Genomic DNA, 44535 nt, shown 5'->3' with positions numbered 1-44535 from the left:
TCTAGAGTGCTGAGGCAGTGAAAGTGTGTTGAGCAGGGACCCTAGATTCCGCGAACAGTGTTCGACGCTACGCTCGGAATGACAAGGCCTTGTAGCGCTTTCTACGGGAAAGCGAATTCTGTCAACGAATTACTCAACACTTATAGGAATGACAAGGGACTTTTCACAGTCGAAAGGGCGCATGCGAGCCTGTTGATGTGTGCGGGGACGGGCGGTATTTCTCGCGCGAGACTTGCTGTTTCATACGTTTGGCGGCAACTCATTTCCCATGGAAAGCATGAATTGATAGGAGCCGTCACGAGGAGTCTGTGCTATAATTATGGCGATGGATGGCTTAGAGAAAGCAAAGCTCGCAGTCGATATAATGGCCGAACACGGCGGTGCCGACATGGCTCTGCTCGACATTCGGCGTCAGACTGTTGTGGCCGATTTCTTTGTACTGTGTTCGGCGGATTCCACACCGCAATTGCGGGCAATTGTGGAGCATATTGAACAAGACTTGGACGCGCGGGGCGAATCCCCGCTGCGCAGCGAAGGCAAAGGTGAAGGTGGCTGGGTGGTACTGGACTACGGCGACGTGATGGTACACGTCTTCTCAAGCGATATGCGCGAGTACTACCATCTCGAGCGGCTGTGGTCGCAGGCCACGACGATACTGCGTGTGCAGTGACCCTGGGTGCGGCAGCGAATTAGGTAAGCCGCATGCGCGCGATGCCTGCCCTCACCGGAACGAAGGGGGTTGGAACTGTGATACGTATGAAACTTGCGGAAGAAGGCCAATTCGTTTGGGGTGTAGCGCTCGGAGCGTTTTGCGGCTTGCTGCTCGGTTCCGTCATCGGTACGTTGCTCGGTCACGATAGCGTCACCTATCTGCGCCGCATGACACAGCGCGTGCTAAACCGTGATGAGGACGTAAATTTCGAGATCTTCGTGCAGTAATCCACCACGGAAACCTGGCTTCTTATCCCACATTCGCCGCCTGCTCCACGACAGTTTGGCGCGGCGGCATCGCCACGGCCCGATACTGCCACAAATTTCTCTTGAGAAAACTAAAGACTGTTCGTTGAGAACTCCAAAGACCATTCGTGTAGAATACTAAAGACCGTTCGTCCTGAGCTTGTCGAAGGATGAACGGTCTGTCGCATTCACGCACATTGGCAGAACACAGCGAACGTCGTTCTCACCAAGGCAACCTCTACTGCGCTAACTCCACTACCGTCGCCCCGTCCCCGCCTTCCCGCGCCGGGGCGGTGCGGAAGCGGTGCACGAGCGGATGGCCGCGCAGCATGTCGTGAATGGCGGCGCGGAGCGCGCCGGTGCCCTTGCCGTGGATGATGCGCACGCTCTTCAGGCCGCTGTGGAGCGCCTGATCGAGATAACGGTCAACCGTCCCGATGCTCTCCTCGGCCCGATTGCCCCGGATGTCTATTTCGATCGGCACCAGCGGCGCGGCCGGCGCGATATCACGCTGTCTCGCTTCCTTTTCAGGCGCGGGCTGTTGAGCTTCTACCTGGGTAATCTCTTCCAGGGGCACGCGGGTCTTGATCTGGCCGACCTGCACCGCCACCAGGTCGCGCGTGTCCGGGGAAGCGAGCACCTGCCCCGGCATCTCCCACCCGCGCACGCGCACCGTGTCGCCCACGGCCAGGGACTGCGGCGTGGGCGCTTCACGCATTGCCCGCGCCCGAGACCGCATTTCCCGCTGCCGTTCGCGGGCTTGCCTGGCGGAGTGCTCCAGGAGCTTGCGGTTGGTATCCAGCGGCGTGGCGAAGACTTTCGCCTGGCGCGCCAGCGCCTGAATCTGCTCCAATAGTTCCCCGGCTTCCTGTGTTGCCTCGTCCCATGCCGCTGTCTTTTGCTCCGTTACTGTCTCCTCCATCTCCCGCACGCGTGCCGCCAACGCATCACGCTGTGTTTCCAGCGCGGTACGGTCTTGCGCGAGGTGCTCGCGCTCGGCCTTGAGTTGCTCCGTCTCGTCGCGCAGGGAGACCAACAACGCATCTACCGCCTGCTCCGTCGGACTAAACCGCACTTGTGCTTCCGCAGCGATCGCCGGATTCAGGCCGAGACGTCCGGCAATCTGCAGCGCATGGCTCGTGCCGGGCATGCCGATGGACAGCACGTACGTGGGCGCGAGCCGTTCCACGTCGAACTCCACGCTGGCGTTCTGCATAAACTCCTCCACGTGCGCCAGCGCTTTTACCGCCGAGTAGTGGCTGGTAGCCACCGTCGGCACGCGCTTATTGCGCAGAAAGAGGAGGATTGCTTGCGCCAATGCCGACCCTTCCTGGGGATCGGTGCCTGCGCCAAGCTCGTCGAAGAGCACGAGCGAACGCTCGTCGGCCTCGTCGAGTATGGGGATGATCTTAGAGAGATGTGACGAAAAGGTGGAGAGGCTCTGCTCGATGCTCTGCTCGTCGCCAATGTCGGCGTGCACCTGTCGAAACACCGCCAGGCGTGAGCCAAGCGCCACGGGCAAGTGCAGACCGCACTGCCCCATGAGCGTCAGCAACCCGACAGTCTTGAGCGCTACGGTCTTGCCGCCGGTGTTCGGGCCGGTAATGACGAGCACATAGAATGGCTGGGCACGCGCCCGGTGGGGGTCTTGTCCCAAGTAGACATCTATGGGCACCACCTCGCCCGTGAGCAGCGGGTGCTTGGCCTGACGAAAGGAGAAACGGTAGCCGGATACGACGGTCGGCTGCTCGGCCTTGATCGTCTCGGCGTAGCGCGCTTTCGCCAGAATGATATCTATGGCGGCCAAAGTCCCCACGTTGTCGGTGATTTCCTGCTGATAGACGCCGACCTCAGTCGAGAGCGAGCGCAGAATGCGGTCAACTTCCCGCTGTTCCTCGCGCTGGGCGCTGCGCCAGCGGTTGTTGATCTCCACCACGTCCAGCGGTTCTACGAAGACCGTCGCGCCGCTGGCGGACTCGTCGTGGACGATGCCTTTCACACGCCCGCGAAACTCGGCTTTTACCGGCAGGACGTAGCGGTCCGACCGCAGCGTGACGATGGGGTCCTGCAAATGTACGAGATATTCCGGCGTCCGCACGAGCGCCTGCATGCGGTCGAGCAGTTGGTTGTGGATCGCGCGCACGTCCAGGCGCAGCGAGCGCAGCAGCGGGCTGGCGCTATCCAGCACGTCGGCGTCCGGCCCAATCGCCTGCTCGATGGCGCCCTGCAAGGGGTCGCACTTCATGATCTCCCGCGCCAGTTGGCTGAGCAGCGGAAAGGCCTCGGTGCGCCGCACGAGCATCTCGCGCGTCATGCGCCCGCTGCGCACGGTGTCCGATACCGCCAGCAACGCGGACGCGTCCAGCACGCCGCCGCGGGCTGCGTAGTCCACCAGGCTGCGCACGTCATGGGCCGGCCCGATGGTGAAATTCGGATGCAAACGCAGGAGTTCCCGCGCTTCGGCGGTCTCCGTCAGCAGGCGCTCCACGGCCTCCGGCTCCGTGGCCGGTGTGAGCTCCTCCGCCAACGCCTTGCTGGCGGAAAAGTGCGCCTGCTCTTCAAGCAAAGCGCGGATTTTGGGAAATTCTAGGAGTTCAAGGGTTTTGAGGTTCATAGTGTAGCTAGGGTTACACCCCAACGAATATGTGACCGACAGCTTGCTTTACTCGGAGTCCATCTAGACGAGGCTCGCTTCAGTGAGGGTTGGCTACCAAACTGCTGTCAAGGAACTGCCTGATTTTCCCTTTTAGCTCGCTCTGATCCCTGACCCACTTGACTTCGCACTCCCATATCACCAACACGCCCCAGCCCATCCGTTGAAGCTCAGTCTGACTGTGTAAATCTCGCACTCGATTCCCTTCGAGTTTTGGCAGCCAATAATCTTGCCGCGACTTGGGTAACCGGGCAAGACGACACCTTGCGTGTCGGTGCCAAAAGCATCCGTGAACAAAGATAGCCTTACGCCGGGATATGAACGCCATGTCCGGGCGGCCAGGCAGATCCCGGCGGTGAAGCCGATAGCGATACCCCATAGCGTGCGTCAGTCTACGAATCACCAGTTCGGGCTTCATGTCCCTACTGCGAATGAGGGACATCCGCTCGCTACGCTGTTCTGGCGACAGGATGTCACCCATCAGAAATCGGTAAACAGGTGTTGAGATGGCGTCCAATCGCGAGCATAGCTGTCCGCCCTTTTGAGCCATTCACGGATCCGTTCACTCGGCGGATAGGACTTGCCCCAGTATTCGACAAAGAGTTCTTCTTCGAGACGCTGAATGGTGTCCTTCATAAGATCTTCTATGTCTTGCAATGCCCGTAGCACATAATTCCCGCCTCTTTGATCGTCCTTTCGCAGTGCCACGCTCCCTGCCGAAAATAGATCGCGAGCTTGTGGACAAAACACACCATGTCGTGTCAGCAAGTAAAGGGCCGCGCCATCATATTTGCCTCCCGGCCTAGATGGCCCGCATATTTGTGGACATAGAATAGCAGCCTCAGCCCGCAACTCTCTTTTCTCGTCTTGGGACAAGTGTCTATAGAGCCTCACTTCAATAGGTAATGCATGCTCCTGTTCCTCGCGGTTCTCCAGCCACCAGAGACGTTCTCCCGGCTTGAGTCGTCCTCTGGAATAAGCCCGCACATGACCCATTTTATCTTCTGGAGACAAGCCGCTAAACTCCTCGTAGGATAACCTCATTACTTCGAATAGAGGCTGGCCCTCATGGGTCATGTCAACAACAAATCGCGGTGCATGAGAGATACGGACATGCGTGACACAATCCTCATATCTAGCCCACTTGACCGCCGGCCATCCACCCATCTTGCCGAAGACCACATACACCTTCTCTACGGATTCATCCCGCATACCTTCAAATATGCTATTTCCAACTGCGAGCCAGGAATCTTTGTTGGTGTGTTTAACCTCAACGCCGAACCCGTTTACTGAAATGTCAGGGAAAGCGTGTGGGTGAAAGGATTCCTTTGCTTTCGCCCTAGTGTTTTCAACAGCATTCTCTAGAGCCGCGAGGACTTGCTTCTCAAAGCGTTTGGAATCTCGGTAATCTTCGGTGCCGCGTTGGACTGCCTCATTCAAAGCAGATACGGCTTCGGTCAGAACGCCTTCAAAGCATTCGGGCGTCATTAAGATAATTCCGCACAGCACAAGCCAGATGCCAAGCGAGAACTGGCGGAACCGCGTTTCCGATCTGGCGCTCGGTCTCGCGCAAGCCAAAAGGAAAAACAAACTCATCGGGGAAAGACTGTAGACGGGCTGCTTCTCTCATCGAGATTCGCCGATCAAGTTTGTAATGGAATTGGATGTTTCCATGACACTCTGCCCTGATCGTCGAGGATGGCTTGTGTTCAGTTAGTTTCCTACTACCTTGATCAGGACTAGCGTTCGCTAGACTCCATACATGACTAAAGTCTGTGTCTTTGGGCAAGTCCTCTAGGTCTCGTAGCACATCCCCAGCTGTGAGTCGCTGTGTTTCATCAAATACCCGGACGGGATGCATGAATGATTTCTCGCCCCTCACACCTATGATAAATATACGTTCTCGCATTTGGGGCACACCGTAATCCGCAGCAAGATAGAGACGATCTGACACTTGATATCCTTCAAGGGCAGAGAAGTCAGCCATCATCTCGCGATAAAAGTCTCGCCCATGAGACATGAGCAAACCCTTGACGTTTTCAGCCACGAAAACTTTTGGACGTGTCCGACGAATCACTTCCAACATCGCTTTGTAGAGAATTGTCCGCTTGCCACTTCCTGCGAGCCTCGAACCGTTAATGGAAACGTCCTGGCATGGAAAACCGCCGATCACAATATCAGCGGTTTCTGGCAAACTGTCGAGCACTTCCATAACATCTCCACAATTGATGTCATGGTTAAAGTTAAGAGAGTAGGTTTCGCAGGCCGCCGTACTTATGTCGTTCGCCCAATCAATTCTGAAGGGTAGCTCCTCGTAGTAGTGACCAGCAAAACGAAATCCACCAAGGAATCCGAGATCCATTCCGCCACATCCAGAGAAGAGACTCACAACACTCTGCGTGTGCAACGATGGAGTGTGGTCTATACTTGCGTTCACTTGGTCAAGAAGACCCGGCATATGTCTAACCGTGTATTCCATTTGCAACTCCAAAGTGAATGCAACTGCCCCCACTATTCGCCGAATGTTAGCGTATTCTTGCGATTTGGTCAAGAGAAGGTCAATGCCCGTATGTTCACACTATCATCTCGGCAAGTTTGCCACATAGGCGCTAAAGAGCGAGGTATCAGCTCGCTACCACTCTTCCTCCGAATTCCTCAGCAAGCCGTCGCGCAATTCGCGTTTCAGCACCTTGCCCATGGTGTTGCGGGGGAGTTCTTCCGCGAAGTGGACGTCGGACGGCACCTGGTAGTCCACGCTGCGTTCGCGGCAGAAATCTCGGATGTTGCGAGGCGTGGCCTCCGTGTCGGCGGCCGGGTCTTTCACCACCACGGCCACCACTTTTTCCCCGCGCAGGTCGTCGGGCAGGCCGAACACGGCGGATTCCTTCACGCCGGGGCAATCGTTGAGCACGCGCTCGACCATGGGCGGGTATACATTGAAGCCCTTGGTGATGATGAGGTCGACCTTTCTCCCGATGAGCGTCAAGTACCCTTGGTGATTCAAAAAACCTAGGTCGCCGGTGGCAAAGAAGCCCTCGTGGGCAAAGGCCTCAGTGGTGGCTTCCGGCCGGTTGAGATAGTGGTCGAAGATCACCGGGCCTTTCACGTGCACCTCGCCTACGGCGTGGCCGTCCTTGGTGGTGGAGCCGTCCTCGACCATGGTCATCTCGATGCCGTCCAGCGGCAGTCCCACCGAGCCCTGCACGCTGGGCTTGTCGATGGGCAGGCTGGCGATCACGTGGCTCTCGGTCATCCCATACCGGTTGATGAGTGGACTCTTTAGAATATCTTCCAGTTCCGGTAGCACTTCGGGACGAATTGGCGCGGAACCGCACGTAAACAGCCGCACGTGCGACCAGTTTTCCGCGTGAGTGCGAAACTCCGGCCGGTTCAAGAACTGGTAATACATGGGCGGAATGGCCATGAAGACCGTGGCGCGGTCGATGAAGTCCAACGTGCGCACCGGGTGAAACTGGTCGGCCATCAGCATGTGGGCGCCGGTGAGGAAGTTCACGTGGCTGGCGAACGAGAGGCCATGGATATGAAAGAACGGCAGCACATTCACGAGCACGTCGTCCGGCGTAAACGCCCAGCAGTCAGCCAGCGAACGCACCGCCGCGCCAAGATTGGCGTGGGTGTGCACCACGCCCTTGGGCTGGCCGGTGGTGCCAGACGAGTAGAGCAGCAGCGCCCAGTCCGCTGCGGTGGAATCCGGCAAAGAGACCGTGGCTTGCGGCTCTAACGCCAGGAATTCATCGGCATGCAGCACGCCTTTGAGCGCGGTCTCCGCATCGTCCACCAGCGCCTGCAGCACCGGCAATTCGGCGTCACCGCCCACCGCGAGCACCGCACCGCTATCCCGGGCGTAGTACGCCATTTCGCGCGGCGTAAACTTTGAATTCAGCGGCAGCGAGACACCGCCCGCCCGGATCGCGCCCAGGTGCGCCAGCAGCAGCGCGCGCTTGTCCGCCGTGTAGAGGATCACCCGCTGGCCCGACCGCAGGCCCTGCTTTTGCAGGTACAGCGCCGCCGCGCGGGTGCGCGCGTCCAGCTCGGCATACGTCCACGTCGCGTCCTGATACGTCAGCGCCGGCCGCTGCGCAAACTGATCGAACGCCGTTTCAAGCTGGTCGCGAAACGGTTGAAAGGTCGTGGTTGTTTCTGACTTCACTGCCAAGAGTGCACTTCTCCAGCGGGAGTAGCATTGAGATTCGTAGTCCCTGCGGAGACTTTCGCACAATCCGTCATTCCGGCGCAAGCCGGATTTCAGAGTGGCCGGGCTCAATTGATCTATTTCTGACCCTCTAAATGTCTTCCACTCCTCATTTCGATTTTCCCATACAGAGTGGAAGAGGTTGCGTAAAGGAACCTCGAAGCATTAAATGCGGCTTTTCGGTCCTTACTTCAGATAAGCCGGGGACAGACGCCGGTGAGCGGACAATTGACGCAGTCGGGATTCGTCCTATGGCACCACCGCTGGCCAATATCCCAAGACGGCCAATCAAGCTCCGCTGGGTAATGCGGGGCGAGGCGCCGCGTGGCGCATATCGCGAGGCCCTCATCTTCGCTCTCGATCAGTCCGCTGCGATTCAACACGCGCAGGACGTGAACATCGGGTTTGATGTCAATCTCGTGTTCCTGCCCTCGAAAGAAACCATACTGGTCGCGGAGCAGTAGCACTACCATAGCGGCAAGGCCTGGTCCCACACCATAGATTCCTTGGAGTCGTTGTCGGACAACGCACGGAGTAGTGTCCGTCCAGATGGCGGAGGCAATCCCGCCAAACTCCTCAACCAGGGCGGCGGTCTCTCTCAACGTGCGCACGCTTTTGTTGGGATATCTGGGCCCCACGGGGAGGCTTTTGAAGAGGGACTCTATTTCACCGTTTGTGGCCGAGGAAAGTCTAGCTGATTCAAGCATACCCTGTTGATTGATGTGGTATGGGATTTCCCACGCTCTACGCCAAGGTATTCCGCGTTGGAATACGCACCCAACGAGGAAAGCGAAAGGGTCAGAGTCGATTAGGTCGGCCACATCTTGCGGCAACTCTTCGGTATCAGGCTTGCGGTGAGCGCTACGGTGCTCTTTGAGCGCTTTGACAATGGCGTCTTCCATAGGACTCCTCACCCGTATCCTGCAGTCAGCGGAACTTCGGCCACGCAACTTGCTCGTCTTGTCGTCGGCGAGCGAGCGGAGTTGCCATCCTCATTGCTTCTCAAGCTACGCAATCACCTATTCGCTGGCGCAACTCCGCTATCAAATACCCCGAGAAGTCCTATGAACTTCACCGCAGGTCCCAGCCGGGAATCACTGCCGCCTGTCGCACCCACTCCGCAAACTGTTCCTCGTCGAAAGCATCCTCGTAGATGTCGATCCAGCGCGCGTCCGGGTCTTTGCCCGAGCCCGGCGGCAGGGGCCGCAACGCCGCGCCTTGAAAGAAGGTCACCTTTACGTAGCGGGTAAAGACGTGGACATTCAGAAACCAGCCCATGCCCTCCACGCCATAGAAGGGCGAGTTCCAGCGCACGCACTTTTGCACGTTCGGCACCTCGCGTTCGATGACCGAGTCGAGGCGACGACCCAGGTCGCTCTTCCAGCCCGGCATATACGCAATGTACTTCTGCACGGGGGCGTCACCGTCGGCCTTGGCGATTTGCGGATTGCCGCCGGAAAGCAGGACTACCTTGCCGTCAGCGGACCTGGGTAACGACTTCTTGGCGGCTTTCTTGGGCTCACTGGACGACTTGCCGGCCATTGCATTAACTCCAATTCGCGCTTGGCCAGTTCGTTTTAGGTGGGAGGGAACCCCAATTCTGTCACTTGCATTTCGCCTGGGTGTGGACTCGCCTAGGTAGCTACGCATTCATTAGCAACCCTGGCCTTGAGCGGCTGCTCACTCTCCGCTCTCCATAATCCTTTGCCCGGAGCGGGGATTCAACCCCCGCCGTGACAGCCTATGCCGACTGCTCGAATGCGATAGCGAAGGATGTGTCAAAGAGAGCTGTATTCGCAATCGGACGTTCGTCCACTTCAATGCGCAAGCTGTGCAATCACCTTATTCGGATCGGTCGGCGGTCGCTGCTGCGGCGGGGCGTCGTAGCGGTCGACTTGATACCAGCCGGAGGCGAAGATCAAGCCGTCATGTTTGACTACCCACGCGTGCTTCGTCTCGAGCAGGTTGTCTCTGGCCGGATTTTCATAGACATAGCTCACCCAGCTTCCCTGTTCGGTGGCGGCGAGCATGTCTGTGCCGAAGTCGTAGCCATTGGCGTCGACGCCTAAGGGTTTCTTGACAAACAAGCCGACGTTATCCGGAATAGCGGAATGCGCCAGCACTTCACCGTCTTCCCCGATGATGAACATGTACCACTCGCCGTCCACGCTTTCCGGATTGTTGAAGTGCGCGAGCGTGGCTTCGCGCCCGTCGGCGTCGTAGCGCCGTATCGCCTCCGCCACGAAAGCCTGGGTGTAAAGGCCGGGCTCTGCCTCCCGGGAGATCTCATCCAAGCTTGGCAGAGAGGCGAGCGGCGACTGCGATGCTGCCGGTTGCGTAGCCGTCGATGCCGTATCGCACGCGACCAGCGCTATCGCCGCCAAGATGACTACGATACCCGTGACTATTCGTCCGACCATCCGGCGACTCCTTTGTCCCCCGTTGACTGAAACACTTGCTGCTGGCTCACTTCATTACAGTATAGCACCGCATACCGGGTGACCCTTGCCGCCGTGGGAGCCGAGCCCAAGCCCGTACGCAGACGCAGGCATTGTGCTTTTGCGCGCCCGCTAGGTTGCTCAAAGGGGAGCGTCTACGTGGGCAATGCGGTGTCGGCAGCCGGACCACCGACGTAGGGCCGCGGTGGGGGACACGCCAGCTCGCTTGCGGATCGACCACACAATAGTCAGTGCGCTCGCGCGTTTACGGCGCGTCCAGCACGAAGGTGAACTGGGCCTCTTTGCCGTTCGCCGCATCCGCCAGCTTCACGAGCAGGGCGGGATCGAAGATGCCGTCGCCCTGGTTGCCGGATTCCCCCGGAAAGTAGATCTGGGTGGTAAGGATAGGCTGGTTCGGGGCTTGCACGCGCACGTGAATGTGGCGCGTGCGACCGGGATAGACGCCGGGGACGATGGTTTCCAGCGTAAAGCGTCCCGCGTCATCGGCAAATTGGTGGCCGCGAAAGGTATAGCCCTCGTTATCGTATTCACCTGCGTCGTTGGTGTGCCAGAAGTCGAGCAGCGCGCCCGCAAGCGGCGTGCACTGCGTGGAGAGCACCTGGCCTGAGAGCAGCAGCCGGGTACCGGCAAAGCCGGATTCCAACAGCGAGGTCCGTAGGGGCGTGTTGGGTGTGTAGAACGGGCCTGCAGTCTGGGGTGGCGTGGGATCGTCGTCATCTTCACATGCCGGTGTGGCAGGCAATTCTGTTGCAGCGGCGGACTGTGTGACAGCCGTCGACTGCTCAGCAGGCGGCCGCGCTTGTGCCGGTGCGGCAGGCGTCGGGGCGTCATCGGCCCCTTGCGATAGGGTCGGTCGCTCTTCCGTATTATTCCGTCCCTGGCCGCTACATGCTGCCAGCACCGCCGCCAACGGTATGAGGAGCGCTCTCCGTCGGAGAAAGTGGCGAGATAATTTCATCATCGTTTGTGAATCCAAGCGCATTCCTCCACTACGATTGTAGAGTATCTATGTGTTCACTCTAAAACTATCTTGGGATTGTTGCCAGATTGTGAATTTGTGTGAGTGTCCACTCTATTTTGTTACCTATTGTCTACGTCGATGCTTCGACGGGTACGCACTCACCAACCGGCCCGCATGAAGCGTCTGCATCTGCATGGTTGGCTGCGCTTGCGCGGATCTCTTGCTATACTGCACTCGGCGCTTGACCTGCATTATCTGGCTCGATAGCTTGCCCGCATTCCCGAAGGCCAATAGGGCTTCGGGAGAGGCGAGTAGCGCGATAACACTTACGGGAGCACGCAGACTATGACTCGTGAAGAAGGCATGGAACTCGTCCACGAATTACTCAAGAACAGGAATCTCGTGAAGCACTGCTTGGCGGTGGAGGCCTGCATGCGCGAGTTGGCGCGGCACTTCGGCGAAGACGAAGACCTGTGGGGTCTGGCGGGCTTGATGCACGACGCCGACTACGAAGCTACGGAAAAGGACCCGGCCCAGCATACGCTGCTGATGGCAAAATTGCTGGAGGAGCGCAACTGCGATCCCCGCGTGATCCATGCCGTTCAAGCTCACAGCGACGAACACGGCGTGCCCCGCGAAAGCCTGATGGATAAGGCCCTCTACGCCTGCGACAACCTCTCCGGCCTCATCATCGCCTGCGCGCTGGTGCGTCCCGACAAGAAACTCGCCTCGGTCACGCCCAAATTCGTGATGCGCAAGTACAAGGAGAAGGCGTTCGCCGCCTCCGCCAAGCGCGAGGAGATCGAGACCTGCAGCGGCATCGGCTTTACGCTGCCGGACTTTGCTGCCATCAACCTGACGGCACTGCAGGGAATTTCCGACGAATTGGGGCTTTGAAAGCGTCTGTGGCGGAGGCGGCGAACATTGCCTCCGTTGAATGGCAACGGTGTGGCCAGCACCTCTCCCAAGATGATCTGCAGCAGGCGCAGTGAAGAGCGGGGGACAAGCCCCCGCGCTACAAAGAGCCGGCTTCAACTTGTCGCCAAGATGTGCGACGAACTGCCCTGGTAGCGCAGGTTTGTAACCTGCGTCCCCAGGCCATGAATTGTATGGTGAAGAAGGCCCACAGATGAGCAAGGGTGAGAGGCCAGCGCAAGAGGCGCATCGTCCGTCATTCCCGCGCACGCTCGCCCCCGTGCGGGGGCGCGGATTCCAACTGCTCCGTATATCCCCTGTAACCCGCGCCTCTTGGCAAACGCCAATGAGCGGGGGACAAGCCCCCGCGCTACAGCCTGACAGTAAGGTTCACGGCCGAGACTGCATCACCCAGGCCCACGCGCTTAGCATGAAGACCACACGAGGCCGCGTGTGCCCGGCGGCTAGAACGGCAGTTCTGTCCCGATCCCCTGTGCCTCCGCTTTGCGCAGCACATGTACGGCGGCATAGAGATCTTCCGCGGCGATGCCCTGGGACTCGTAGACCGTAATCGCGTCGGCAGGGCGATCAACCGGGTGCCGTCCCGCCACCACCTGGCCGATCTCGATCACGTCCTCCCACTGCACGATGCCCGGGTCTACTGCCGCCAGCAGGTCGCCGCACTCGATCTTGGCGCCCTCGAGCGAATCGGTGGTGACGAGCCATGCGCGCCGGAAGACATCAGCATCCACTTCCTGCTCCGTGAGCATATTGTTGCCGGCAGCGTTCACGTGGACGCCGGGTTTGAGCCACGCGCCTGCCAGCACCGGTTGTTTGCTGGCGGTAATGGCCGCCACCACGTCGGCGGGCTCGACGGCCTCTTGTGCGCTGCTCGCCGCCGTCACCGGAATGCCCAGTGTGTCCGCCATTTCCGCCGCAAAGGCCTCACGCCGCTCCGCTTTCCGGCTGTACACGCGCACTTGCGTGATTGGCCGCACCGCGCAGATCGCCTGGATTTGTGTTGGCGATTGCTTGCCCGTGCCGAGCACGCCCAGCACCGTCGCATTGGGATTTGCCAGGTACTTGGTCGCAATGCCGCTGGCAGCCCCCGTGCGGATCGCGCCCAGCAGTCCGGCTTCCAGCACGGCAAGCGTCCGGCCGTCTTCCGTGCTGTAGAGCGTGACCAGGAATTTTGCGCCCTGCCGCGTGGTGGTATAGACCTTGTGCCCAAAGACGCCGAGCCCCCTGTCGCCGGCGGACATCACGTGCATCATGCCGCCGGGCATGCGGATGCGGCGGCGCGGCTGGTTGCGCGCTTGCCCTGTGCCGAGCGCGTGAAAACAGGCCTCCACCTGTTCCAGCGCTTCATCCATTGGCAGGAGTTGCCGCACGTCTTCTTCCGTAAGAAACCGAGCCATCGATAGGTCTCCCCTTGTTCTCTGACATTTGATGCGCCTGTATTGGCGAGAGTCACGCACATACCGTGCCGGCGCCGGTACCGACGCATTGCCAGCATGGTACCACGCTTGAAATCCGATAGGCGTTCCGGCTAAGCCGACCCCACATTTCAATTCTGCGCAACGTCTGTGTAGGGCGCGCCTCAATTGACGCTGCTGTGAGCGGCTTCGTATAATGCAAGGGAGTCACGCGTGCCGCAAAGCAGCGTGGCTGGGGCCCATAGCTCAGTGGTTAGAGCTGCTCCCTCATAAGGAGAAGGTCCCTGGTTCGAATCCAGGTGGGCCCACTTGTTTGCGTCTGCCGCCGTGGTACCGCTAGATGGCATCCGTCTTTGCCGGTATTCGCAGCGGTGATTTGGCACCTTTCTAACGTAGTCCACTCGCAAGTCCAAGCTCCGGGTTTGCGCCCTCTTCATTAGGATGAGGGCTGTGTCCAGGGCAACTCTCTCTGAGGGAGAGAGCTATGTTCAGGGAAAACCCTTCTCCTTGAGGGAGAGGGCTAAGGCCAGGGATTACCCCCTCTCCTTGAGGGAGAGGGCCGGGGTGAGGGTGAATCGACAGGACGTCATTATGATGCAGAGGTACAAAGCAGGCGCAGGCACGATTTGGCGGGGTAGCTCAAAGGCAGAGCGGGGGACTCATAAGCCCTAGGTTGTGAGTTCGAGTCTCACCCCCGCCACCACACAACGCAAAAGCATCTGGTCAGCACGCTGCACTCCAGCGTGCTTTTGCGTTTTGAGTGAAAGGTGCAGCAAAGAGAACGTGTTAATGTGTCCGGAGGTAAACCTATGGTCAAAGAACCGAACCCTTCGCCAAAGAGGCGCAGAGCGTTGCAAGCTCAGTCCGCGCGCAAGCGCGCCGCATTTGGCCGCTCCCAGGACCCGGCAGACTCGTTCAAGCTCCTGAATGCGGTCAAGCCGCCCCCGCCTCCACCCCCGCCGCCGAAGAAAAAGTAACCCCACCTGGGCGCAGACAGGGGGGCGCATGAGCAGGAGTCCGGTCATAACGCCGGCGCTGTTCGTCCCACAAGGCGTATGACGCTATAATGGCTTCATGTGAAGAATATGATGGAGGCCAAAATGGATGTTAGAGAAGCGGTAAAGACAGCGAAGCAACACCTCTTGGAACTCTTCAATGGTGAGCCAATCAGCTACGTCGGTCTTGAGGAGGCCGATTTTCTTGATGAGGATCAGGAGTGGGTGATCACCCTCAGCTTCGCGCGAATCTGGGAAACAACTCCCCTACCGACAGGAGACAGTGGGAAGCTTCCAAAAGATCGACATTACAAGGTATTTCGGATTGACGATAATTATGGGCGCGTAAAGTCAGTCATGGATCGTGATTAGAGAGTTACTGAGTGACCGAATGGCCATAGAGGGATATTTCATCGATTCAAACCTACTCTTGCTTTTTGTCGCGGGCAGAGCTAGTAGAAACATTATCGCCAAGCATAGGCGGTTGCAAGCGTACACAGTAGATGACTACGAAATCCTGCTGGACCTACTTGACCGAGTGGAGCAAGTTTTCGTAACGCCGCATACGCTCACCGAGACCTCTAACCTTCTCGCGCAACATGGGAAACCTGAAAGATCCCGTTTATTCCTTCAACTTAGGCGCCTGATCCGTGATAGCAAGGAAGTGGTCGTTGCCGGCACCGATGCTTCCAATAATCGTGCGTTCAGGCAACTCGGCATCACCGATGCCGCACTACTGGAAGTCATTTCGGAAAAGACTCCACTTCTTACCGTGGACCTAGACTTGTACATGGAAGCGGCAAGGAAAGAACCGAATTCGGCGATCAATTTCAACTATCTACGGGAATTCTGATGAAAATAAACGGCCTTTGCGCTCTCCCGCCATTTCGCCGAGACGCGGTGTCAAATATGGCATAAGCGCCTATGCCTCGTCGTCGAGCGGCTTGCCACGCCACACTAGCAGCTTGCCAGAAATGTAGTCAACGGCGTCTATCAGTTGTGGTGGGTTGCCGGGATCTGCACACGCTTCATCCAATTGCTTCTGTGTCAGCATCTCAGCATTCTGGATGTTCGCGCCAGACAGGTCCGCCTCTTGAAGGTTAGTAACTAAGAAGCCTGCGCCAAATAAGTTTGCACCCCGAAGCTTGGCACCAGACAGATCGGCAAAAGACAGTTTTGCCACCACAAGCTTCGCCCTCGACAGTTTCGCCTTGGACAATTTCACACCACTTAGGTTAGCACCGACTAAGGTTGCGCCTTGGAGCTTTGAGTCACGCAGGTCTATGCCTCGTAGGTCCGTGCCGTATAGATCTACGCCGCGAAGGTCTGCGCCAGAAAGACTTGCAAATCGGAGTTGGAGATCTTGAAAGCTCTCCTCGGGAGTATCCATTTCTAGGAGGGGACCACGGTATGAGGTCAGTTTAAACTCCGATTTCTGTTCAAGTGCAATGTTCTTCTTACTGCGCACACGGATCGCCTCCATGATCGCTTTGACGTCTTCTGGCAACTGTGGTCTTTTGTCTCCCCGAGTTTCCTCAGTGTCTGACTTGGTCCTCATCAGTTCCTCTTTGGTTTCGGAGCCATTATACATAGTGGGACTACGCACGAAAGCGCAGAATAGCCGCATGATCTGGATGTGGTATTGCTCCGGATGTTCCTCCGCCAGGCGTTGCAGCGCGTAGATACCGCCCAAGCGTACCGAGAGGACCTCGTTGCCGAGCATCTCCGCGCCTTTCTGATAGCGGTCATTCAACAGGTCTTGTTGCGCCGTTTTGGCCTGTCGCTGGGCCACGATGCTGCGCCACACGGCAAGTGGAACCGCGATTGCCCCCGCAATCAACAACCCGACATTGCGGAGAGTTGTAGAGTTGGATTCTAGTCTTTCCTGCCCGCCTAGTGTGGTGCCCAGCCAAGTCCAGAGATCGTTGCTAATCCAGCCCCAGAACACAACGGTAGCGACTACGGCAACGGCTACCAAGACAAGCAGAATAACCCAGCCAAGCCAAACCTTGATGTGTATGCGGTCACGGCGGAGTCGTCGACGCAAATTAGCCGTGGTCTGGCGAGGATGAAGTAACCAGTCAAAGGGGTTCATCGGGGCTTTCAGTGGCTATGAACATTTACTTGAGGACAGTGTATGCCACGAAACCTACATTGACTACAGTGGCTACTACCACAACGATTGTCAGCCAGAGGATATATCGTGTGAACTGCTCTATATTTGCAGCGATGCGTGACTGTTCTCTATATCGCAATTCATCTAGGTAGTACTGAATCCCAACGACCGTATTCCTCGCTTGCTCATCGTGCTGAGCAATGAGTTCGTCTTCGGATAGCGCCCTCAAATCAGCTAGACTTCGTGCCATACCCATGCGTGTCAGCCTCCCTATCCTTGACTATAGGTATGATTCTCTTTGTAAGCAGCAGTATAGCCCCGATGCGTCTGGCGGTGTCGGTGAAGTGTTGCACCTCTTCCGGCTTGAGGGGGCGGCCTAGGACCGTTTGTTCGCGGTAGGAGAGCCATTTCTTGAGGACTTGGTAGCCGCCGAGTTTGTAGTGCCAGACGTTGGCGGGGACGTTGCGCCAGTAGGCGCGGTCGTTGAGGTAGATGTCGTAGGTGGTCTCGCCGAGGACGGACGCGGCTGAGACGGATTCCGGGGCGCGGTTAGTGGTCTCTCCCTGTCGCAGTGGTTTGGGCTGGCTGGGGAGCTCTGGATTCCGGCTTGCGCCGGAATGACGGGAAGGCAGGGCGTCGCATTCGGCAGGGGTGTAGGCGCGCTCGATTGCTTTGCCCTGGCCGGGCATGACGGCTTCGCCGCTGCCATAGTGCCCCCAGCCGGCGGTGAGGCCGAAGTCGTCGCCGGTCATGTTGCGGTCGTCGGTGGTGGCGGGCTGGGCGATGGCGACTATCTCAGGCCGCAGGTCGCTTGTGGTGACGCCGGGCACGGGGGTGTCGGAGTCGAGGAGGTGGGCCAGTTGCCGGCCCCGGGCGGCGGAGGCGGCCAAGATGTCCGCCGCATCGGAGGCCGGATGGATTCCGCGCCCCGGCACGGGGCGAGTTTTCACGGGAACGACGGAGTGGTCCGCGGCAGGCGCATCCGTATGTAGCGCGACCGTAGGGGCGGTTCGCGAACCGCCCCTACCAGCGGGGGACGAGGCGGATAACTCAGGCCAGCCGGGCAACGGGATACGCGGCCACTCCATGCGCAGAGCGCCGGCGTTGGCTTCTCGGTAACTGGGATCGTGGAGCACGGCGAGCGTGTGGTAGAAGAGGTCTTCCACGCCCAGGCCGAGACGGTCGAGGTAGCGTTGCGCGGCGGGCGAGAGATTGGGAATACGCTGTACGCCGGTTTCATCAGCACCCAAGCCGGTGTCGCGGAGCCAAGCGGGAAACATGCTGGTGCCCCGCTCGATCATGTGCATGGAGCAAATGGGCCGAGTAAACCAAGCTTGGGGCTGCGTCTCGCCTTTTCGTAGATGCTGTGCCGATGAGAGCCACACATTCCCCTCGAACACATGCGGCATATATTCAGCACGAGGACGATTGAGCAGACCACTGTCCGATTCCCAGTAGAGCCAGCGAACATCAAACGGACGATAGGCAAATTTCACGAAGCCTGCCTCGCTGGGGCCACCACGATTGAGCAGTATGTCACGCTTTGACCTGCCATCAAAGTGTTGCACAGTTTGCATGATAGAAGGAAAACGCCCTGCGATCTCCTCATGGCCGAGTTTCGCATTGAAGTAATCTGCGATACGCGCTTTCAGCCGACCAAGATCAACCTCAACCAGAAACGGATCATGGCCAGTCTGCACTCCCGGAAACGAGGCCGGGAAGAGATCGGGCAGCGCGGGCCAGTCGAACCAGTCTTGGCTTACCGCCGTAGGCGCGAAAGGCAGGCCCAGCGGCAGGAGCGGCGAGGCGGATTCATATAGCGCCTCCGGTTCCGTTTCCGCTGTTTCTAATAGTGCCGTGCGCTTGGCCTGGCCCCAGAGGTGGCGGAAGGCTACGTGCTCGGTCGGAGTGTGGTCGGCCTTGCGCACCAGAGTCGTGATGGCGGTGCCGACCTGGATGCCGACCGGGTCCTCCGGCGTGGAGAAGATGCTGGGATCGGGCGCGCCATCCGGCGTCGTCTTGCCGGTCTTGTACTTATCGCCGTTCAGGCAGTCGATGCGAATGGTGTCGAACGCCTCCAGGTAGCGTTCTCTCATGCCGGTGAAGGAGAGGCCTTCGAGCCAAGAGTAATTGGAGATGAAGCAGACGATGCCTTGGCCGGTCTTCTCGGCGATGCGGCGTTCGGCCATGCGGAAGAAACGGACGTAGAGGTCGTTCAGCCCCTGGCCTTCGGGACGGCGCACGCGCTTCGTGGTGCGATAGGCCTCCGAGAGTTCGCGTTCCTCGTCCACCGCCATGCCCGCATAGCCGTTGTAGGGCGGATTGCCGAGCACCACCAGAATAGGCGCGTCCTGCTTCACCCGGTCGGCGCGCTCGCGCTCTTGCTCCAATTCGGGAAAGGGCAGCGGCTTCTGCGTCTTCGGCTCCCAGCCAGTGAGAGCATTGGTGAGGAACATACCGGCGCGTTCGGCCTCGCCGTCCGCAGACGGCGCGTCTTCTGCTAACGGCGCATCGAGGGACTGCAAAGTAAGCCCGACCTGGAGGTGGGCCACCACGAACGGCGCGGGCATGATCTCGAAGCCGAAGACCCGCTCCATGGCCGCCCGCTTCACCTGCGCACCGGTGAGCACGCCCGTACCCCGGCTTTGGAGATTCTCCGCGATGCGACGCAGCGTCTCCGCCAGATACGCGCCGGTACCGCAGCAGGGATCGAGCACGTAGACTCTTTCGTCCGCCAATCCGTCCTCGATGCCGAGATCGTCCTTCAGCGCCTTATCCACCCGCGCCACCATGTAGCGCACCACCTCTACGGGTGTATACCAGACGCCCAGTTGCTTACGCAGCACGGGATCGAAAGCCTCCAGGAACGGCTCGTAGAAGTAGGGAACCGCCTCGCCTTCGCTGAAACTGGCGAAGAAGGCTTCCTTGTCCACCCGGTCAAGTGCGGCGGCGGTCCAGTTGAGCACTTCGACCAATCCCAGCGTTTGCAGACGGGCAGGATCGGAGAGCTGCTGAAAGAGCGCCCGCAATACCGGCGCGCGCAAGTGCCAGACAGCGGTACGCCATTCAAATGCGCCGGCAGGCGGCGGCAACTGACGCGACCACAGCACCCAAGCGGAAAAGACGCCGTAGAAGAGGGTCTGCACGAGGGTTGACCGGAAGAACGCGGCGCCCTTTGCGCCCTCGAAACGGACGCCAAGCGCTTCTTCCAGTGCATTGCGTACTGCCGTCAGCGACGGCGCATCACCCGACGCTTCAACCCGTGCCAGTCCGTCGCGGGCGTAAGAAGCGAGCAGCCAGGCCAGGTCCCGCGGCTCGGCCAGCACCGCCCGGTGTGAAAGCGCCCGGCAGAGGTACTCGCCCAATCCCGCGCCAACCTCACGGGCAAAGGAGTGTGGCGTCTGCAGCCTCTCTGCAAACTCCTCGGCGCTAGCCGCGAGACGAAAGGTCTCCAACTTGGCGGGACGGCCCTGCGCATCTTCCCCCAGCAGCACGAAATCGCGGCAATTGGTCACCAACACGAGCCGGTAGCGCTCCCAATAACGGCTTACCTGGGCGCTCTCGGCGGTGAGCCAGGCGTCGTCGCTCAGGGGCTTGACCTCGACCACGCCGCGTTCGGGCACATCGCTCTTGCTTGCTTTCAAGCCCGCTTTCGAGCGCGAGCCGGATGAGCGACGCTTAACATAGATGCCGAAGTCAGGATGCCCTGCGCCCTGCTCAGCCATATCGCTCACGCAGAATACCTTGGGCTTAAGGGTGTCACCAATGGCATTCAATAGGGTAGACAGCGGCGGGTAAAGCGAGCGCTCGTCAGTCGCGCCGCCGGAGTCACGAATCCGTCGCAAGTCTGCAAGGTAGGATTCAACTGCCGTGGTGAGTTTGCTTGCGGTCATGTTCTTTGATCGGATGTTCAATAGGCCCATTTAGTTTGGAATCGACGCTCAGAGACATTGTACAGCGAAGTCCAATTGTGCTGCCCGTACGAGCAGTCTGTGAGAAACCAACCGTCACTTTGCATGATGCGGTTCTTGCTAGAGGCGGGTCTATCAGCATACTTGACGAGCGTGTGGGAGCGTGTACACTAAGGTCTTAACAGTCATAGCTGTAGCGATCTCTCGTGGAGGGGGATTACGGTGCACGAATTGCTGGCGAGAGACGCTGCAAGAGGGATAGTTATGTAAGGGAGGAGTTACGGTGTTTAGATCAATGTGGATCAGGGCGGCCGTTTTCTTGGTCGCTATTCTCGCGGCGGTGGCGCTGGCGTCGTGCGCGCAGGAGCCTCCTGCTGCCGAGCCGGAAGCGGCGGTGGCTGAGGAGGCCGTGGAAGCGCCTGAGGAGATGGCACCGCAGGTCTACCGCATGGGCATCTTCGAGGAGCCCATTTCGCGCAATTACTGGAACTACTACGGCGGCCCCGGCGGCTCAGTCTGGACGCAGTACGTCCTGGGCGGCTGGACCAGTACGCTGTATGGCTATTCGGACCAGACTTTCGAGTGGGTCCCCGGCTTGGCGGCTGACTTCCCGACGGACTTGGCGAAAGAGACCGTCGACGGCACAGAATTCTGGACCACCGAGGTGCCCATACGACCGGGCATCATGTGGAGCGACGGCGAGGAACTCACGGCAGACGACATCATCTTCACCGCGCACACCGTGCTCGATTTGGGCATTAGCGGCAACTTTGGCGCAGTGGTGGACCCGGCCTTCCTCGATCGCATCGAAGCCATCGACAGCCATCGGATCAAGGTCTTCTTCAAAGCAACCGATGCCGAGGGCAATCCGCAGACACCCGGCCTGAGCGTGTGGCAATTCGGCCTCGCTTTCATGCCGATTATGCCGGAGCACTACTGGGCTCCCGTGGTTGAAGAGGCCAAGAAGGCCGGCGAGCCGGAAGCGCAGATCGAGGCGCTCATGGCGCACGTGCCCGAGAACGATCCCACCCTGGGCGGCTTCACGTTCGGCAAGTGGGAACCGGGCGCATTCTTCGAGAATTCCCGGGCCGACAATTACTACGCCACCGGCTCCGTTATCACACGGTACGCCAGCGGCGTCTTGCAGGAGGTCAACGAGCGGCTGGGCTACACCGCCACGTACTTCGGTGAGGCCGGCGGTGACAAGGAGCTGGAGTATACGGTCGGTCCGCACGTGGAATCCACGCTTTTCAGCATCTATGGCAACCAGGATGCCGCCATTTTGGCCCTGACCAAGGGCGACATCGATTATGTCTTCAACCCCCTGGGGCTGGAGAAGGGTTTCCGCGAGCGCATCCAAGCGGCGGGCGACCTGGAAATCGTCAGCAACCTGGATAACGGCATGTTCTACCTGGGGTTCAACGTGCGCAAGGAGCCTATGAGCATCCGCGAATTCCGGCAAGCGGTGGCGATCATGATCGATAAGGAGTTCGTCACCCAGACCGTGCTGCAGGGCGCGGCCATACCTGCGTACTCCATGGTGCCGTCCGGCAACGCGGCGTGGTTCAACGCCGATACGCCCAGCCTCGGCCAAGGCCTGGACAGAAGCGAGCGGCTGCAGCAGGCCGTGGAACTGCTCAAGAGCGCCGGCTTTACCTATGAGGAAGAGCCGGAGATGAGCGAAGACGGCAACTTCGTCGCCAAGGCGGGCAAAGGCCTGAAAATGCCCGACGGTTCCGACGTACCGGCTTTGACAATCATCGCTCCGAGCGCCGGATATGACCCGCTGCGGGCCACGTTCGCCATCTGGATCGAGCGTTGGTTGACCGACATCGGCATTCCGGTGCGCGCCAACCTGACCGGTTTCAACGTCATCGTGGGCGTGCTCTTCAGCGAGACCGTGGGCGATGATCTGGACATGTGGATTCTGGGCTGGAGCTTGAGCCTCTTCCCAGACTACCTGGAAACCTTCTTCAACGGCCGCCACGCGCCGGAGAACGAGGGTGGTTACAACTGGGGCGGTTACGCCAACGAGGATTACGACTCAATCTCGTTTAGCCTGCTCTCTGAGACTACCATCGAGGGCGCGCGTGATAAGGTCTTCCAGTTGCAAGAATTCCTTGCCGAAGACCTGCCCTACGTGACGCTGTTCACCATTCCCAAGCTGGACTCGTATCGGCCTGCCAGTATCCAGTTCCCCTACACGGAGGTGCTGGGTGGCATTGAGGGTGTGAACGGCATGCAGCAATCAGTAGTCATCAAGTAGCGGCGCGCAATCCCGCGAGCACAATCAGGGCGGCGACGGACGTTGTACACGTCCGTCGCCGCCCTCTTTCTCGACCTCCTTCGCCGGGACCGGAACTATACTGCGTCTTGTCCGGGGTCATTGAGACTGGTCTCCTATCGCCAAGTGTCCTGAAGCGGCGCCGGCAGTAGTATGCCGTTTGCCGTGAGCGAGAGGTGGAATGAGGCTCCGCGAGGATGCTTGCAAATAGCCCAATTCAAAGAATATCCCTATCTCATAGGTAGTCGAAATTGACTTGGTTGCCCGATTCATTCCCTTTCGCTGTAAAGTTTGACGCCAACCCCGTGAGCGTGAATAATAAGGCGCAATAGTCAATCACAAAGGGGTGGTGCCTGCGGATGGCTTCCTATCTGCTCAGCAGGACTATTCAGATACTGCTGACGCTATTCGCCTTTATTTGCATTGTCTTCTTCATCGTTAACGCGCAGCCGGGCGATATCAGCAACGTCTACGCGATGAATCCGGAGCTGCCGCCGGATGCTCGGGAGCGGCTGCAGAACCAATTTGGGCTGAATCAGCCCCTTTGGAAGCAGTTCCTCGTCTATGTCAGGAATGTCTTTACCGGCAGCTTCGGCGTTTCCTTCACCCACTACCCCCGTAGCGTCGCCGATGTCATCATGGAACGCCTGCCGCGCACGGTGGCGCTCTTCTTTACGGCCACGGTCTTTTCCTTCTATCTGGGGTTCTTGCTGGGAAAGATCATTGCTTGGAAGCGGGGCGGCTGGACCGAGTACGCCACCACCATTGGCGGCGTGACGCTTTATACGGTCTTCACGCCCTGGTTCGCGCTTATGATGATCTGGCTCTTTGCCTTCAAGGCGGGGTGGTTCCCCATCGGCAAGTTCCTCGACCCCGTGCTGTGGCGGGACGCGCCGATCGAGGCGAATACGCTGTTCGGCCGCATGATGCTCACGGCGCTGGCGCTTTCCATCGTCGTATTCGTCGTCTTCGTCATCACGACGCGGCTCCGTATTGCGGGGGCGCGGCTCATCCAACTTGGCAGCATTATCGTGAGTGTGGGTGCGATGGTCGGAGTCTGGCGGCTGACTGGGCACGGCTATCTCGCCTGGGACATCGTCAATCACATGGTCTTGCCGGTGCTTACCCTGACCCTAATCAGCTTTGCCGGCACCATGCTGCTCACGCGCAACAGCATGCTGGAGACGATGCGCGAGGACTTTGTGCTGGCGGCCCGCGCCAAGGGCCTGCCGGAAAAAGCTGTGCGCGATAAGCACGTGGCGCGCAACGCTTTGCTGCCGGTGGTGACCAGCCTCGTATTTAGCTTGGCGTTTGCCGTGGACGGCGGCGTCATCATCGAGTCGGTCTTCTCGTGGCCCGGCATGGGACAGACGCTGGTGTCGGCGGCCGTAGCGGAAGACCTGCCCCTGGCGGTGGGCGCGTTCGTCTTCGTAGGCATATTTGTCCTGCTCGCCCACCTGGCGGTGGACGTGATTTACGTCTTCTTGGACCCAAGGATCAGGTACTAGTGGCTGTAGACGTTGCTCCCCAAAGCGCAGCGCCTTCGCTCCGGAAGGTGCGGCTCACCCTGGCCATGCGGAGCCTGCGCGAGAACTGGTCGCTCTTTCTCGGCACGCGCATTGGCGTAATCGGCCTCGTGATCATCGTCTTCTATCTCGGTCTCGCCCTGACCCATCCGATTCTCATGAACACCGTCTGGGAGGAGCGCGTCTACGATCCCGTAGTCGGATATGCATTTGACGAGACCCGCCAACCCGCGCCGCCCAGCCGCAGCCATCTGCTTGGCACTGATCCCCTGGGGCGGGATGTCCTCAGCCAACTCATGCACAGCGCGCGGACCGAATTCCTGCTTGGTCTGCTTGCCGCTGTCGTCACGGTCACCATCGGCACGACTGTCGGGGCGATTGCCGCCTACTACGGCGGCATCATTGACACGATATTGATGCGATTCGCCGACCTCATGGTCATGATGCCGGGAATCAGTATCCTCATCGTCCTGAGCGCATTGATTGGCGTAGAGCACTTCGAATTGGCGCTCATCATCGGCATCCTCTCCGGATTCGGCGGCGCCAGCATTCTGCTGAAGTCCCAGGCGCTTTCCGTGGTTGTAAAGCCGTATATCGAAGCCGCTCGCGCCGCCGGCGGCGGCCCGTTGCATATTATCTTCATTCACATTGTCCCCAACCTCCTGCCGTTGTCGTTCCTCTACATGATGTTCACGGTCACCGGCGCGATCTTTTCGGAAGCGATCTTGAGCTTCTTGGGCCTCTTGGACGTACGCATGAGTTGGGGCCTCATGATTCACACCACCGAAGCGGCGGGCTATCTGTTGCAAGTCGGCCAATACTGGTGGCTCATATTCCCGGCCAGTCTCTCCATCACGCTGCTTTGCACGTCCTTCTACTTGGTAGGACGGGCGATGGATGAAATCGTCAACCCGAGGTTGCGGCGCCTATGAGCGGTTCCCCTCTGCTGGCCGTTGAAGACCTCACGATGCACTACCAAACGCGTGCGGGCGAGGTGTGCGCGGTTGACGGTGTTTCGCTCTCGTTGGAGAGAGGGCAGTCGCTGGGACTGGTGGGTGAATCCGGCTGCGGCAAGTCGTCTCTCGCCCTGGCACTCTTAAGACTCCAGCCGGACAATGCCCAGATATTGCGCGGCAAGGTCCTGCTGGACGGCGTGGACCTGGTGTCGCTCTCCGATGAAGAGATGCGGAAGTATCGGTGGAACCGTATTGCCATGGTTTTTCAGTCCGCTATGAACGCCCTGGACCCGGTGTACCGGGTCGGCGACCAGATCATCGAGGCGCTTGAGCAGCACACCTCATCCGCTCGGCAGGAGATGGTCGAGCGCGTGGGCGAATTATACGATCTCGTGAACCTCAATCACAGTTTCATTCAGCGCTATCCGCACGAGTACAGCGGCGGCATGAAACAGCGCGCCATCATCGCCATGGCGCTGGCGTGTGAACCGGACCTCATCATTGCCGACGAGCCAACTACCGCGCTGGACGTCATCGTGCAGGACCACATTCTGCGCGAGTTTGGCAATATCCGCAAAGAGCTCAACATGAGCATGCTTTACATTTCCCACGATATGGCCGTCATTGCCGAGGTGAGCGACGTCGTTGCCGTGATGTATGCGGGCAAGATTGTCGAGTACGGCACGGCGGAGGAGGTCTTTACCAGACCCATACATCCCTACACGCGGGCGTTGATGTCGGCGTTCCCAAGCGTGACCGGTGAGAAACACGATCTCGCCACGCTGGGCGGCGAGCCGCCGAATCCTCTGGACTTGCCAACCGGCTGCCACTTCCATCCCCGCTGCCCGTTCGCGACTGACGTGTGCGCCGAGCAGGAGCCGCCCAGAGTTCGTCGCGGCGACCAATGGGCCGACTGCTGGAATCCACCGGAGGACTAGGGCGATGGCTGAGGCCGCACAACCGACTTCCTCCAATGACGATCGCCCCTTGCTTCAGGTCGAAGGCCTGCGCAAGCATTTCCCGGCCGCTACCTCACGCTTCCGGCGCAACGAGCGCTTCATTCACGCGGTAGACGACGTCAACTTTACGCTTGGGAGAGGTGAAAGCCTGGGGCTGGTCGGTGAGTCCGGATGCGGTAAGACGACCACCGGCAAGATGCTGGTGCGCCTGATCGACCCCACCGACGGACACGTGATCTTCGACGACGGTACAGGGGAACCGACGGACATCGCGACGTTGCGCGGCAAGCCGCTGAAGGATTTCAGAAAACACGCGCAGATGATCTTTCAGGACCCCTACGAGTCTATGAACCCCCGGCGCACGATCTTCGATACCATCGCCGAGCCCTTGCAGGTGCAAGACATCGGCACGCTGGTGGACCGCATCGACCGCGTTACGGAGATGCTCGCGCTCGTCGGTCTCACACCGCCGCGCGCGTTTCTTTTTCGCTTCCCACACGAACTCTCCGGCGGGCAGCGCCAACGCGTCGCCATCGCCAGGGCGCTGATTGTCGAACCGTCATTCGTCGTGGCCGACGAGCCGACCTCGATGCTGGATGTCTCCGTGCGGACCGGCGTGATGCGTCTCATGGCAGACTTGGCAGCCGGATTGGGGATCGGCTACCTCTACATCACCCACGATCTGGCGGTGGCCCGCTACATGTGCAGCCGTATCGCGGTGATGTATCTGGGGAAGATCGTCGAAATCGGCGACACGGAGGAGATCCTGAAGCACCCGCAGCACCCCTATACCCAGGCGCTCCTCTCAGCGGTGCCGGTGCCCGATCCGACGGTCGCGCGTGCTCCGGTCAAGATCAAGGGCGGCATCGCCACGTTGGTAAACCCCCCGGCTCAATGCCGCTTTTACCCACGCTGCCCCATAGCCGACGACTTCTGCGAAACCCACGACCACCCACCCCTGGAACGCAAAGGCCAAGTGCAAGAAGTAGCTTGCTACAAGGCATAGAGTTCGACTCCTGTCCAGTAGCGCTCTACAAATGCACATCGAGTGATTCGCTGCCCGCAGGTTCTGGCAATGCCCTATAAGTCCGGCGAGTCTCTTTATCCAGAGGCAAGCAGCACGTAGACGAATCCATATTCTGTGCTAACGTAGACCTTTCCGTCAATCACTACGGGTGAGGACTGCACGGCACTTTGGACTGTCGAACTCCAGAGTAACTCCCCGTTCTCGGCATCCAGCGCGTGCACGAAGCCAGTGTCCGACCCAGCGTAGACCACGCCACGTACCATGGTCGGCGCATGGAATACAATGTCGCCTGACTCCGAGCATCGACTTTACCACGGCATGCCCGTCAATCCCCAAGCCGTGCCTTCAGCGCATACACGTAGCCATCATTTGAGCCGACGTATACGACGCCATCAGCGACTGTCGGGGAGGAAACCACTTCCCAAGTGGTCGAGTAGCGCCACAAGAGTTCGCCGGTAGCTGATTCCAAAGCGTAGATGCCCCCATCATCTGAGCCGATGTATAGCACACCTTCCGCCACTGCAGGAGAGGAGCGCACCCTTCTCCTGGTCCGAAAGTACCACCGCAATTCGCCGGTGGCGGCGTCCAGTGCATACACGGGGCTGCGTTCTGAGCCAATAAATACCATGCCATCAGCCACCGCCGGGGTTGATGAAATGTATCCGCCTACGAAGAACCGCCACCGTACATCTCCAGTCACTGCATCCAGCGCATAGACGTAGCCATCGCCTGACCCCACGTAGACCGTTCCCTCGAAAACCACTGGGGAAGAAGACACTTGGGAGTTCGCTTGAAGGCGCCAGCGCAATTCTCCGTCAACCGCATTGAGCGCGTAGAGATGACCGTCATTTGAGCCCACGTAAACCACACCGTCAGCCACAGTTGGAGATGACCAAACTCGGTCTTCAGTTTTGAAGCGCCAAAGGCGTTTGCCGGAAATGGCATCCAATGCATAAATGTAGGTGTCCTCCGAGCCAACAAAGACCACACCATCACTTACCGCGGGAGAGGACCAGATTCCCGCGCGCGTCAGAAATCGCCATCGGATTTCTCCAGTCTCAGCGTCTAGCGCGTATACATAGGAGTCATATGAGCCGAAGAAGATCGATCCCTCAGCCACCACTGGGGAAGAGAGTACAATTGCGCCGGTCTGAAAGCGCCAAATCAGTGCGCCACTAGCAGCATCCAGTGCGTAAAGGTGGTCGTCATAGGAGCCGACGTAGACCACACCGTCGGCCACTTCCGCAGAACCAAGAACATTGCTGTCCGTCTCAAAGCGCCATAGCAGTTCGCCAGTCGGCTGAGGCGGAGGTCTGTAATCTGACGTTTGCAGGGCGTACACAAGACCATTCTCGGTACTCACGTACATTCTGCCTGCAATGACCACCGGCGTCGCTTGCATCGAACCACTCATTTCAAGGCGCCATTGCAGTTTTCCGGTCTCAGCATTGAGCGCATACAAAAGGGGGGCGTTCGCACCAACGTGAACTACCCCTCCTTCCACCACCGGGGGATGAAGGACGAATTCACCGGTCTCAGTGCTCCAGATCAATTCTCCGGTGGCTGCGTCTAGGGCATACATGTAGCCAGCATCCGAACCGACATAGACCGCGCCATCCTCCACAGTTGGGGAACTGCTTACTTCTCCGTCCGTCTCGAAACGCCAGTTAAGTTCGCCGGAAGCGGCATCAATCCCGTAGACGTAGCCATCATCAGAGCCCACGTACACCATACCTCCAGCCACGGCAGGTGAAGACTGCAAGAAGTAGCCGGCTTGGAAACGCCAAAGAGGTTCGCCGCTCGCGGAATCAAGCGCATACATGAATCCGTCCTGGGAGACGGCGTAAACTGAGTCATCAGCCACCGCCGGCGTAGACCATACACCGTCGCCTGTCAGGAATCGCCAGCGTAGTTCTCCCGTCGAGGCCTCCAGAGCGTATACGTGCCCGTCGAGTGAGCCAACATAGACGGCACTGTCGCTCGCTGCCGGAGAGGAATCTACGTTGCTTTCAGTTTGATAGCGCCAGAGGAGTTTTCCGGTCTTATCTGCAAGCGCATAGATATGGCCATCTTGAGAGAGGGCGTAGACCGAGCCATTGTCTGCTTTTGTGGGAGACCGCACCACGCCTCCGGTTTGGAACGTCCACACCACTCCTCTGGTAGCAACATTTAGTGCATATACGTGGTCGGCGCCTGAGCTGAGGTAAATGACGCCGTCACCCACCGCTGGCGGATTGTAGTCTGCCTTTCCTGTCAGGTAACGCCATTGTCTTTCGCCGGTAGCAGCATTCAGAGCGTAGACGTACCCATCGTTTGACCCTACATAAACTACACCGTCAACCATTGCGGGCGAAGACCACACCTCATCCCCCGTCTGGAAGCTCCAGCGCACTTTGCCGGTGGCTGCATCCAATGCATAGACTATGTTGTCGTGTGAGCCGAAGTGAATGACTCCGTCAACCACCACAGGAGTTGTACGCACTTCACCACCCGTCTGGAAGCGCCAGAGGAGCGCACCGTCTTGAGCGTCGAGCGCATAAACATAACCATCGCGAGACCCGACATAGAGCTCGCCCCCAGCCGCTGCTGGGGCAGCAGCTAAACCACCAGCTAGATGTACGCGCCAAATCAGTTCTCCAGTGGTAGCTTCCAATGCATACAGATGGCCATCCCAGGTACTAACGTAGACCGCGCCGTCCACCACCATCGGGGGTGCAGACACATAACTGTCTGTCAAGAAGCGCCAGAATCGTTCACCCCTGACGGCATCAAGCGCATATAAGTATCCATCCCAAGAGCCGATGTAGACGACACCTTCTTCTACAGTTGGAGAGGAAGCAACTCCGCCACCGGTCAGATAGCGCCAGCGGAGTTCACCGCTAGCGGCATCAAGCGCATACACGTAGCTATCCAAGGAACCGGCATAAAGAACGCCGTCTGCAACTTGCGGAGATGAGTACACATCGTCACCAGTCAGATAGCGCCAGTGGAGTGCGCCAGTGTCAGCATCGATGGCATAAATGTAGTCATCCTCGGAGCCGACGTAAACCACGCCATCCTCCACCTCTGGAGATGTCCATACCTCAGCTTCTGCAGCATATCGCCACCGAAGGTTGCCAGTATTAGCGTTCAGGGCATACACGTGGCGGTCAGCAGAGCCAATGTAGATCACGCCATTTGCCACTGCTGGTTTGGACCACAACCACTCTCTCCCGCCGCTAGTCTGCTGGTAAGCCCATAGCAGAGGAGCAGGTTGCTCAACTCGCGGGGGCGGCAAAGGTTTAGAAGGATAAGGTGGCAGTGGATCAGGCCGGGGCGGAGGGCCGCAAGCAGTCAACATCGACGCCACGACGGCGACTACCAAAAGGAGTATGGCAAAGCGGGCGGGCCCATACATCTGAACCGCTCTCCTCAAATTGGTAACCTGCACTTGACCAGTAGTATACTCCACCTGTAACGAGTCATGGACTTTCCGCGATTTCGGCAATGAAACAGGGAGTTAGGAATACTCGGTGCACATATTGTCGCTGCAAGACGCAAGTGCCCACGCGCCGAGACTTGCCTTGAATCTTTAGCGGTAGTGGCTTGTTCGCTATGACAGTGGGATTGAGCTCGCGGTCACATTCATCGCATCCGTAAGCGATGGTGTGTTCGCGATCTGTTAGGCGCTCCATTTGGAGGAGGATCAAGAAGGTGTCACGAATCCTTACGCACGATACTTTGAAGCCCAAATCAACTTTGCCAGACGATGTGTGCAACCTGTCTTCACTCTAGACATCCATCACCGCGCCGGTGTCGTCGCGGAGGTTTTTGAAATACGCGAAGCTGCGGGGCGGGTTGGCGGCGATGACGTCTTCGTCGAGGTCGACACCTAGGCCCGGGCGTTCCGGCACGTGCAGGTAGCCGTCTTGAATCTGCCACGGTTCCTTGACCACCTTATCGCGGTAGGGTTGGCTGGGGACGTATTCCAGCATGAGGTAGTTGGGCACGCTCATGCCGATGTGGGCCGCGGCGGCGGTGGAGAGCGGCCCCTGGGGATTGTGCGGCGCCACGAGCACGTGGTGCACCTCGGCCAGCGCGGCAATCTTCTTCACCTCGGTGATGCCGCCTGCATGGCACAGGTCAGGCTGGATCACGTCCACGTATTGGCCCGCCAGCAGGGGCGCGAACTGCCATTTGGTGAAGTAGCGTTCGCCGGTGGCCAGGTCGATGCCCAGCTCGCGGGCCGTCTCGCGCACGGGCCGAAAGGCTTCGATGTTGTCGGGCGGCACCGGCTCCTCGAAGAAGGTGATGCGGCTGTCCTTGACGGCGTGCAGTTGGCGAATGGCTTGCGCCGGTCGGCTCTTGCCGTGGTTGTCGATCATGAGGTCTACGTCTTGACCGACAGCTTGACGCAGGATGGCAATGCGTTCGCCCAATAGCGCCGCGTGCTGAAAGTCGCCCATGTGCTCATCCGTGGCCCACGCGCCGGTCTTCAGAGCGGTAAAGCCGGCCGCCACGTGCTGCTGCGCCTCCGTCGCTATGCGGTGGGCCTCGTAAATGCCGACGTGGGTGTAGAGGCGAATGCGGTCGCGGGCGGGCCCGCCGAGCAACTGATAGACCGGCGCGCCGTAGTGCTTGCCCTTGATATCCCATAGGGCTTGGTCTATACCCGAAATGGCGGTGTTGATTACCACACCGCCTTTCCAGAAGCCGTCCTTGTAAAGCGACTGCCAGAGGCGTTCGGTCTCCAGCGGGTCCTTGCCGATGAGAGTCTCGCCGAGCTGTCCGATGGCGGTCTGCACCGTGGCGTCTTTGCCTTCCAACGTCGCCTCGCCCCAGCCGTAGAGCTCCGGCTCGTCGGTGGAGATCTTCACAAAGACCCAATTGCGCGGGTTCCCCCACATGATGAAGGTGTCTACTGCGGTTATACGCATGGCAACTCTCCTATTGTCAGGTAAAGGATGTGTTGGCTTGCCACTGACTCCTGAGTGTAACAGCGAATAGTCCGTCAATCCCGTGAAAACGGGAATTAATCTTCATCCGTTGCCATTGTTCGGTGCCACGCAAAGTAGCACGCAGCCACGAAAACCTGCACGCTCACCCTCACCGGATCTTCTTCTCGCATGGTGGAGAATGAACTGCACACACTCTAGATTCCTCGCTGCGCTCGGAATGACATGACCTGCTAACACTGCCAATTAGGGAGAGGACTTGTCACTGAATTACGCAACACTTTCAGGAATGACAGTGGCTGTCAGCAAGTCCTAACGGTGTAGCACATCACCGCGAGAGATGTATCGTGGCCAAATTCCTTGTTCACTTCGCCGGAATGCTCACCCAATCGCCGCTCTCTGCCGCGGCCTTGGCGTGCAGCGTCACCTCCATCGTGCGGAGCACCTCTTCCGCGCTGCCGTAGGGTTCGCGGTCGTTGACAAGCGCCTCCAGAAAGTCGCTGGTAGGCGTGTGTTGCAGTGGCGGGACGTCCAGGTCGAAGGGTTCCTTATCATTCAGCACCACACGCACGCCGCCCTGTTTGTTGGGGCCGGAGGGCTCCAGTGTGCCGGCGGTCGCGATCTCCGCCGTGCCGCGCGTGCCGGTGACGTAGAGACGGTAGTCGCCGTGATAGGGCGCAGCGTCGGGCGTGAGCCAGTCGGCGACCACGAGGCCTTTCATGCCGCCGTCGAATTCCATGAGCGCGTGGGCGTGGTCGTAGAGTTGGGGCAGCTCCGGAAAGCGCGTATTGCCTTGCGCCGCAGCCACGCGCACCGGCTCCTGGCCGGAGAACCACCGCAGCGAATCGAAGTAGTGCACGCCAAGATCAACCAACACCCCGCCGTTCTGCGCCGCGTCAAGTTCCCACGGATTGCGCGTATGGGGACGTAGCTTGTGGGGACCGAAGCCGTACATGTGCACAATCTCGCCAAAGTCTCCGGCTTCCACCTGCGCCTTTAGGGCCCGGTGGGGCGCGGAGAAGCGCTGGCTTAGCATCATGCCAAGGCGCGCCTTGCCGAGAACATTAGCAGCCCGCACCTGCTCAAGTTGTCCCATCTCCGTGAGCAGCGGCTTATCGGCAATCACGTTGATGCCGCGTTCCAGGCAGGCGGTGAGCGCCAGGAATTTCGTGGCGTTCGTCCTGGCGACACCGACAACTTGCGGCTGCTCTTTGTCGAGCAATTCTTCAAAGTCCGCATATACCGGCACGCTGTGCTCGGACTCTATTCTGGCACGAACCGTCGGCTCGTCTTCCGCGATACCGACTAGGCTTACCGCCTCATTTTCCTCTACGGCCCGTACAAACTCGCTGATGTGTCCGTGCCGCATGCCCATGACTGCTGCGCGCATAGTTTTCTTCTCTCCTTTGGTTCAAGTCTTTCCTTTGCCCAGTTTTTCGTCTGTAGTTACCGCATTCCCGCCTGCTTCCTGCCCGAAGAGGCGGGGGACAAGCCCCCGCGCTACACAGATTCGTCCCATCTTCCTGCCGCGAGAAACGCGGCACATGCCCGTCTTCTCCGGTAGCACAGGTTTGCAACCTGTGCATTTGCGATGGCAGAGCGTGGCTACGTATACCGCCGATGTTTCTCCTGTATGTCTTTGCGTTGCACAGTCCTGTTTGTAGAGTGGGCATGAATCCGCCCGTCAGTCGCCTTAGGAGGCGGGGGACAAGCCCCCGCGCTACACGGATACGTCCCAACTCCCTGCCTCGATTGACGTGGTACATCCCAGTCTTCTCCGGTAGCACAGGTTTGAAACCTGTGTTCTGCGCTGACCGGAAACCGTCACAAGCTCCCTCACTCCGGCTGCATTGCTCGCAAGAGCATACCCTGATAGTTAGAAATAGGATCAACAACCTCTGCCATCCCAAGCACGCCGGACGCCCGCTCCAGATGGCGCTTCCTCGCTGGTGCACCTTGCACCTATTCTACTGTTCCGCATCGCCAATTGCAGCGTGCTCCCCCGCCAGCACCTGCTCCGGTTCCAGTTCTTCCATGCACTCCACCGTGCCGTAGCGGCAGGTAGCAGGTTGTCCGGTCTCCGGCCGGTAGCAGGGACTGCAAAATATCGGGTGTCGCCGCACGGCGTCGGGCTGTCCGAAGGGTCCATAGCGCACCGGACTCGTGGCACCGTACAGGCCGACGACGCTTGTGCCCAGCGCCACAGCGAGGTGCAGGGGTCCGCTGTCGCTGCCTACCATGAGTGTGACCTGCGCAAGCACCGCTGCCAGTTGCCCCAGCGTCGTCTTGCCGGTCAGCACCAGGGGCGCGCTTTCACAGGCATGCGCAATTGCCGCCGCCTCCTCTACTTCCTCAGGCCCTCCCACGAGTACGGCACGATACCCCGTTTTCTGCAGTTGATCTATGAGGCCGACCCAGTGGCGCCGCGGCCAGATCTTAGCATAGCCGTTCCGCGCGCCGTGTCCACAGGCAACCCAGAGCGCGTTACCATCCGTAGCTAAGGTCCCTTCAGCCCAGGCGCGGTCGGCCGCGCTCACCCAGGCTTCCATGCGGTCGGGTGTGGTTGCGGCGCCGGCCGCTTGCGCCACCGCCAGGGAACAATGCACCTCGTGACGGTCCTGCGGCAGGCGACTACCCGTTGCACGAAGGGTAAAGCTGCCCGGCGGCGCTTCGTCGGCGAAACCCGCCCGCTGTGGCGCGCCGGTCAAGAGGCTAACGGTCGCCGCAGGCACACCGTAGAGGCTCAAGCAGAGTTCATACCGCTGAGCGCGCAAGGTGCGGATGAGCCGCCATGCCTGCCGCCACCGGCTGAGAGAGAGAAAGCCGGGAAGGTGGGTTAGCGTGTGGGTGTCCAGAGTGTAGACATGGTTGATGTAGGGGCACTCGGCGAGGAGTGGCGCGGTGTTGGGGGCCACGAGCACGTCAAGTCTCGCGTGCGGAAACCGCTGACGAGTGTTGCGAATAGCAGGTACCGAGAATAGGAGGTCGCCGATGAGATCAAGCCGGATGATGAGAATGCGCTCAACGCTATCCGGTCGATAGGAATCCTGCCCGTGACGGAGCCGGGCGATCAGAGCCAGAGCGGCGCAAACGATCCAAAGCACTACCCCAGCGGCGCGGCGTGCAAGGTGTTTGAGTGAAGAACTCATGGGTGAGTGCTCGTTACGGTTTGTTCCAGCAGCTCTCGCGCCACTGCCGTTACCGCTGCCGGATCTATGAATTGCATGCACGGGTGCTGCGATAGGGCCGCAGCGGGCAACGCTAGGTATCCGCAGTGTCGACAAGGGATGGTGGAAGCTACCGTGCGGTGCCGTTCGGCAGGCCCCCACGGACCGAACCGCACGGGATCGCTCGCACCGTAGAGGGTCACACTGGGCGCGCCCACCGCAACCGCGAGGTGCAAGGGGCCGGAATCGGGCCCCATCACCAATGAGCAGCGGGCGTAGAGTGCTGCCAATACGCCGAGTGAGGTCTCTTGGACCAACACGGTGCGACCTGGCGGCAGACCGGCGGCGACTTCCCGGGCAAGGTCTTGCTCAGCGGGACCGGAAGATACGAGAAAGTGTACGCGGTCGTCTTGCGCTAATTCGTTGCCTACAGCGTGCCAGCCGGTGGCGGACCAATGCTTGATTGGCGCGCCGGAACCCGGGTGAATGGCGATAAGTGTGGCGTCTGAATTCACGTTAGCTGCGCGCAGAAGCTCTTCAGCCGCCTGTGCGTCGTCGTGCGTGCAGTCGAACTCTAGGTGTGTGCCGACATCTTCTACCGGGACGCCAACGGTCGCGGCGGCGCGGGTCAAGCGTAGGTTGCCGGCCGCTTGGTGCTCGTCACGCTGTACCGGCAACGCATGGGTGAGGAACGGCGCGCACTCCGGCTCGCTGAATCCCCACACGTAGGGAATACCGGCAAACGCGGCCAGCGCCGCGCCCCACCAGAAGTCCGCTCGGAGGTTAAGGGCTAGCTGGTAATCCTCTCCACGCAGGCGCGCGGCTTCACGCCGGAGTTGCGTGTAGGCGCGCAGGCCCTGCTGCGGTTGGCTGCGCTCAAAGCCGGGAAAACGGCAGACCTCAAGCCGGTCGATCTGCGGGTTTCGTGCCAGCACCGCTTCCGACCACGGACCCACCAGCGCCGTAATCTCAGTCTCAGGAAACGCCCGGCGCAGCAGCCGCAACGCGGGCGTGATCAGCAGCACGTCACCAATATGGTCGGGACGAATTACCAGGATGCGGTCGGCGTAAGCAGCAGGAAAGCGATACGGGCGAAAGAATGCCAGCGTTCGCAGCAGCCCGCGCCGCGCCCAGCGCTTCGCCGTCGACTCCCGCGGCAAGAGCGTGCTGGGCAAAGGGTGAGGAACATTAGGTGTTATTGTTGAAGATACCTCTCTGCCCATGCCTACGCCTCTGTCACAGCGCTAGCAGAAAGCTCTTCAGCGGATAATAGACCGGCGAGTCCAATTGCCAATACCCGGCTTCTGCCGCTTCGCCGACACGTAGCTCTGGCTTGGAACGTGAGGCCAAGAAGGCATGGGCGCGTGCCTTGTCGGGATTCTTAGAAGGTATACTCGCACTCTCCTCAAGGCATTGAAAATATTGTTCCACGCACGGCATCGCCGGGTCATCTTGCATCGCAGAAAGACATAGTGTCTCGAGCATTCCGGGACTGGAACAATCGGGGAGAACGAACACCGAAACGCTGGGCGTGGCTGACGTAGGCGCGCGGGTTTGATCTGGAACGCCCAGTCCGGCGTTGCCGAGCGAATTACAGATTGATTGAAATGCGGAGGCAAAGGACTCATCTGCATCGCGTGTGACGCCGAGCGCGGTCAAGTCTGAATATCCTGGAGCAAGGTGTAACGTAGAGAGCAAAGGCCGTAACTGGGTTTTTCCTCCATAGTTCAAGACCTGTACTGCATCTGAAAGCTCTAAGCGGCGAAGAAGAGCCACAAAGAACCGGCGCTCATTCTCTCCTTCTACCAAGAGCAGCTTGCTCCGCGAGATTTCCTGCCGATCCGCACCAGCATTTGCCACTTCGGCCATTAGCGCACCTCTAGATTGGCGTGAATCGAGGTCGCCAATTGCTCTTCGTCATACGTCAGCGCAATCACCTTGCCATCCCTGCGCTCCAGGCGGTGCAGGCGAAAGTCGTACTCATTGCTTTCCACAAAAGCGCGGTGGGCCGCTAGGACACACTCCCAGCTATGGGTCGTCGCGAAGACCTGCAAGTTCGATTCTCGTGCAGCGGCACTAATTGCCTTCCAAACATCCACAAGTGCCGTATAGTATAGTCCATTCTCGAACTCATCAATCAGTATAGTGCCGTTCTTTATGGTCTTGATCGCCAGCAGCCAAGAGAGTACGTGGGCGATTCCCTCCCCCATGTGCAGAAGCGGCATGAGCGGTACGTTACCGGTATCAGCGTAGAATACAGGCCTGTTTAAACGATAGAGCAATTCGAGACGCTGGATGCGAGGATCTAGCGCTTGCAAGGGTGGCAAAACTTCAGCTTCTCGTCCAGCCTCAACTAGAGCGCTATATTGTTCCGCATAAACCTCTGGGAAGCGCGGATACTTAGGCACAAGAATGGCAGGTCCGTATGGGTCAATACTTGATGAGGAGAACTTGATCTCGAAAGGATCCACATTCGCAGAAGAAGACAATGTCTCCTGCGGCGTTAGGCGCGCATGAGAGGTGTATTCTTTCCCCTCGCTATCCATGTATTCGAGAATTAGCTCGTTTGAGGACGCGTTGGCCGCGCCCAAGTGCAACTCAGTCTTGAGAGCACCATTCGCATCAGCAGGCAGCAGCGAGCGCTCTTCAGGTTGGACGAATCTTATCCGCAATGCGCCCTCGCCCGACCCGCCGTGGTCGCTCTGCAACGTAATGTCAGTGGACGTTTGCCTAGCGTGGAACAGCCAACTCAACTCATTCCAATGCTCTGCATTGTTACCCCCTGCACCACGGAAGAAGTTCACGCCGAAAACCCTCTCCGGGGAGTTAGGAGCACAGTGAATATTGAGCGCCTCTAGCAAGGCCGTCTTGCCGACGTTGTTCTCACCCACGATGAGATTGACTCGCGCCAACGGCTCGATATCGAGGTTTTGCAAGCAGCGGAAGTTCCGCACCGAAAACTTGCGTAACATTAGACTTTCTCCAATGCAGGCACGGGTAGCTTCTCTACTCCAATGATCCCTTGCTGCTGGGCACGGAGTGTTGGCGGCGGGGGTCTGGTTGGACGGCCTGCGACAGCGCGCGGGCGAGGGCTTTGAAGACCGCCTCGGCCTTGTGATGATCGTTTGCGCCGGCCAGCAGGCGCGCGTGCAGCGTGAATTGACCCTGCACCGCGAAGGTATCGAGAAAGTGGCCGATCATCTCGCTCTGCAAAGTGCCGAGCTTATAGCCGGTGAAAGGCACATCCACGGACGCCGCTCCGCGCCCGCTCAGGTCCACGGACACCAGGGCCAAAGCCTCGTCCATGGGGACGCAGGCCCAGCCCATGCGGGTGATGCCGGTTTTGTCGCCCAAGGCCGCGTCGAGCGCTCGACCGAGACAGATCGCGACATCTTCGACGGTATGGTGCGAATCTACCTCCAAGTCCCCGCTGGCGTGCACCTCCAAATCGAAGAGTCCGTGGGTGCTAAGCTGGGTGAGCATGTGGTCGAGCATACCGATCCCGGTAGCGATACTCGCAGCGCCGGCGCCGTCCAACGTAATCGAAACGGCCACGTTGGTCTCTTGCGTCTGTCGTGTGTGCTGTCCCGTGCGTGTCATTGGGGCACTTTCTACGGCGATATATATTCTGTGTGAGTACCCAGCAGCCACCTAGGTGTGGGAGCGTTGCGGCAGCATGTCGAACCCTGCGACACATTTCACGTGTCATTCCGAGCGGAGCGAGGAATCCAGAGTTCTCCCTTACTGCCACCGCTGCCCTACCGGCGGCGTCTTAGACTCCGCACTCTGTTCGGGGTGACAATTGCATGGCTCTGCGAACTTCCAACTGACGACAGTGTCCTTGCGATGGCGCGGGATTGCCGAAACCGGCATCACAATCCCTAAGTACCTAAACCGAGGCTCGCATCTCAGGATTGCTCCGGCCCAGCACACTGCAAAGATGGATTCCCGCGCAAGCGGGAATGACGGTCAACTGTTCCCGCTGGCGTCCGCCTGCGCCCCCTTAACTCAAGTCGAACTGAAATACCAGGTTGTCGCGCTCCTTGAAGTCGTACCCGTCCGTGTAGTGACGTACCTTGTCGCCTTGGATATTGATGTAGTCGATCGGATCGGACACCGCAAAGGGGGCCACGTGCCACGTGCCCACGTGCATGCGGATCGCGCAGCTACCGGGAAAGTGAAAGAGCGCTACCCTATCTGGATCGAAGGATTCCGGCGTCTCGCTGGGAGGCCCTACGAAGAAGAGGCCGTCCTTACCGCCCAATGGCACAAAGACCTGAGTCTCTTCCATGTGGCGGTTCAGGAAATGCGGTTGCTCTGCACTGAGGTCGCGCAATGGCGCATGGGTGATGCGCGCCGTAAGCACACCATCTGTGCAAACAATCTCGGAGCGATCCAGAGTGAGAATATTTCCGAAGGGCGCAAAGCCTTCCGGGGTGAGTGGCTGCGGCTTGAGGGTTATCACGCGCATGGTATGCCTCGTTTCTCTTGCCTGGCGGGTTTTTTCGCTTGTTCCTATGATACGTACTTCATAGGTGTAGTCACAAGTTGCTGCACGTTCCTTGCATTGGCCCTGATTACCAAGCCCAGGGCACGGGAACGAGAGTCTAATACAACGACTTCCCCCTGCCAGTGTGGAAGACTTGGAATCCACGCAAGAACGAGACGGGAAAACGCAAACTGCGCTTAAGTTTGTTGCGCCCGTCTGCGCGCGGCCCGGGCATGTGCGAAGAAGCCTTCCGCCTCGGCCAACGCGGCGGCGGGCTCGGCGATGGCGGCGGCGGTCTCGGAGTCGAGCGCGACGATGCTGGTGCTCTTATAGAATTCCTGGACGGTGAGCGGGGAAGAGAAGCGGGCCGTGCCGCCTACCGGCATGATGTGGCTCGGACCGGCGATGTAATCGCCCAACACCTCCGGCGAGGCGCTGCCGACGAAGATGCCGCCGGCATTGCGGATCTTCCCGACCCATTGCCACGGCTCCTGAGTGAGCAGGCACAGATGCTCGGGCGCGAAGGCGCTGGCGGCGTCAACGGCCGTCTCCAGATCGTCCACTACCACGATGCCGCCGTTGTGCAGCAGCGAATAGGCGGCTTCTGCCTGGCGCGGCAGGTTAGCCAGTTGCGCAGCCAGTTCTTGTTCAACGCGCGCGGCGAGAGCGGCGGAATCCGTGATGAGCAGCGGTGTTGCCAGAAAATCATGCTCCGCTTGAGCGAGCAGATCAGCCGCCGCCTCTGCCGGATCAGCCGCGGCATCGGCCACGATGACTGTTTCGGTCGGCCCGGGGAGTTGGTCGATGCCTACTTGGCCGTACACTCTTTGCTTCGCCAGAATTACAAAGATATTGCCGGGGCCGAGGATTTTGTCCACCCTGGGCACCTGTGCGGTGCCGAACGCCAGGGCCGCAACGGCCTGCGCGCCGCTTATCTTGAAGATTCTGTGTACGCCTGCCACCGCGGCGGCGGCGACCTTGAGCGGATGCACGCTGCCGTCGGGACGGCACGGGGTGGCGAGGATTATCTCCTCCACGCCTGCCACACGCGCCGGTACCGCCGACATCAGCACCGACGACGGATAGACGCGTTCCGTGCCCGGCGAATAGAGGCCTACCCGTTGCAGAGGACGTATCATCTCGCCGAGGCCCGTAGCAAAGTCCATCCAGGAATTGCGCCGCTGGCGTTCATGGTACGCAGCGATCCGAGCTGCAGCGAGTTCCAGCACTTCCCAGAGCGCGTCGTCCACGTGCTCACGCGCCGCGGCAATCTCCTCCGGCGTAACTTCCAACGGCTCCGGCACGACGCCATCGAAGTGCTGCAGGTAACGTGCCAGGGCAGTGTCGCCTTCGGCCTGGACGTCCGCCAGAATGCGGTCGACCACTTCTCCGGGTGTAAGGTCGGCGCCGAAGACCTCGCGAATGCGCGCCGCCACCGGCGCGGGCATCTCTTCGCTGCCCAGCGGCGTGCGCTTGAGCACGGTCTCTTGTGCTTCTACAAGATCGGTGACGATGCGAGTGACCGGCATGTTCGATACCTTGGTTGAATTGGCGACTAGATTGTACCTTCAGGAAGGGGATAAGCCCCCTCGTAATCCGCCATTCCCGCGCAGGCTCGCCCCCGTGCGGGGGCACGGAATCCATCTTCTGTGCTCTGTGTGTTTCTAACGACCACGGGAATCTGGACCAGCGCGACAATGTTCCCATCCAGGAGCGGGGGACAAGCCCCCGCGCTACGTACCGCACTTGACCCCATGGGTCTAGCAGCACTCCGAACGCATCATGGACAGCCGCGATCCGTCATGCCCGCGCAGGCTCGCCCCCGTGCGGGGGCACGGAATCCATCTTCTGTGCCCTGCGCATTCTTGACGACGACGGGTGCCTGGACCAGTGCCGCGATGTTCCCATGCAAGAGCGGGGGACAAGCCCCCGCGCTACGAGGATTCTGCAGGAACTAGCCGCGCAACTGGCAAATGAGTTCTCATATCTCTTAGGCACTCAGACGACGTACTCCGCAATGCGTTCCAAATAGCGGCGGGCGCTGTCGGCAGCCGGCGGCACGGCTGCCAGCATCTCCCGCACCGCGCGATCGCCGTCGTAGGGCACCAGGCGGAATTCCACGTCCCAGTCGCCGCCGGCATGCGTCAATACCGCGTAGCAGGCGCGCGCATCATGCTTCCGTTCGTACGTATGGGCGACCCCGCCGGGATTGACCACCAGTATTCCATTATAGCGGCGTTCCACGCGCCGGTGGCTATGGGCACAGAGCACGAGGCGAGCGGTGACATCCTGTAGTTTGTCGTGAAGTTCACCATCCGTCGTGGTTGGCTGATCCGGACCCGGCGGCGCGGCATCTGGCGCGGGATAGATAGACTTAGTGAGGTGGCCCGGCGAGCCGTGACAAAGCAATGTATCCTGGTTCTCCAGCAGAGTCAGAGATCGTTCGGTCGGAAGGTCGCGAAACTGCGCCACGCGCTCCACCCCGAGCTCTGCGAGCGCCTGCCGTTTGAGATACTGCACCCCTTTGCCGATGTCATACTGCGTCAATTCGGCGCACTCGTCGCCAAGCAGCATCTGCAAGCCCCGCTCCATGTTTCCGGCAATGCCCACGTGGGGAAGAGCGTCCAACGCCTCCAACACAGCACGGTTGTGCGCAAATTTCACCACGCTATCGCCCAACACCGCGATAGTGTCGGGCCGCTGCCCCCGCAGGTCCGCGAGCACTGCTTCAAGGGCGTGAATGTTGCCGTGAATGTCGGCGAGAACAGCAAGACGCATGGATACCGTCCGGGAGGGTTGATGACAGTGAATAGACCGTGCATAGATTGCCTTTCCAGTGTACCGCACGAGTTTCTAAAGTTGCGAATGGTCACGAAGTAGATTTGGTGATGCGTGTCTACGTACTGCCAAGGGGCATCCATTAGTCTGCCTCGACGTGAATTCTCATTTACTAGCGCGAGCCTGGGACCATTTCTTGGGACGGTGGCAGCTTTCGTTAACCTTGTACGAGTCCCATTGCCGTGCTAGAGTGGCAGCACTGTGGGCGGCTGCCGCGACGGCTAAGCTCAGGTTACAAACCTACGCTACCCGGGAGGCGGCGCGGTTGCCTGTGCTCGGCTGACCACTGAGGCCGGCCGCGTGTGGATAGGGGATTCCACCTCAATGAACGTCGAGCAAGCTAACTCTTTCAGTTCATCCTTGGCAAAAGAGCCGGAGCATGCTGGCTTGGCCCGGCGTGCGGTGCGGGTCCTGCAGGCGCGGTTTGGGTTGGTCTCCAACAACCGGCAGCTTATCAGCAACCCAGAGTTCTTTGAGAGCCGCACGGTGATCCAGTCGCTCGTGACGAACGTGCACGAGGTGCCGGAGATTCCCTACGCCGAGCCGCTGGATGCCCGCATGTTCATCCTGGACGTGCCCCAGGCGTCACCGTATGTGCATGTTGGTACGGACGAGATCATCGCCGTAGCGGACTTCAGCGCACTGGAGGCCGCGTGCTCAGACCGGCGCTGCTCGCTCTTCGGCAACCTGGGACTGTTCTTTCGCTTTGCGCTGGTGGTGCTGGAACGACGGTTCAACATCTTTAGCTTCCATGCTTCCGCCCTGTACCTGCCTGAGCAAAACGAGCTGATGCTCGTGGTCGGCGGGGCCGGTGCAGGCAAAACGGTCTTTCTGTTGGAAGGGCTGCGGCGCGGTTATCAGGTATTCAGTACGGAGATGACACACTTGGAATTCCGCGGCAGCAACGTGGTCTTCCATAAGGGTTCGCTGGTGGACAACATTCGCCAAGGCAACTTTGTCCATGATTTTCCGGAAGCGGTAGAGCGGCTTGATCTGGACTTGCCTGATGTCAAGAACGTGTGGGCGCACAAGCTGGCGGTGGACCTGGCGCCGGTTGCGCCGGAATTCGACGAAATTGTGAATCCGCGACTCTCACTGCTTTTCCCCAAGATCGAATCCGGGCGAGAGACCGCGGTCGTCTCAGACGTGGCCCCCGGCCCCAAGATGGTCAAGCTCCTGTTCGATAACGCTTCCGAGAAGATCGGCGGTACGGGCTTGCTGTATGACCGCATTCCAATTGCCAGCACTGACGCGCCGGACATTGCGGCTAAACGTCTCGACGGCATGAACCGCCTGGTCCACGACCACACCGCTTTGATCATTCGTGCCAAGGACACCCTGGCAGGCACGCATAACTGTATGGAAGGACTGTAGGTAAGGAGAAGAGGCTAGCAGGATTCGCAAGTGGCGCAGGTTTCAAACTAGCCCTGAGGACTCCGGCAGCCAAGTGCTGAGCCTGTCGAAGTGCTCAGCACAGAGTCTGTCACGGGGCCTGCGCTACCGGGGACACGAGGCGCGGTGCGTTTCGCGAAGGTGTCTAGTGGGACGCCTTCGGGACGCTATTCACCAACCCTCGCCCTCACCCTTACCCTCTCCCCCAGGAGAGGGAACTGCTCACCTCCTCTAGGAGAGGGAACTGCTCATCTCCTCTAGGAGAGGGAACTGCTCATCTCCTCTAGGAGAGGGAACTGCTCATCTCCTCTAGGAGAGGGAACTGCTCATCTCCTCTAGGAGAGGGA

The 44535-nt window shown here is 59.4% G+C and carries 35 protein-coding genes and 2 tRNA genes; 14 read left to right on the top strand and 23 right to left on the bottom strand.

Annotated elements, in window-relative coordinates; all coding sequences use genetic code 11:
* Positions 1-319 precede the first annotated feature (319 nt).
* Both rsfS and OXE05_13380 read left to right on the top strand, forming a co-directional pair.
* Positions 320-670, top strand: coding sequence for a ribosome silencing factor (gene rsfS, locus OXE05_13385; GenBank protein MCY4438309.1), 351 nt, complete (start codon positions 320-322; stop codon positions 668-670).
* A gap of 77 nt (positions 671-747) precedes the next feature.
* Positions 748-939 (top strand): hypothetical protein, encoded by a 192-nt coding sequence (locus tag OXE05_13380; protein ID MCY4438308.1) that lies wholly within the window; start codon positions 748-750, stop codon positions 937-939.
* Positions 940-1195: 256 nt separating this feature from the next.
* On the opposite strand, the gene OXE05_13375 is transcribed toward OXE05_13380, so the two are convergent.
* The 5 genes from OXE05_13375 to OXE05_13355 form a co-directional block, all read right to left on the bottom strand.
* On the bottom strand, positions 1196-3571 hold the full coding sequence (locus OXE05_13375; GenBank protein ID MCY4438307.1) for an endonuclease MutS2: 2376 nt from the start codon (positions 3569-3571) through the stop codon (positions 1196-1198).
* A gap of 79 nt (positions 3572-3650) precedes the next feature.
* A complete protein-coding gene (locus tag OXE05_13370; GenBank protein ID MCY4438306.1) occupies positions 3651-4091 on the bottom strand; it encodes a very short patch repair endonuclease in 441 nt (146 codons plus the stop codon).
* Positions 4091-5098, bottom strand: a complete 1008-nt coding sequence (locus OXE05_13365) for a restriction endonuclease (protein ID MCY4438305.1) — start codon at positions 5096-5098, stop codon at positions 4091-4093. Before OXE05_13365 ends, OXE05_13370 begins: the two co-directional genes overlap by 1 nt.
* Complete coding sequence (locus tag OXE05_13360; protein MCY4438304.1) at positions 5079-6089, bottom strand: DNA cytosine methyltransferase; 1011 nt, start codon at positions 6087-6089, stop codon at positions 5079-5081. The genes OXE05_13365 and OXE05_13360 overlap by 20 nt, the downstream gene beginning before the upstream one ends.
* Before the next feature lie 153 nt (positions 6090-6242).
* A complete protein-coding gene (locus tag OXE05_13355) occupies positions 6243-7781 on the bottom strand; it encodes a class I adenylate-forming enzyme family protein (GenBank protein MCY4438303.1) in 1539 nt (512 codons plus the stop codon).
* Between the two features lie 293 nt (positions 7782-8074).
* On the opposite strand from OXE05_13355, the gene OXE05_13350 reads away from it, so the two are divergent.
* The gene (locus OXE05_13350; GenBank protein MCY4438302.1) at positions 8075-8287 is read left to right on the top strand and encodes a hypothetical protein; all 213 of its coding nucleotides are present in this window, start codon (positions 8075-8077) and stop codon (positions 8285-8287) included.
* 607 nt (positions 8288-8894) lie between these two features.
* On the opposite strand, the gene OXE05_13345 is transcribed toward OXE05_13350, so the two are convergent.
* From OXE05_13345 to OXE05_13335, 3 genes are all read right to left on the bottom strand, one after another.
* Positions 8895-9365, bottom strand: coding sequence for a DUF1801 domain-containing protein (locus OXE05_13345; GenBank protein MCY4438301.1), 471 nt, complete (start codon positions 9363-9365; stop codon positions 8895-8897).
* 275 nt (positions 9366-9640) lie between these two features.
* Positions 9641-10243 (bottom strand): hypothetical protein, encoded by a 603-nt coding sequence (locus OXE05_13340; GenBank protein ID MCY4438300.1) that lies wholly within the window; start codon positions 10241-10243, stop codon positions 9641-9643.
* Between the two features lie 283 nt (positions 10244-10526).
* Positions 10527-11243 carry a hypothetical protein gene (locus tag OXE05_13335; protein MCY4438299.1) on the bottom strand — a complete coding sequence of 239 codons (717 nt, stop codon included), beginning with the start codon at positions 11241-11243 and terminating at the stop codon, positions 10527-10529.
* A gap of 345 nt (positions 11244-11588) precedes the next feature.
* Here OXE05_13335 and OXE05_13330 point away from each other — a divergent pair, with 345 nt between their 5' ends.
* Complete coding sequence (locus OXE05_13330; GenBank protein ID MCY4438298.1) at positions 11589-12140, top strand: HDIG domain-containing protein; 552 nt, start codon at positions 11589-11591, stop codon at positions 12138-12140.
* Positions 12141-12622: 482 nt separating this feature from the next.
* Here the strand turns inward: OXE05_13330 and OXE05_13325 are convergent, their stop codons facing one another.
* Positions 12623-13576 carry an ornithine cyclodeaminase family protein gene (locus tag OXE05_13325; protein MCY4438297.1) on the bottom strand — a complete coding sequence of 318 codons (954 nt, stop codon included), beginning with the start codon at positions 13574-13576 and terminating at the stop codon, positions 12623-12625.
* 253 nt (positions 13577-13829) lie between these two features.
* Here OXE05_13325 and OXE05_13320 point away from each other — a divergent pair.
* From OXE05_13320 to OXE05_13305, 4 genes are all read left to right on the top strand, one after another.
* Positions 13830-13902: transfer RNA gene (locus OXE05_13320), tRNA-Ile, on the top strand.
* A gap of 320 nt (positions 13903-14222) precedes the next feature.
* Positions 14223-14297: transfer RNA gene (locus tag OXE05_13315), tRNA-Met, on the top strand.
* A gap of 397 nt (positions 14298-14694) precedes the next feature.
* Positions 14695-14961: a hypothetical protein gene (locus OXE05_13310; GenBank protein MCY4438296.1), complete on the top strand. Its 267-nt coding sequence runs from the start codon at positions 14695-14697 to the stop codon at positions 14959-14961.
* Positions 14962-14980: 19 nt separating this feature from the next.
* The gene (locus OXE05_13305) at positions 14981-15442 is read left to right on the top strand and encodes a PIN domain-containing protein (GenBank protein ID MCY4438295.1); all 462 of its coding nucleotides are present in this window, start codon (positions 14981-14983) and stop codon (positions 15440-15442) included.
* Positions 15443-15511: 69 nt separating this feature from the next.
* On the opposite strand, the gene OXE05_13300 is transcribed toward OXE05_13305, so the two are convergent.
* On the bottom strand, positions 15512-16684 hold the full coding sequence (locus OXE05_13300) for a pentapeptide repeat-containing protein (GenBank protein ID MCY4438294.1): 1173 nt from the start codon (positions 16682-16684) through the stop codon (positions 15512-15514).
* 251 nt (positions 16685-16935) lie between these two features.
* Positions 16936-20598, bottom strand: a complete 3663-nt coding sequence (locus OXE05_13295; GenBank protein MCY4438293.1) for an N-6 DNA methylase — start codon at positions 20596-20598, stop codon at positions 16936-16938.
* A gap of 301 nt (positions 20599-20899) precedes the next feature.
* Here OXE05_13295 and OXE05_13290 point away from each other — a divergent pair, with 301 nt between their 5' ends.
* The 5 genes from OXE05_13290 to OXE05_13270 all read left to right on the top strand — a co-directional run bounded on the left by OXE05_13290 (position 20900) and on the right by OXE05_13270 (position 27347).
* Positions 20900-22882, top strand: a complete 1983-nt coding sequence (locus tag OXE05_13290; protein ID MCY4438292.1) for an ABC transporter substrate-binding protein — start codon at positions 20900-20902, stop codon at positions 22880-22882.
* A 377-nt stretch (positions 22883-23259) separates the two neighbouring features.
* On the top strand, positions 23260-24408 hold the full coding sequence (locus OXE05_13285; protein ID MCY4438291.1) for an ABC transporter permease: 1149 nt from the start codon (positions 23260-23262) through the stop codon (positions 24406-24408).
* Positions 24408-25358, top strand: a complete 951-nt coding sequence (locus OXE05_13280) for an ABC transporter permease (GenBank protein MCY4438290.1) — start codon at positions 24408-24410, stop codon at positions 25356-25358. The genes OXE05_13285 and OXE05_13280 overlap by 1 nt, the downstream gene beginning before the upstream one ends.
* A complete protein-coding gene (locus tag OXE05_13275; protein MCY4438289.1) occupies positions 25355-26320 on the top strand; it encodes an ABC transporter ATP-binding protein in 966 nt (321 codons plus the stop codon). Before OXE05_13280 ends, OXE05_13275 begins: the two co-directional genes overlap by 4 nt.
* Before the next feature lie 4 nt (positions 26321-26324).
* Positions 26325-27347 carry an ABC transporter ATP-binding protein gene (locus OXE05_13270; GenBank protein ID MCY4438288.1) on the top strand — a complete coding sequence of 341 codons (1023 nt, stop codon included), beginning with the start codon at positions 26325-26327 and terminating at the stop codon, positions 27345-27347.
* 95 nt (positions 27348-27442) lie between these two features.
* On the opposite strand, the gene OXE05_13265 is transcribed toward OXE05_13270, so the two are convergent.
* From OXE05_13265 to OXE05_13210, 12 genes are all read right to left on the bottom strand, one after another.
* Positions 27443-27631, bottom strand: a complete 189-nt coding sequence (locus OXE05_13265; GenBank protein ID MCY4438287.1) for a PQQ-binding-like beta-propeller repeat protein — start codon at positions 27629-27631, stop codon at positions 27443-27445.
* 62 nt (positions 27632-27693) lie between these two features.
* Positions 27694-30708, bottom strand: a complete 3015-nt coding sequence (locus OXE05_13260; protein ID MCY4438286.1) for a PQQ-binding-like beta-propeller repeat protein — start codon at positions 30706-30708, stop codon at positions 27694-27696.
* A 430-nt stretch (positions 30709-31138) separates the two neighbouring features.
* Positions 31139-32284 (bottom strand): galactonate dehydratase, encoded by a 1146-nt coding sequence (gene dgoD / locus OXE05_13255; protein ID MCY4438285.1) that lies wholly within the window; start codon positions 32282-32284, stop codon positions 31139-31141.
* Between the two features lie 382 nt (positions 32285-32666).
* Positions 32667-33692: a Gfo/Idh/MocA family oxidoreductase gene (locus tag OXE05_13250; protein MCY4438284.1), complete on the bottom strand. Its 1026-nt coding sequence runs from the start codon at positions 33690-33692 to the stop codon at positions 32667-32669.
* A gap of 577 nt (positions 33693-34269) precedes the next feature.
* Positions 34270-35451 carry a glycosyltransferase family 9 protein gene (locus OXE05_13245; GenBank protein MCY4438283.1) on the bottom strand — a complete coding sequence of 394 codons (1182 nt, stop codon included), beginning with the start codon at positions 35449-35451 and terminating at the stop codon, positions 34270-34272.
* Positions 35448-36692 (bottom strand): glycosyltransferase family 9 protein, encoded by a 1245-nt coding sequence (locus tag OXE05_13240; protein ID MCY4438282.1) that lies wholly within the window; start codon positions 36690-36692, stop codon positions 35448-35450. Before OXE05_13240 ends, OXE05_13245 begins: the two co-directional genes overlap by 4 nt.
* Before the next feature lie 13 nt (positions 36693-36705).
* Positions 36706-37338 (bottom strand): hypothetical protein, encoded by a 633-nt coding sequence (locus OXE05_13235; protein ID MCY4438281.1) that lies wholly within the window; start codon positions 37336-37338, stop codon positions 36706-36708.
* Entirely contained in the window at positions 37338-38441 is a 1104-nt protein-coding gene (locus OXE05_13230) for an AAA family ATPase (protein MCY4438280.1), read from the bottom strand. The genes OXE05_13235 and OXE05_13230 overlap by 1 nt, the downstream gene beginning before the upstream one ends.
* A 34-nt stretch (positions 38442-38475) precedes the next feature.
* The gene (gene hisB / locus OXE05_13225; GenBank protein MCY4438279.1) at positions 38476-39069 is read right to left on the bottom strand and encodes an imidazoleglycerol-phosphate dehydratase HisB; all 594 of its coding nucleotides are present in this window, start codon (positions 39067-39069) and stop codon (positions 38476-38478) included.
* Positions 39070-39472: 403 nt separating this feature from the next.
* Positions 39473-39940: an ureidoglycolate lyase gene (locus tag OXE05_13220; protein MCY4438278.1), complete on the bottom strand. Its 468-nt coding sequence runs from the start codon at positions 39938-39940 to the stop codon at positions 39473-39475.
* Between the two features lie 215 nt (positions 39941-40155).
* Positions 40156-41487 (bottom strand): histidinol dehydrogenase, encoded by a 1332-nt coding sequence (gene hisD / locus OXE05_13215; protein ID MCY4438277.1) that lies wholly within the window; start codon positions 41485-41487, stop codon positions 40156-40158.
* Between the two features lie 469 nt (positions 41488-41956).
* Entirely contained in the window at positions 41957-42736 is a 780-nt protein-coding gene (locus OXE05_13210) for a metallophosphoesterase family protein (GenBank protein ID MCY4438276.1), read from the bottom strand.
* Positions 42737-43120: 384 nt separating this feature from the next.
* Here OXE05_13210 and OXE05_13205 point away from each other — a divergent pair, with 384 nt between their 5' ends.
* Positions 43121-44170 carry a hypothetical protein gene (locus tag OXE05_13205; protein ID MCY4438275.1) on the top strand — a complete coding sequence of 350 codons (1050 nt, stop codon included), beginning with the start codon at positions 43121-43123 and terminating at the stop codon, positions 44168-44170.
* Positions 44171-44535 lie beyond the last annotated feature (365 nt).

This window comes from Chloroflexota bacterium (genome assembly GCA_026710945.1).
Lineage (GTDB): Bacteria > Chloroflexota > UBA11872 > VXOZ01 > VXOZ01 > VXOZ01.
The sequence above is the reverse complement of the archived record's forward strand: the minus strand, read 5'-3'. Positions and strand labels throughout refer to the sequence as shown.

Coding starts and splice junctions, on each gene's coding strand:
- rsfS (MCY4438309.1), top strand. CDS start 320: ATGGCGATGGATGGCTTAGAGAAAGCAAAGCTCGCAGTCGATATAATG.
- OXE05_13375 (MCY4438307.1), bottom strand. CDS start 3,571: ATGAACCTCAAAACCCTTGAACTCCTAGAATTTCCCAAAATCCGCGCT.
- OXE05_13370 (MCY4438306.1), bottom strand. CDS start 4,091: ATGGGTGACATCCTGTCGCCAGAACAGCGTAGCGAGCGGATGTCCCTC.
- OXE05_13365 (MCY4438305.1), bottom strand. CDS start 5,098: ATGACGCCCGAATGCTTTGAAGGCGTTCTGACCGAAGCCGTATCTGCT.
- OXE05_13360 (MCY4438304.1), bottom strand. CDS start 6,089: ATGGAATACACGGTTAGACATATGCCGGGTCTTCTTGACCAAGTGAAC.
- OXE05_13350 (MCY4438302.1), top strand. CDS start 8,075: ATGGCACCACCGCTGGCCAATATCCCAAGACGGCCAATCAAGCTCCGC.
- OXE05_13345 (MCY4438301.1), bottom strand. CDS start 9,365: ATGGCCGGCAAGTCGTCCAGTGAGCCCAAGAAAGCCGCCAAGAAGTCG.
- OXE05_13340 (MCY4438300.1), bottom strand. CDS start 10,243: ATGGTCGGACGAATAGTCACGGGTATCGTAGTCATCTTGGCGGCGATA.
- OXE05_13335 (MCY4438299.1), bottom strand. CDS start 11,243: ATGATGAAATTATCTCGCCACTTTCTCCGACGGAGAGCGCTCCTCATA.
- OXE05_13330 (MCY4438298.1), top strand. CDS start 11,589: ATGACTCGTGAAGAAGGCATGGAACTCGTCCACGAATTACTCAAGAAC.
- OXE05_13325 (MCY4438297.1), bottom strand. CDS start 13,576: ATGGCTCGGTTTCTTACGGAAGAAGACGTGCGGCAACTCCTGCCAATG.
- OXE05_13310 (MCY4438296.1), top strand. CDS start 14,695: ATGGATGTTAGAGAAGCGGTAAAGACAGCGAAGCAACACCTCTTGGAA.
- OXE05_13305 (MCY4438295.1), top strand. CDS start 14,981: ATGGCCATAGAGGGATATTTCATCGATTCAAACCTACTCTTGCTTTTT.
- OXE05_13300 (MCY4438294.1), bottom strand. CDS start 16,684: ATGAACCCCTTTGACTGGTTACTTCATCCTCGCCAGACCACGGCTAAT.
- OXE05_13295 (MCY4438293.1), bottom strand. CDS start 20,598: ATGACCGCAAGCAAACTCACCACGGCAGTTGAATCCTACCTTGCAGAC.
- OXE05_13285 (MCY4438291.1), top strand. CDS start 23,260: ATGGCTTCCTATCTGCTCAGCAGGACTATTCAGATACTGCTGACGCTA.
- OXE05_13275 (MCY4438289.1), top strand. CDS start 25,355: ATGAGCGGTTCCCCTCTGCTGGCCGTTGAAGACCTCACGATGCACTAC.
- OXE05_13270 (MCY4438288.1), top strand. CDS start 26,325: ATGGCTGAGGCCGCACAACCGACTTCCTCCAATGACGATCGCCCCTTG.
- OXE05_13265 (MCY4438287.1), bottom strand. CDS start 27,631: ATGGTACGTGGCGTGGTCTACGCTGGGTCGGACACTGGCTTCGTGCAC.
- OXE05_13260 (MCY4438286.1), bottom strand. CDS start 30,708: ATGTTGACTGCTTGCGGCCCTCCGCCCCGGCCTGATCCACTGCCACCT.
- dgoD (MCY4438285.1), bottom strand. CDS start 32,284: ATGCGTATAACCGCAGTAGACACCTTCATCATGTGGGGGAACCCGCGC.
- OXE05_13250 (MCY4438284.1), bottom strand. CDS start 33,692: ATGCGCGCAGCAGTCATGGGCATGCGGCACGGACACATCAGCGAGTTT.
- OXE05_13245 (MCY4438283.1), bottom strand. CDS start 35,451: ATGAGTTCTTCACTCAAACACCTTGCACGCCGCGCCGCTGGGGTAGTG.
- OXE05_13240 (MCY4438282.1), bottom strand. CDS start 36,692: ATGGGCAGAGAGGTATCTTCAACAATAACACCTAATGTTCCTCACCCT.
- OXE05_13235 (MCY4438281.1), bottom strand. CDS start 37,338: ATGGCCGAAGTGGCAAATGCTGGTGCGGATCGGCAGGAAATCTCGCGG.
- OXE05_13230 (MCY4438280.1), bottom strand. CDS start 38,441: ATGTTACGCAAGTTTTCGGTGCGGAACTTCCGCTGCTTGCAAAACCTC.
- hisB (MCY4438279.1), bottom strand. CDS start 39,069: ATGACACGCACGGGACAGCACACACGACAGACGCAAGAGACCAACGTG.
- OXE05_13220 (MCY4438278.1), bottom strand. CDS start 39,940: ATGCGCGTGATAACCCTCAAGCCGCAGCCACTCACCCCGGAAGGCTTT.
- hisD (MCY4438277.1), bottom strand. CDS start 41,487: ATGCCGGTCACTCGCATCGTCACCGATCTTGTAGAAGCACAAGAGACC.
- OXE05_13210 (MCY4438276.1), bottom strand. CDS start 42,736: ATGCGTCTTGCTGTTCTCGCCGACATTCACGGCAACATTCACGCCCTT.
- OXE05_13205 (MCY4438275.1), top strand. CDS start 43,121: ATGAACGTCGAGCAAGCTAACTCTTTCAGTTCATCCTTGGCAAAAGAG.